The organism is Pseudomonadota bacterium, from assembly GCA_011049115.1.
Lineage (GTDB): Bacteria > Desulfobacterota > Anaeroferrophillalia > Anaeroferrophillales > Tharpellaceae > DSCM01.
Genome location: DSCM01000089.1, coordinates 1 through 57,671 on the forward strand (window position 1 = coordinate 1; position 57,671 = coordinate 57,671).

General features: G+C 55.6%; 44 protein-coding genes, 3 pseudogenes and 1 riboswitch (1 of these 48 running past the window's edge). Of the genes and pseudogenes, 25 read left to right on the forward strand and 22 right to left on the reverse strand.

Annotation, left to right across the window (positions count from 1 at the left end):
- From ENN66_07345 to amrS, 6 genes are all read right to left on the reverse strand, one after another.
- Positions 1-2,216 (reverse strand): valine--tRNA ligase (locus tag ENN66_07345; GenBank protein ID HDS16406.1); only part of this gene is annotated, 2,216 nt, incomplete at its 3' end.
- A gap of 185 nt (positions 2,217-2,401) precedes the next feature.
- Positions 2,402-4,249 carry a hypothetical protein gene (locus tag ENN66_07350; protein HDS16407.1) on the reverse strand — a complete coding sequence of 616 codons (1,848 nt, stop codon included), beginning with the start codon at positions 4,247-4,249 and terminating at the stop codon, positions 2,402-2,404.
- Between the two features lie 273 nt (positions 4,250-4,522).
- On the reverse strand, positions 4,523-5,944 hold the full coding sequence (locus tag ENN66_07355) for an AAA family ATPase (GenBank protein ID HDS16408.1): 1,422 nt from the start codon (positions 5,942-5,944) through the stop codon (positions 4,523-4,525).
- Entirely contained in the window at positions 5,914-8,892 is a 2,979-nt protein-coding gene (locus tag ENN66_07360; GenBank protein HDS16409.1) for a tetratricopeptide repeat protein, read from the reverse strand. The genes ENN66_07355 and ENN66_07360 overlap by 31 nt, the downstream gene beginning before the upstream one ends.
- Positions 8,893-8,936: 44 nt before the next feature.
- On the reverse strand, positions 8,937-10,268 hold the full coding sequence (locus tag ENN66_07365) for a sigma-54-dependent Fis family transcriptional regulator (GenBank protein ID HDS16410.1): 1,332 nt from the start codon (positions 10,266-10,268) through the stop codon (positions 8,937-8,939).
- A gap of 313 nt (positions 10,269-10,581) precedes the next feature.
- Positions 10,582-11,595 carry an AmmeMemoRadiSam system radical SAM enzyme gene (gene amrS / locus ENN66_07370; GenBank protein HDS16411.1) on the reverse strand — a complete coding sequence of 338 codons (1,014 nt, stop codon included), beginning with the start codon at positions 11,593-11,595 and terminating at the stop codon, positions 10,582-10,584.
- Between the two features lie 139 nt (positions 11,596-11,734).
- On the opposite strand from amrS, the gene purH reads away from it, so the two are divergent.
- From purH to mutS, 6 genes are all read left to right on the forward strand, one after another.
- Positions 11,735-13,312: a bifunctional phosphoribosylaminoimidazolecarboxamide formyltransferase/IMP cyclohydrolase gene (gene purH, locus ENN66_07375; GenBank protein ID HDS16412.1), complete on the forward strand. Its 1,578-nt coding sequence runs from the start codon at positions 11,735-11,737 to the stop codon at positions 13,310-13,312.
- A 140-nt stretch (positions 13,313-13,452) separates the two neighbouring features.
- On the forward strand, positions 13,453-14,730 hold the full coding sequence (gene purD / locus ENN66_07380) for a phosphoribosylamine--glycine ligase (protein HDS16413.1): 1,278 nt from the start codon (positions 13,453-13,455) through the stop codon (positions 14,728-14,730).
- 36 nt (positions 14,731-14,766) lie between these two features.
- Positions 14,767-15,282 (forward strand): 5-(carboxyamino)imidazole ribonucleotide mutase, encoded by a 516-nt coding sequence (gene purE, locus ENN66_07385; GenBank protein HDS16414.1) that lies wholly within the window; start codon positions 14,767-14,769, stop codon positions 15,280-15,282.
- Positions 15,279-15,917: a threonylcarbamoyl-AMP synthase gene (locus ENN66_07390; protein HDS16415.1), complete on the forward strand. Its 639-nt coding sequence runs from the start codon at positions 15,279-15,281 to the stop codon at positions 15,915-15,917. Before purE ends, ENN66_07390 begins: the two co-directional genes overlap by 4 nt.
- A 45-nt stretch (positions 15,918-15,962) precedes the next feature.
- Positions 15,963-16,979 (forward strand): thiamine biosynthesis protein, encoded by a 1,017-nt coding sequence (locus ENN66_07395; GenBank protein HDS16416.1) that lies wholly within the window; start codon positions 15,963-15,965, stop codon positions 16,977-16,979.
- 16 nt (positions 16,980-16,995) lie between these two features.
- Positions 16,996-19,659, forward strand: coding sequence for a DNA mismatch repair protein MutS (gene mutS / locus ENN66_07400; GenBank protein HDS16417.1), 2,664 nt, complete (start codon positions 16,996-16,998; stop codon positions 19,657-19,659).
- A 33-nt stretch (positions 19,660-19,692) separates the two neighbouring features.
- Here mutS and ENN66_07405 read toward each other — a convergent pair whose 3' ends face one another.
- The 4 genes from ENN66_07405 to nadC form a co-directional block, all read right to left on the reverse strand.
- Positions 19,693-20,139: an Rrf2 family transcriptional regulator gene (locus ENN66_07405; GenBank protein HDS16418.1), complete on the reverse strand. Its 447-nt coding sequence runs from the start codon at positions 20,137-20,139 to the stop codon at positions 19,693-19,695.
- 279 nt (positions 20,140-20,418) lie between these two features.
- The gene (locus ENN66_07410; GenBank protein HDS16419.1) at positions 20,419-21,186 is read right to left on the reverse strand and encodes a type III pantothenate kinase; all 768 of its coding nucleotides are present in this window, start codon (positions 21,184-21,186) and stop codon (positions 20,419-20,421) included.
- Between the two features lie 17 nt (positions 21,187-21,203).
- Complete coding sequence (locus ENN66_07415) at positions 21,204-21,989, reverse strand: biotin--[acetyl-CoA-carboxylase] ligase (protein ID HDS16420.1); 786 nt, start codon at positions 21,987-21,989, stop codon at positions 21,204-21,206.
- Entirely contained in the window at positions 21,986-22,822 is an 837-nt protein-coding gene (gene nadC / locus ENN66_07420; GenBank protein HDS16421.1) for a carboxylating nicotinate-nucleotide diphosphorylase, read from the reverse strand. Before nadC ends, ENN66_07415 begins: the two co-directional genes overlap by 4 nt.
- A 453-nt stretch (positions 22,823-23,275) precedes the next feature.
- Here nadC and ENN66_07425 point away from each other — a divergent pair.
- Together ENN66_07425 and ENN66_07430 are read left to right on the forward strand one after the other, a co-directional pair.
- Positions 23,276-23,781: pseudogene (locus ENN66_07425) on the forward strand (DUF3795 domain-containing protein).
- Positions 23,782-23,875: 94 nt separating this feature from the next.
- Positions 23,876-25,108, forward strand: a complete 1,233-nt coding sequence (locus ENN66_07430; protein ID HDS16422.1) for a pyridoxal phosphate-dependent aminotransferase — start codon at positions 23,876-23,878, stop codon at positions 25,106-25,108.
- Between the two features lie 28 nt (positions 25,109-25,136).
- Here ENN66_07430 and ENN66_07435 read toward each other — a convergent pair whose 3' ends face one another.
- Complete coding sequence (locus tag ENN66_07435; GenBank protein ID HDS16423.1) at positions 25,137-26,888, reverse strand: VCBS repeat-containing protein; 1,752 nt, start codon at positions 26,886-26,888, stop codon at positions 25,137-25,139.
- Positions 26,889-27,196: 308 nt separating this feature from the next.
- Entirely contained in the window at positions 27,197-28,621 is a 1,425-nt protein-coding gene (locus ENN66_07440; protein ID HDS16424.1) for a hypothetical protein, read from the reverse strand.
- A 253-nt stretch (positions 28,622-28,874) separates the two neighbouring features.
- Between ENN66_07440 and mobB the strand changes: the two genes are divergently transcribed.
- The 6 genes from mobB (at position 28,875) to ENN66_07470 (ending at position 34,039) form a co-directional block, all read left to right on the forward strand.
- Positions 28,875-29,576 (forward strand): molybdopterin-guanine dinucleotide biosynthesis protein B, encoded by a 702-nt coding sequence (gene mobB / locus ENN66_07445; GenBank protein HDS16425.1) that lies wholly within the window; start codon positions 28,875-28,877, stop codon positions 29,574-29,576.
- Complete coding sequence (locus ENN66_07450; protein HDS16426.1) at positions 29,560-30,174, forward strand: molybdenum cofactor guanylyltransferase; 615 nt, start codon at positions 29,560-29,562, stop codon at positions 30,172-30,174. Before mobB ends, ENN66_07450 begins: the two co-directional genes overlap by 17 nt.
- Positions 30,175-30,428: 254 nt before the next feature.
- Entirely contained in the window at positions 30,429-32,123 is a 1,695-nt protein-coding gene (locus ENN66_07455; GenBank protein ID HDS16427.1) for a DEAD/DEAH box helicase, read from the forward strand.
- Positions 32,116-32,424 (forward strand): DUF1820 family protein, encoded by a 309-nt coding sequence (locus ENN66_07460; GenBank protein HDS16428.1) that lies wholly within the window; start codon positions 32,116-32,118, stop codon positions 32,422-32,424. The genes ENN66_07455 and ENN66_07460 overlap by 8 nt, the downstream gene beginning before the upstream one ends.
- A 41-nt stretch (positions 32,425-32,465) precedes the next feature.
- Positions 32,466-32,750, forward strand: coding sequence for a hypothetical protein (locus ENN66_07465; GenBank protein ID HDS16429.1), 285 nt, complete (start codon positions 32,466-32,468; stop codon positions 32,748-32,750).
- A gap of 2 nt (positions 32,751-32,752) precedes the next feature.
- On the forward strand, positions 32,753-34,039 hold the full coding sequence (locus ENN66_07470; protein HDS16430.1) for a tyrosine--tRNA ligase: 1,287 nt from the start codon (positions 32,753-32,755) through the stop codon (positions 34,037-34,039).
- A 162-nt stretch (positions 34,040-34,201) separates the two neighbouring features.
- Here ENN66_07470 and ENN66_07475 read toward each other — a convergent pair whose 3' ends face one another.
- Both ENN66_07475 and ENN66_07480 read right to left on the reverse strand, forming a co-directional pair.
- Complete coding sequence (locus tag ENN66_07475; protein ID HDS16431.1) at positions 34,202-34,903, reverse strand: response regulator transcription factor; 702 nt, start codon at positions 34,901-34,903, stop codon at positions 34,202-34,204.
- Positions 34,893-36,581: a DUF3365 domain-containing protein gene (locus ENN66_07480; GenBank protein ID HDS16432.1), complete on the reverse strand. Its 1,689-nt coding sequence runs from the start codon at positions 36,579-36,581 to the stop codon at positions 34,893-34,895. Before ENN66_07480 ends, ENN66_07475 begins: the two co-directional genes overlap by 11 nt.
- Before the next feature lie 181 nt (positions 36,582-36,762).
- Between ENN66_07480 and ENN66_07485 the strand changes: the two genes are divergently transcribed.
- From ENN66_07485 to ENN66_07515, 7 genes are all read left to right on the forward strand, one after another.
- Positions 36,763-37,305, forward strand: a complete 543-nt coding sequence (locus ENN66_07485; GenBank protein ID HDS16433.1) for a ubiquinol-cytochrome c reductase iron-sulfur subunit — start codon at positions 36,763-36,765, stop codon at positions 37,303-37,305.
- Positions 37,306-37,307: 2 nt separating this feature from the next.
- Complete coding sequence (locus ENN66_07490) at positions 37,308-38,021, forward strand: DUF4405 domain-containing protein (GenBank protein ID HDS16434.1); 714 nt, start codon at positions 37,308-37,310, stop codon at positions 38,019-38,021.
- A 14-nt stretch (positions 38,022-38,035) separates the two neighbouring features.
- Entirely contained in the window at positions 38,036-38,434 is a 399-nt protein-coding gene (locus tag ENN66_07495; protein HDS16435.1) for a hypothetical protein, read from the forward strand.
- A 71-nt stretch (positions 38,435-38,505) separates the two neighbouring features.
- Complete coding sequence (locus ENN66_07500; protein ID HDS16436.1) at positions 38,506-40,086, forward strand: cytochrome C; 1,581 nt, start codon at positions 38,506-38,508, stop codon at positions 40,084-40,086.
- A 65-nt stretch (positions 40,087-40,151) separates the two neighbouring features.
- Positions 40,152-40,442, forward strand: coding sequence for a hypothetical protein (locus ENN66_07505; GenBank protein HDS16437.1), 291 nt, complete (start codon positions 40,152-40,154; stop codon positions 40,440-40,442).
- Positions 40,443-40,560: 118 nt separating this feature from the next.
- A complete protein-coding gene (locus ENN66_07510) occupies positions 40,561-41,106 on the forward strand; it encodes a hypothetical protein (protein HDS16438.1) in 546 nt (181 codons plus the stop codon).
- Positions 41,107-41,171: 65 nt separating this feature from the next.
- Positions 41,172-42,836 (forward strand): methyl-accepting chemotaxis protein, encoded by a 1,665-nt coding sequence (locus tag ENN66_07515; GenBank protein HDS16439.1) that lies wholly within the window; start codon positions 41,172-41,174, stop codon positions 42,834-42,836.
- A 47-nt stretch (positions 42,837-42,883) separates the two neighbouring features.
- Here the strand turns inward: ENN66_07515 and ENN66_07520 are convergent, their stop codons facing one another.
- The gene (locus tag ENN66_07520; protein ID HDS16440.1) at positions 42,884-43,435 is read right to left on the reverse strand and encodes an HPP family protein; all 552 of its coding nucleotides are present in this window, start codon (positions 43,433-43,435) and stop codon (positions 42,884-42,886) included.
- A gap of 241 nt (positions 43,436-43,676) precedes the next feature.
- Between ENN66_07520 and ENN66_07525 the strand changes: the two genes are divergently transcribed.
- The 3 genes from ENN66_07525 to ENN66_07535 are packed head-to-tail and all read left to right on the forward strand — an operon-like array spanning position 43,677 to position 49,473.
- Positions 43,677-44,825 carry an efflux RND transporter periplasmic adaptor subunit gene (locus ENN66_07525; protein ID HDS16441.1) on the forward strand — a complete coding sequence of 383 codons (1,149 nt, stop codon included), beginning with the start codon at positions 43,677-43,679 and terminating at the stop codon, positions 44,823-44,825.
- A complete protein-coding gene (locus ENN66_07530; GenBank protein HDS16442.1) occupies positions 44,822-46,375 on the forward strand; it encodes a PepSY domain-containing protein in 1,554 nt (517 codons plus the stop codon). Before ENN66_07525 ends, ENN66_07530 begins: the two co-directional genes overlap by 4 nt.
- Complete coding sequence (locus ENN66_07535) at positions 46,372-49,473, forward strand: efflux RND transporter permease subunit (GenBank protein ID HDS16443.1); 3,102 nt, start codon at positions 46,372-46,374, stop codon at positions 49,471-49,473. Before ENN66_07530 ends, ENN66_07535 begins: the two co-directional genes overlap by 4 nt.
- Positions 49,474-49,692: 219 nt before the next feature.
- Here the strand turns inward: ENN66_07535 and ENN66_07540 are convergent, their stop codons facing one another.
- Positions 49,693-51,003: a cytochrome C gene (locus ENN66_07540; GenBank protein HDS16444.1), complete on the reverse strand. Its 1,311-nt coding sequence runs from the start codon at positions 51,001-51,003 to the stop codon at positions 49,693-49,695.
- A 256-nt stretch (positions 51,004-51,259) separates the two neighbouring features.
- The gene (locus ENN66_07545) at positions 51,260-51,586 is read right to left on the reverse strand and encodes a nitrous oxide-stimulated promoter family protein (protein ID HDS16445.1); all 327 of its coding nucleotides are present in this window, start codon (positions 51,584-51,586) and stop codon (positions 51,260-51,262) included.
- Between the two features lie 227 nt (positions 51,587-51,813).
- Here ENN66_07545 and ENN66_07550 point away from each other — a divergent pair, with 227 nt between their 5' ends.
- Positions 51,814-52,167 carry a hypothetical protein gene (locus tag ENN66_07550; GenBank protein HDS16446.1) on the forward strand — a complete coding sequence of 118 codons (354 nt, stop codon included), beginning with the start codon at positions 51,814-51,816 and terminating at the stop codon, positions 52,165-52,167.
- A 101-nt stretch (positions 52,168-52,268) separates the two neighbouring features.
- Here the strand turns inward: ENN66_07550 and cobT are convergent, their stop codons facing one another.
- The 5 genes and pseudogenes from cobT to ENN66_07575 all read right to left on the reverse strand — a co-directional run.
- Positions 52,269-54,377, reverse strand: a complete 2,109-nt coding sequence (gene cobT / locus ENN66_07555; protein HDS16447.1) for a nicotinate-nucleotide--dimethylbenzimidazole phosphoribosyltransferase — start codon at positions 54,375-54,377, stop codon at positions 52,269-52,271.
- Positions 54,378-54,604: 227 nt separating this feature from the next.
- Positions 54,605-54,820 carry a hypothetical protein gene (locus tag ENN66_07560; GenBank protein ID HDS16448.1) on the reverse strand — a complete coding sequence of 72 codons (216 nt, stop codon included), beginning with the start codon at positions 54,818-54,820 and terminating at the stop codon, positions 54,605-54,607.
- Positions 54,821-55,929 (reverse strand): annotated as a pseudogene (gene trpD / locus ENN66_07565) (anthranilate phosphoribosyltransferase). It lies immediately after the preceding gene.
- A 251-nt stretch (positions 55,930-56,180) separates the two neighbouring features.
- Positions 56,181-56,377, reverse strand: a riboswitch (cobalamin riboswitch).
- Positions 56,378-56,438: 61 nt separating this feature from the next.
- Positions 56,439-57,143: a DUF1638 domain-containing protein gene (locus ENN66_07570; GenBank protein HDS16449.1), complete on the reverse strand. Its 705-nt coding sequence runs from the start codon at positions 57,141-57,143 to the stop codon at positions 56,439-56,441.
- A pseudogene (locus ENN66_07575) lies at positions 57,140-57,671 on the reverse strand (DUF4445 domain-containing protein) (it continues 1,340 nt past the right edge of the window). The gene ENN66_07570 and the pseudogene ENN66_07575 overlap by 4 nt, the downstream one beginning before the upstream one ends.

Consider the following 57,671-nt stretch of genomic DNA (forward strand, 5'->3'; position numbering starts at 1 on the left):
ATTTCCAGAGCGGCGGCTGAATCAGCCAGACCCGAATCGACCCGGGGAAAGCTCGTTTGCATCAGACTGAGCGGTGCCCCCGCAAGCCGGGGCAGAGCCTGCCAGATCTCTTCGCAGACAAAGGGCATGATCGGATGCAACAGCCGGACGATCTGCTCCAGACTGCGATGGAGCACGGTTTGCGCCAACCACCGCCGCCTCTGATCCTGACTTTGAAACAGATCCGGCTTCACCAGTTCCAGATACCAATCACAGAACTCATGCCAGATAAACTGATACAGAACCTGCGCGGCATCGTTAAAGCGATATTCGTCAAAAGCCGCGCCAACCTCGCCAATCGTCTGATTCAGACGATGACTGAGCCAGCGGTTGGCCAGGCTCATCCCTTCCGAGGGCCGATCATCGGCCGACGGCTGAAAGTCCTCGAGATTCATCAGGGTAAAACGGGCCGCGTTCCAGAGTTTGTTGACAAAGTTGCGATAGCCGCTGATCCGGGCTTCGGAAAGGCTGACATCACGCCCTTGCGCGGCGAAGGCGGCCAACGTGAAACGCAGGGCGTCGGCGCCGTACTGATCGATGATAATCAACGGATCAATCACATTGCCGCGTGATTTACTCATCTTCTGGCCATGTTCGTCGCGCACCAGGGCATGGATATAAACGTCCCGGAAAGGAACTTCATCCATGAATTTGAGGCCCATCATCATCATACGAGCGACCCAGAAGAAAAGAATATCAAACCCGGTGACCAGCACCGCGGTCGGATAATAGGTTCTTAAAGTCGCGGTCTGCTCCGGCCAGCCCATGGTCGAAAAAGGCCAGAGCCCCGAGGAAAACCAAGTATCCAGAACATCGGTTTCCTGACGCAGAGGCCCGCCGCAGTCGGGACAGGAGGTCGGATCCTGACGGGCGACGATCATCTTGCCGCAGGCATCACAGTACCAGGCCGGAATCCGATGCCCCCACCAGATCTGCCGGGAAATGCACCAGTCGCGGATATTTTCCATCCAGTTGAAATAGGTTTTCTCCCAGTTTTTCGGAATTATCCGGGTTTTCCCATCCTGGACCGCGGCCACCGCCCGTTCGGCCAGCGGTTTGATTTTGACAAACCACTGATTGGAAAGATAGGGCTCGATAATCGTCCGGCACCGATAACAATGGCCGACATTATGCTGATAGTCCTTGATTGCGGACAGCCGGCCCTGTTTTTCGAGATCGGCCACCACCCGCAGGCGACAAGCCTCACGGGTCAAGCCGGCATAAGGCCCGGCATTCTCGTTCATAACCCCTTTTTCATCCATGACCTTGATCATTTCCAGGCCGTGACGCAAACCCACCTCAAAATCATTGGCGTCATGGGCCGGGGTGATTTTGACCGCTCCGGAACCAAACTCACGATCGACATAATCATCGGCGATAATCGGAATCCTCCGCCCCAGCAGAGGCAGCACCACTTCCTTGCCGATCATCTCCCGATAACGTTCATCCGCGCCGTTGACGGCGACCGCCGTATCCCCGAGCATGGTTTCCGGCCGGGTGGTGGAAACGATAATCGAACCACTGCCGTCAGCTAATGGATACTCAAGATCCCAGAGCCGCCCTTCATTATGCTCCTCGAATTCAACCTCCAAATCGGAAAGCGCGGTATGACAGCGGGGGCACCAGTTGATAATATAGTCTCCCTGATAGATCAGCCCCTCCTCATACAATGAGACAAAAACCTCACGCACCGCCCGCGAAAGCCCTTCATCCATGGTGAAACGCTCCCGCCGCCAGTCGCAGGAAGAACCGAGCCGCTTGAGCTGATTGATAATCGTACCGCCGGATTCACGGCGCCATTGCCAGACCCGCTCAATAAATTTTTCCCGACCGATGGCATGGCGGTCCAGACCTTCGGCGGCCAGCTGTCTTTCCACCACGTTCTGAGTCGCGATGCCGGCATGATCGGTGCCCGGCATCCACAGCACATTGCGCCCCTGCTGACGGTGATAGCGGGCCAGGATATCCTGCAGAAGGTTGTTCAACGCATGGCCCATATGCAGGGAGCCGGTAACATTGGGCGGCGGGATGACCATTGAGAAAGGCTGGCCAAAGGCCTCGGGATCGGCTTCGAAACAGCCGTTTTCTTCCCAGAAGGCGTACCATTTACCCTCAATCTGCTGAGGATCGTAATTCTTTTCAAGGGTTTTGACTTGGGGGTCGGAACTTTCGGGCATACCTGGTTTCCTTGTCAGATCTTTTTAAGTTACAACTATTCGCCGCTCCGCTGGGTTTAATCAGACGAATACGTTTTTTCGTGGTCCAGTCCGCGAGGCCCGCGATGAATAGTTACGACAGTTGAAAGACTACGCTTCTGAAAGTCTAAGCCTCGCGGGCTTTCGCCCTGAAGGAAAAAAATAAGTTACTGCCCGGCTGGGCTTTCTTCTTCATCTGCCTCATTCTCAAGCTTTTTCTCCAGCCGGGCGATTTCAGCCTTGATAACCTTTTCCGCCAGCGGCGGAATCACTTCTCGAGCCACCTGATCGACAATAGTAGGGGCCAGATCACCAATCGCCTTGATCATCTTGTCCATGCTTGAATAGGTGGTTTTCAGAAGCTGTTTGCTCCACTCTCGGGTCAGACTTTCTATCTGCCGAGAGAAATCATCATTAACCGGCTCCGGCCAGACTTCCGGTTCAGGAGAAAGCGGCCGGCGCTTAAACATATCGACCTTTCGATTCTCCGCAAGATCATCCCCCCACAAATAATCCTCGGGGCTTTCAGCGGCGGCCGCGGGTTCTCCGGATGCGGCCATTGTCCCAACTTGCTCCTCGGCCGACAAAGAGGTCAGCGGCTCCGCAAGGCCCTCGTCCTCAACCGCCACCGCCGATGCTTCCGCAACCTCGTCCTGAACCTCAACATCAAACGCCGCGTCAGCTTGCATGAGTCCGTTATCCAGAAGATCAGGTTCCGAACGGTTTTCTTCCTCAGAGCTACCGTCCTCGACCGCCACCGCGCTGACCATGAAATCCGTTTCCGCGTCGCGTTCTTCACTGACAAGTTTTTCCGGATCGAACGCTGCGCGAGTCACCGCTTCTTTATCAGGGGTTTCAGCTGCAACTTCCGCAACCGTTGTTTGCGGGGCGTTTGCCGTAGCGCCCGCGGCCTCACAGGCAGCAGCTTCGGACCCTGGCGCCATAGAAGGGATTGCCGAGAAATCAGCTTCCACGCCGTTTGTGGTCGCGCTCCCCGTAACCGCTGTTGTCTTGATTTGCCGGGTCCGCGGCGCGGGTTCGGTTTCGAGTTCCTTCAGCAAATCATCCAGATCCATAAGTTCATCTTCAACAGACAGGCCAACCGTCCGCCCATCCCCTTCAGCCCGGTTTTCCGAAGCCGAGGATGTTTCATTCGAAGCGTCAACCTCCAGGGTGAGGCCAGCATTTTTCAACTCCCGCAGGGTCAGGTCTTCCGCTTCCGGCTCTGCTTCCAGCTCAAGATCAGCGAACTCCTCGGCTGGAAGCAGCGTGTCGAAATCAGCCTCCGTCACCGGCTGTAATTTCCCCGAAGCCTCGGCCTTAACCTGACGCTTGTCATCGAAATCCCTCTCGGCGGCAATGGCAATGAGATCATCTTCCGCCAAGGAATCGAACAGCTCCATCGCGCTGAAATCCTCATCCAGATCTGAAGCCGCCACATCCTGGCCCCCGACAGACTCTTCCTCCCGCCCCTCCCCACCGCCTGCCAGGGGGGCGGGAGAAACCGGTGTTTCAGCTTCAGACATGTCGGGAAGCTCATCCAGAGGCAGGCCTTCATCAACAATTTCCGTCAGTTCCAAAATCTTCACCGAAGCATCTCCAGACTTAGCCATCATCGTTTCCTTTTCCTGATAAATTTCCTTGGCGGCGAAGCGGATTCCCGTTATCCGCTGCAAAAAAAGACGCAACTCGGCCCCGCTGAAAGGAAGCCGCAGGAGATTGTCATCCGGCAACCGACAAGGGAAAACATCTTCCGCCGCATCCGGAGGCAAGATCCCGACCACCGCCAGATCGTCATTCACTTCCTGCAGGAACTTCCGTAACGGGTGGCTTTCGAGCGGATCATTTTCCGACTCCGGCACAAGGATTACGGCTCTTACCCCAGGTTCTGAAACCAGTGCCGAAAGCTTTTCGACCTCGGCCAGTGCTATAGCCCCGACCCCGTAGAGAGAGAGTTCCGCCTTGAGAAATGAGGCCAGAGGCTTCTGTTTACACAGGACAATAATGCTTGCCATCAGCGTCTTCCACAATCCTTCCCTCGCGAACGAAGTAAAAACCGGCCCTGCCACCCGCAGCCACCATCACCGCCAGTCCACTTACTCCGTGAACCTTTTTTTTGCAACCGCTGCGGAGTGCAGCCAAGTAGGTCAGCACTACCAACTACTGCGGGAGCAAGCCCGCAACCCCAGCGCTGCCATTCAGCTTCCGGTTTTTTCAAACCGAAAAGGAACTAAACTTTCAGCGCTCCCGCAGGCCATCCGTCATTCACCTTGGTTTTTCCTGGGTTTTCAGGCAACCTCCTGATCACGGTATTCCTTGAGTTTATTCCTCAGGGTTCGAATACTGATGCCCAGCCGGGCCGCAGCATGGGTACGATTGTCATCAACTTCACGCAGGGTTTTAAAGATCATGTAGCGTTCGACCTCGGCCAGGGTCGTGCCGACCACTGAAGGGCACCCAGAATCAAGGCTTTCGGATTCAATTTTCGGTTCCGGACTCTCGGAAGCACAATGCTTTTCCGGCAGCGGCGGAAGCCGATCGACCTCCGGCAGATGCTCGGAATCCATGAAAAAGTCAGCCAGTTCAAGCCGGGGTCCATCACCCAGAACCACGGCCCGCTCCACCATATTCTCCAGTTCCCGAACATTTCCGGGATAGTCATAGGACAGAAGAAAACGTCGCGCCGCTTCTGAAACCCCATGATAATCACGCTGATTAAGGCGAGAGTAGGAGGCAATGAAATTATCCAGCAACAACTCCACATCCTGTGGTCGCTCCCGTAAAGGAGGAATGGTCAGGGGAATAACATTGAGACGAAAAAAGAGATCCTGGCGAAAGTTACCCGCCTCCACCTCCTGCTGCAAATCCCGGTTGGTAGTAGCGATAATTCGCACATCCACCGGCACCGGTTGCCGCCCGCCAAGACGATCAACCTCTCCTTCCTGAATCACGCGCAACAGCTTGCTCTGCAAGGGCAAAGCCATTTCCCCGAGCTCATCCAGCAACAAGGTGCTGCCGTCCGCCTGTTCAAACTTCCCGATTCTCCGCTGGGTGGCTCCGGTGAAAGCACCCTTCTCAAAACCGAAAAGTTCACTTTCCAAAAGATTCTCGGGCAGGGCCGCGCAGTTGATCGCCACCATCGTCTTCTGGGCCCGAGAACTTTGGCGATGAATAAAACGCGCCAGCAGCTCCTTGCCGGTGCCACTTTCCCCCTGAATCAGAACCGTGGCCCGACTGGCCGCCGCCTTTTGCGCGAGCCGCAGCATGCGGATCATACCCGGATCACGGGAAAGCAGTTCCCCACTGCCCTGTCGGTCACTGATTCGAATTCGAGCGGCGACGATTTCGGCAATCCTGTCAGCCAGTTCGTCAATCGTGAAACTGTTTTTCAGAAGATAATCAAGCGCCCCGGCCCGAATGGAGCTGACCGCGCCGTCAATCGAGGGACGGCCGACAATCGCCAGCACCGGCAAATCGGGATAATTACGCCGCAGATAGAGTAATAAATTTCCGTTCTGGAACGGACAATCCAGTTCTCCCGCCAGAAGTAACGGCAGACCTGCTTCGGCAAAATAACCGTCAACATCTTCCGGCACCTCCGAAACCGTCAACCGCACTCCGCTCCGGGACAAAGCCCGGCCCAAAGCCGCCGTGAAATTTACATCACCATCCCAGAGCACTACTTTAATGACGAATTCTCCTGACGCCATCTGAAATCATCCACCGCTACCCGTGCCGCCGCGGTCCAGGAACTTGCTTGAAAACCCTGCTGAAGACGCCGCAGCAGGGTATCGACCTCCGGCTCCCGCCCCAGAGCCACCTGACAGAGCAACTGCCAGTAAAGCAGCTCCGCCGCTTCTTCCGGTGCAGCCAGCAACGCCAGTTTGGCAAACCAGGAAACGGCCCCCTCATAATCGCGCTCTTCAAACAAAACCCGCGCCAGACGATATCCCAGAAGCAAGCGCCGAGCTGCAGGAATCTCCCCGGGAAAGAGAAAAGCGGTCTTCACGGCCTGGCTCAGACTTTCCCGGGAGGCCGTTTTTTCTTCACGGCGCAGCCAGAGCTCGGCTTCCAGTTCCGCCGCCGCGACCCTCTCCTTCACCGCACTCTGCGGCAGCAACCTCCGCACCTCGCCCAGCGTCGCCAGGGCCTCAGGTAACTGCCCTTTCTCACTCTGCAACCGGGAGCGCAGCAGCAACATTCGGGCCCGCCAAAAAGGCGGCATCCGATCAATCTCCAACCCGCCCATGAGAGTCTCAGCCGCGCCGAAACTTTTCTGCCGGCAGAGAAGATCGGCAAGCCCCCACTTTATCTTAAGACTCTGCTCGTAGTCGGGTTTGAGCTTGTCAACCTCTTGATAAACTTTGAGCGCCGCCGCCTCACAACCCTCTTCGTGCAACGCCTCGCCCACCCAGAGAAGGGGATAGACCGAGGTCGGACGCGAAAGAAAATCTTCCCCGTAACGAATCTGCAAAGCCACAATTTCAGAATTTTTCCGGTCCTCGTGCAGCGCCCTGATTTCCGCGAAGAGAGTCTCCCGCAGGGTCGTGAAGGCCGCTTCGCGCAAACCCGGCTCAAGTTGCCGGGAAAGCATTTCATCCAAAACCAGACGGGCTTTCCGGTACTCCTGACGACCAAGATACAGCTGACCGAGATCCAGCCTGGCGATAGCTGTGTAAGGGCTCTCAGGATGCTTTTCCAGCAGATAAAGATAGGCCTTCTCACAATCCATAAAGGAAGTGTATTCTGCATGATCACGCAGCAGCCGCTCCCGCACCGGCTCATCCTGGCCCAGAATCGCCATCTTCAGGCGGGAAACAATATCGCCCTCACTTTCAGGGTACTCCTTGACCGTCGTCATGAACATCGACATGGCTTCCGCCGGTTTTCCCTCGAGCAACAGGATTTCGCCGATCTTGGCCAGGGCCAGCGGCGTATGAATATCCCCCGGAAAAAGACTGCGCATTCTGAAAAAATATTCTTTCGCTTCAGGGAAGCGTCCCAGACCATGGTAGGCGGTACCCAGCAGATAGAGGGACAGCGCGTCGTTTTGCAAAAAAACCGGGTTTTTCTCAATCCCGACCCGATAGTCCTCCAGCGCCTGACGGGGCCGGCCCAGATAAACCAGGGTATTGGCCCTATAGTAATGAGAGTAAACCGCAAAGCCCCCCTCAGGCTGCCTTTCCAGCAGCGTGGAGAAATCATTCAGGGCGTCGTCGTAACGCTTGAGAAAAAAATTAAGCCTGGCCAGGGCAAAATTCGCCGCTTCGGCAAAAGGACTGCCCGGATAGCGCAGCAGGAGCGCTCGATAAAGACCGGCCCCTTCATCATAGAACTCCATCTTCTCGTAAAGCCTCGCGACCTGCAGAAAGGCCCAGGGGGCTTCCTGATGATCGGCATGGGCGCGGGCCGCGGCAAGGAAATCATCAATCACCGCAATCAGTTTTTCCCGACCGTCATCCTCTTTCAGCACCATCTGGGCTCGAGCATCATAAGCACGAAAACGCGCCTCCGGCAGCAGAGGAGAATCAGGAAAAAGCTCATCTATTTTAGAAAAGAAATCAACCGCCGCCGCGTAGTCTTCTTCAGCATAGGCTTTCAACCCCTGAGCAAAAAGATCCTGGCCCGGCAACATCAGGTTCTCCGGCGCCACAAGCCCGGTCGCGTCCGCGCCGAAGATCGGTTTCTCGTCTCCTCCGGAAAGCAAAGCCTCGTCCCGGGACTCAGCTTCGCCGACACCGGGCGCTTCGGCCTCGGCAAGGGCCCGCTTGCCGGGCTCTGCTTCCTGTACAAAAGGCGCTGTCGGAACCACCAGAGCCGGCCTCGACAACGGCGCCGACGGGTCCGCAATTGTTCCTGAAGCCGGTTGCGTTAGAGGCGGCGGCACCTCAGTGGAAATCATGGGTTCAGTTTTGATTTTCGATCCCGCTAACGGCAGCATTTCCAGAAGCGGCCCGCCATCCTTGCCTACCGGAGCGGCTTCGGTCTCAGGCAGCAAAACCTTTCCCGAGTCCATCGGCAGGTCCGCGACAGGATTTTCCAGCGCGGCAATCCGACTAACAACCTCTTTTTCTCCAGGCCACAACGACTCGGCCCCCTCGGTTTTCAAGGCGGTCAGCGGCGAACTCGCTGCCGCAGCCACTTTTCCCGGCGGCGAAGCCGCGGCTTTTTCCCCGGAAACCGTATCGCCAGCTGCAAGCGTTTCAGCTTGGCCCGACAACGGCGCGGCCGCGACAGACAATTCCGTCCCCGGTTCCAGAACCCGAAGATCAATCACGCACATGGCCGGAGTTTCAAACAGGGAAGCGTTATAGGCATAGCTATTGGTTTTCAGGCGTAATGCAACTTCGAGATAGTGGTTCCGGTCCGTAATATCCACCCCCAGAAGCAAAGGATCTTCAACTACGTTAAGAGGCTCGGCCCCAAAATTATGAAATTCATACAGCTTGATCAGTAACCTTTGTTTTTCACGGTCTTCGGCGATTTCATAATAACCTCCCTGGTTAAGACGCATGACAACCCGGATTTTACCATGCTCCTTCTCGCTTTTAAGCTGTACTTTAAGCAGGTTTTTTCGATTTCGCTCAATCGCCGCCGCATTTTTTGGCTGGCCCATGAAAACCAGACAAAGACAGGCGGCCAGCCAACAACCAACCATTCGCCCCACCTTGCACCGGACTGAGCCGAATCTCCATCCCCGCCTCAACTTAATTCCTCCTCAAGCTGATTGCGACGAATCTTTTCAATCAGGGTCGTACGGTTTATCTGCAACAGCCGCGCGGCCTGTTCCTTGACTCCATGACTGCGCTTTAAAGCCTCGGCGATCAATTCCTTTTCCAAACGGGACACTTCAGATTTCAAAGAGAGACCACCGGCCGGCAAAGTGACCATAGCTGCCGGAACCGGCCCGGTTTCGGCTTCGACGACTTCCTCCTCCACTCGAAAAATTTTTTCCGGCAGATCCAGGGGCATGATCCAGGAGCCGGGTTTCATAACCGCCGCCCGTTCGATAACATTTTCGAGTTCCCGAACATTGCCCGGCCAATTATAACTCTTCAACAGCCACATGGCTTCCGGGGTAATCCCCGCCACCCGTTCATGAGGATCAAAATCGGCATTGAAAGAGCGCAGAAAAAACTCGGCCAACCCTTCGAGATCACCGCTTCTTTCCCGCAGGGGGGGCAGGGTGATGGAAACCACATTGAGTCGATAAAAAAGATCCTCGCGAAACCTTTTATCGGCGATATCCTTTTCCAGGTCACGATTGGTCGCGGAAACAATCCGCACATCAACCTTTTTGGGCTCCTTGCGCCAGCCCAGCGGCTCAATCGTCCGTTCCTGCAATAAACGCAGGATTTTGACCTGAAGCAGAGGCTCCATATCTCCGATTTCATCAAGAAAAACCGTACCTCCGTCGGCCATTTCAACCCGTCCGATGCGGTCCCCCACGGCGCCGGTAAAAGCGCCTTTGACATAACCGAAAAGTTCCGATTCCAGAAGATCCCGGGGAATGGCCCCACAATTAACCGGAACAAATGGCTTTCCCGAACGTCGACCAAGATCATGCAGGGCTCGGGCGGCCAGTTCCTTGCCGGTACCGCTTTCCCCCCGAAGCAAAACATTGCTCTCGGCGGCGGAAACCTTCAGCAGTTGCCGGTAAACCTCCTTCATGGCCTCGGAAGCACCAATCAGATGACAGAAACCTTCGGTAAATAAAATTTCATCGGAGGGCAGCCCCCGATCAAACGCAGCCGTCGCCCGGGCCCCGCTCAGACACTGTTCAATAACCCGGTTTGTCTCAGACTTGTCCAAGGGCGTAAACAGATAGTTATCAGCCCCTTTCTGCAGGGCCCGGCGAACGATACCCAGGGCTTCACGAGGACAGATCGCAATCACCGGACAGCTTCCGTTCCAGTTTTCCTTCAGAAACGGGAGCAAAACTTGCCAGGAGAAACCGACCTCTTCCCGACAGTCCACCAGAATAATTGCCGGACAACTGTCGGCCGGCAAGGTTTCAGGATGCGGAAGGACCATCAGGTCAACCCCGGCCGGCAGAACCCGGGCCAGTTCAGAAGACAGTTTTTTACTCTCCGTCAGGAGCAAACAGGATAATGTCATAAAAATTCAGTTTACCAGGCCCCCCGCGAAGAAGGGTTTGTAACTCGCTTGAGAATTCTACGAAAGATAATAGACTTTATCAATAACCCAGAAAAGGGAAAAAAACAAGCCGATGACAACCTGATGCGGGGATAAGCCCCGCATCCCAAACGATCCCTGCGGGCCGCAAACAAGTACTCGCATCAGTTCATCCATATGTTCTTTCAAAGCGAAAATAAACGGCGCGAGCCTAAAAGATACCGGCGACGGGCGTCCCGCAGGCCGGACAGGCGGCCCCGGAAATCTGATTACGAAGCACCGCGAAACCATAGCGTTCAACCAACACCTCACCACAATGATGGCAGACCGTATCTTCTCCTCCGATACCGGGAAGATTGCCGGCGAAAACATAACGCAGGCCCGAGGCCAGCCCGATTTCCCTGGCCCTGGAGATGGTTTCCGGAGGGGTAGCCGACACCCCGGTCAAGCGATAGGTGGGGAAAAAGCCGGTGACATGCCAGGGAATTGAAGGCGACAGGGAGACCAGGAAACGGGACATTTCCTGCAACTCAGATTCTCGATCATTGTACCCAGGGATCAACAGCGTAGTCACCTCGACCCAGATTCCGTGGCCGACAAAATCACTGATCGTCTCCAACACCGGACGCTTGCTTGCAACCCCACAAATACGTCGATAGAAACCATCCGACCAGGCTTTGAGATCGATATTGGCGCCCTGAATCAGCGGATAGAGCCGCTGTCTGGCCGCCGAGCTCAGGTAACCATTACTGACCATCAGATTAAGCAGACCCTTTTCCGCCGCCAGAGGAGCCACGTCCAGCATCATTTCAAAAAAAACCGTCGGCTCGGTATAGGTATAGGCCAGCGACCGACAACCCGTGGCCACCGCCTCCCGCACCAGTTCCGCCGCCGCCCGATGCCGACCGGGGAGCCTGCCTCCTTTCAGTTGCGACACCTGCGAAATCTCATAATTCTGACAATGTCGACATCTGAAGTTGCAGCCCGGGGCGGCGACGGAATAACTTTTAGAACCGGGATAAATATGATAGAATGGTTTTTTTTCGATCGGATCAACATGGGAGGCAACCACCAAATCGGCGACCCTGGTGTAAAGCACGCCGCCTTCGTTATAGCGCACGCCGCAGATGCCGCTCTGCCCAGGTTGCAACATGCAACGATGTGCGCAGAGTTCGCAACGAACCCGATGGTCTGACAACTTTGTGAAAAGTTCAGCCTGACGCATAAGTCACCTCCATAGCCAGCTGCAAAAGTCAGCTGCAAAAAAAATTATTGCTTTTTCAGCCCCGGTTCGGTATTTTTTTCAGTCGTTCTTTTTGATTTTTTTCGCCTCCAACTCAGGCCCCTTTAAGGAATTTTTATCCATGGCTACCATCAAACAGGCTCTGATAAGTGTCTCCGACAAACAAGGCATCGTCGAATTCTCACAACAGCTGATCGCTCTCGGGGTCCGCATCCTTTCCACCGGAGGAACCGCCAGGATCCTGCGTGACAACGGACTTGAAGTTGTCGAGGTTTCGGATTACACTGGTTTTCCGGAAATGCTTGATGGCCGGGTTAAGACCCTGCACCCCAAAATTCATGGTGGCCTTCTGGGACGTCGCGACCTGCCCGAACATCTCGCGAAAATGGCGGAACACAATATCGCACCCATTGACATGGTGGTCGTCAACCTCTACCCGTTTGCCGCGACCGTCGCCAAACCTGATTGCAAATTTGCCGACGCCATTGAGAATATTGATATCGGCGGGCCCACGATGCTACGTTCGGCGGCCAAGAATTATACGGCGGTAACCGTCATCGTCGATCCCGACGATTATGCCCAGATCATTACCGAAATGCAAGCTAACAATGCAGCCGTGAGTTCTCAGACCAATTTTACCCTGGCAAAAAAGGTGTTTCAGACGACCGCGCTTTATGATGGCAGCATCGCCAATTACCTAGGCTGTTTCCCCCGCCCTGACGCCCACCCACTGGAACTCAGTTTTCTGCCGGAAAGCTTTACCTGGCAGGGGAAAAAGGCTCAGGATCTGCGCTACGGCGAGAACCCCAACCAACGGGCCGCTTTTTACAAGGATCCGCACATAGACGAATCCTGCGTCAGCAATGCCCGCCAGCTGCAGGGCAAAGAGCTTTCCTTTAACAACCTTCTAGACAGCAATGCCGCCTTCGAACTGGTCAAGGAATTTACCACATCGACCGCAGTTTTCATCAAGCACAACAACCCCTGCGGCGCGGCTTCCGCCGACGATGAACCCCTGGCCGAAATCCTGCGCCGGGCCCGGGCCTGCGATCCGGTTTCCGCCTTTGGCGGCATCGTCGCTCTCAACCGCGAGGTTGATGAGGAAAGCGCCGCGGTGTTATGCGAAACCTTTCTCGAAACCGTCATCGCTCCGGGTTTCAGTCAGGCGGCGCGTAAGTTGCTCGCCGCCAAGGAAGCCCTGCGACTGCTCGAGGCTCCGCTGCTGACCGCGCCGCGAACCGGCGGTCTGGATATCAAAAAGGTCATCGGCGGGTTTCTGCTTCAGGAGCGGGATCTGAAAGAAACACCTTCCGACAACTGGCTGACGGTCAGTAATCGCGAAGCCACGGCCGAAGAACTGGAAAGTTTGAAGTTTGCCTGGAAAGTCTGTAAACATGTTAAATCCAACGCCATCGTCCTGGCCGTCGACAAGGTTCTGGTCGGAGTCGGTGCCGGCCAGATGAGCCGGGTGGATTCGGTCAAGCTGGCGATCATGAAAGCTCTGTCGCCTACGATTGGTTCGGTTCTGGCGTCGGATGCCTTTTTTCCTTTCCGCGACGGGATTGACACCGCGGCCCAGGCTGGAGTAAAGGCCATCATTCAGCCCGGCGGCTCAAACCGCGACAACGAAGTCATCGCCGCCGCCAACGAACATGGTATGGCCATGATCTTTACCGGCAATCGCCATTTTAAACATTAATACCGGCTCTGTCTGTCAAACCTTCATGGACTAAGGTTTTCGGCAAAAAATTTAAAACCGGCAACCAACAGACTAAATTGCTAAATGATACTGTTTTTTACCGAGACAGAGCTGATTAAACCCCCGGACAGGAAAAAAAGATGAAAATTTTAGTGGTTGGCGGTGGCGGGCGGGAACATGCCCTGATCTGGAAACTTTCCCAAAGCAACAAAATCGAACAGATTTTCTGCGCCCCCGGCAATGCCGGGATTGCGGCGCTCGCGACCTGTGTCCCGATTGATTCCGATGACATTGAAAGACTGGTCGAGTTTGCCCGCAATGAAGAGATCGGCCTGACCATCGTCGGCCCTGAAAATCCTCTGGTCGCCGGCATTGTCGACGCCTTTGAAACCGCCGAGCTGAAAATTTTCGGCCCCAACCGGGCCGCCGCCGAGATTGAAGGCAATAAAACCTTCTGCAAGAAATTGCTCAGAAAATATGAGATTCCAACGGGTGACTTCGCCTCTTTTGACAATCTTGATGATGCCGTCGAATATGTCTACAAAAAAGGTGCTCCGATTGTCATCAAGGCCAACGGCCTGGCCGCGGGCAAGGGCGTGGTGGTCGCCCACACGGTTGAGGAAGCGGAAGACGCCATCAATAAAATTATGCGGCGGCGGGCCCACGGGGATGCCGGCAAGGAAATCATCATTGAAGAATTTCTGGAAGGCGAGGAGGCCTCGTTTCTGGTCTTCACCGATGGCGACATTGTCGTCCCGATGGTCACCTCTCAGGATCATAAACCGGTTTTCGATAACGACCAGGGACCAAACACGGGCGGCATGGGGGCCTACTCCCCGGCCCCGGTGATCTCCGAGGGGCTCTTCCGCCGGATCATGAACGACATCATGATTCCGACCGTCAAGGCCATGGCGGCCGAAGGTCGTAAATACCGGGGGGTTCTCTATGCCGGCCTGATGATCAAGGACGGCATTCCCAAAGTGCTTGAATTCAATGCCCGCTTCGGCGACCCGGAAACCCAGCCGATCCTGATGCGCCTGAAAAGCGATCTCCTACCCATTATCGAAGCCTGCATTTCCGGTCATCTCGCCAAAACCATTGTCGAATGGGATGACCGACCGACCGTCTGCGTGGCCTTGGCTTCCGGCGGTTACCCCGGAGCCTACGAGAAGGGCAAGGTCATTTCGGGCCTGAATCTGGCCAGCCGGCTCAAGGATGTGATGGTCTTTCACGCCGGCACCACCCGGAATGCGGAAGACAAGATCGTCAGCAACGGCGGTCGCGTGCTCGGGGTTACCGCGATCGGCGACAATATTCCCAAAGCCATTGAAAAAGCTTACCACGCGGTTTCAAAAATCAGCTGGGATCAGATCCATTATCGCACGGATATCGGCCGCAAAGCCCTTAAACGTATTTAAACCTGAAGAAAAATCCGCCGGGGGAGACCTTTTACGATGTCTGATCTTTTCGACATTCTGATCATCATGGGCAGTGACTCGGACTGGGAAGTCATGCGCGAAGCCGCCGTTCTCTTGGATCGTTTTGGCGTTCGCTATACCGCCAGAGTTACGTCGGCCCACCGCACCCCGGAAAAAACCCTGAGCATTATTCGACAGGCTGAAAGCAACCAATGCAGGGTTATCATCGCCGGAGCCGGGGCCGCCGCCCATCTGGCCGGAGTCGTGGCCGGTCACAGCCTGCTCCCGGTGATCGCGGTACCTCTCAACGCCACCTCCCTGCAGGGTCTGGACGCACTTCTGGCCACCGTCCAGATGCCGGCCGGAATTCCGGTTGCTTGCATGGCCATCGGTAAGGCCGGAGCCGCCAACGCCGCCCTTTTCGCCCTGCAGATCCTGGCCGTCGCGCGACCGGAAATCACCGTCCGGCTGGCGGATTACCGTCGGCAGATGATTCAAGGGGTGGAAAACAAGGACCAACACCTGCAGGAACAACTCCATCAACGGGAATGATAACTCTCAACTACCCTTTTCCCGAAGAGGAATGGGGACGTAATTTTGACCTGACCGCCAGAATCTGCCGGCAAGGGGGAATCCTGATTTATCCAACGGAAACCTTTTATGCAATCGGCGGCCATGCCTTGAATGCGGCACTCGGGCACAGGCTTTCCCTGATCAAACATCGCCCGGCGGGAAAAACCTTTCCGACCCTTTGCGGCAGCCTGGCGGCGACCCGCTCCCTGATCGGGCTGTGGCCGGAGCCGGCTCGCCGGCTGGCTCGTAAATACTGGCCTGGTCCCCTGACCATGATTCTCCCCGGACGCCCCGGCCTGCCGGACAGTATCCGCGATCAAAACGGCGGGATTGCGGTGCGCTGGTCTTCGCATCCGCTACTCAACGAACTGGCGAAATTCTTTTCCGGACCCCTGATTTCAACCAGCGCCAATCTCAGCAACCACCCGCCGACCGCGACTACCGCAAAGCTTGATCCCGAGTTACTGGCGCAAGCCGACCTGTTGCTCATCGCTGACAATCCGGAACCACCGCCGCAACCTTCGACCATCATTGACGCCAGGGTTGACCCGCCCCTCCTCGTACGCCGGGGAAGTCTCGAAATCAGCGAGACCGGCTCTTCCACCATCGTCTAAAGCCTAACTTTCTTACAATCTCTCGGCGTCTGACTAAAGCACCTTATGATACCTCAGCTTTCCGTCAAGCCTGATATTATCGCTCTTTTTTCTCAAGGACTCGACAGCATTCTGGCCGTCCGAATCATCCAGCAGCAAGGTCTTAAGGTTCACGCCCTCAAATTTATAAGTCCATTTTTCGGATACGACATCAAGCATCACGAACTCCAGTTCTGTGAACGAATGAAACTCGAATACGGGATTGAGCTATCAATCATTGATCTGACCGACGACTATCTTGAAATGCTGGGACAACCGCAGTTCGGCTATGGAAAAAACTTCAACCCCTGCCTTGACTGCAAGCTCATGATGCTGGAAAAAGCGCGCGACATAGCGCGAAAGTGGCGGGCCGCGGCAATCATCACCGGAGAAGTAGTCGGCCAACGACCTTTCTCCCAACGCCGAGGCACCATGCACCGCCTCGAGAAACTGAGTCGAACCGAAGGCCTGCTGCTGCGCCCTTTAAGCGCCAAGCTATTGCCGCCCAGCCAGGCCGAAGAACTGGGCATCGTTGACCGGGAGCTGCTTTTTGCCTGCAGCGGCCGAAGCCGCAAACCACAAATCGCCCTGGCTCAGAAACTTGGAATCAGCAACTACCATAACCCGGCTGGAGGCTGCCTACTTACCGATCCTGGTTTTACCGCCCGCCTCAAAACCATTTATCATCAGGATATCCCCGCCGCTGACATCAACCTGCTCAAATACGGACGTTTTTACCCTTTGGCGACACCAAGCGATTTCATCATCGTCGGCCGCCACCAACAGGATAATCAGCGGCTGCTGGAAACCGCTGACGCCGACCATTTCATTCTCCACCTGGCCGAGATAGCCGGCCCCGTCGCGGTGCTCAGGGGTGGCCCCGAAAACCTTGAAACCGCCGCCGAAAAAATCTGCCGCCACAGCCGGGCTTCGACCTTGCCCCAAGTCACCATCAACTGGCGCCGGGGCAAGCACCGCGGCAGTTTGACGATTGCATGCCGGCAAAAAACCCCTGCCACGATTGAAGAAAACCCAGATGAATGATAAAGTCATGCCCGAAATAAAAAAAACGACTCCGATGCTGCGCCAGTATCTGAGTGTCAAGGATAAACACCCGGACAAGATTCTGTTGTTTCGCATGGGTGATTTCTATGAAATTTTTTTCGCCGATGCCACGGAAGCGGCCCGCATCCTGAAAATCACCCTGACCAGCCGCAACAAAAAGGATGAAAATTCGGTCCCGATGTGCGGTTTTCCGCATCATGCAGCCGACGGCTACATAGCAACCCTGGTCCGGGCCGGTCGCAAGGTGGTGATCTGCGACCAGGTTGAAGATCCCAGAACCGCCAAGGGACTGGTTCGTCGTGAAGTAACCAGAATCATCACTCCGGGGGTGAACCTGGAACAGCACTGTCTGACCTCCGACCGGGATAATTTCCTGGCGGCGATCAGTCTTGACGAGCGTAATGCCAAAGCCCGCTTCGGTCTGGCCCTGCTCGATATCAGCACCGGCAAGTTCAGGGTTACGGAACTGCCCGACCAGGAATCCCTGCATGATGAACTCAGCCGATGTGAGCCCTCAGAAATCATTCTGGCCTCCGGCTCTTCGGCTCAGGAACAGCAGCTGCGAGAAGAGCTTGAAAAAAATTTCCCGCAAATCCTGCTGAGCAACCAGCCCGACAACCTCGGTTTCTCCCCCGAAAAAGGCTATGACGTTCTCTGCCGGCATTTCGGCACCCTGAACCTGGAAGGTTTCGGCGCCCACCATCTGCGACCGGGAATTGGTGCCGCCGGAGCCGCCCTGATCTATGCCCAGGCCACCCAGCCGGGCGTCAATCTTCAACATATTCAGGGATTAACCGTCTACCAGACCAGCCATTTCATGCAGGTTGACAGCAGTCTCATCTGTAACCTGGAACTTTTACAAACCATGCAGGAACAACGGCGGGAAGGCAGTCTGTTGGGAATCCTTGACCGTTGCCAAACCAGCATGGGAAGCCGCCAGCTCAAAGAATGGCTCCTCTTTCCCTTGCTTGACCAAGAACTGATCGAGCGACGCCTGGACGCAGTGGAAATCCTGCTTAAGGAAAAAAAATGCCGCCTCAGACTGCGTGAAAAACTCAAACGGATTTATGATCTCGACCGTCTGTCCGGACGCCTGGCCGCGGGCAAGGCCAACGGTCGTGACCTGCTCAGCCTGAAAAATTCCCTGGACCTGGTTCCGGAAATCAAAGCACAGCTCGACAGTCTGCCGCTGCAACCCAGCCTGCTTAATCAACTCAGCCAAGGCCTGCATCCTCTGGCTGAGCTCAGCGAGGAAATCGGCCGCACCCTGTTCCCGGAGCAACCTCTCTCGCTGGCCGAGGGCGGCCTGATCCGCGGCGGTCTCGACCCCCGGCTTGACGAGCTCCGCTCCATCAGCAAGACCGGTAAACAGTGGCTGCTGGCCTACGAGCAGCAGGAAAAGGAAAAAAGCGGCATTAACGCTCTGAAGGTGCGTTACAACCGGGTCTTTGGCTACTACATCGAGGTAACCCGACGCAATCTGGACCAGATTCCAGACTATTATCAGCGACGCCAGACCCTGGCCAACGCTGATCGTTTCATCACGGTTGAGTTAAAAGAATACGAAGAAAAGATATTAAACGCCGAAGAAAAAATCAACCAGCTTGAATATGAAATTTTCCTGGCCCTGCGCCACAAAGCGGTCCAGGAACTCGCCCCTCTGCGGGAAACCTCGAGGCATCTGACCCGGCTTGATATCCTGTGCAGCCTGGCCGAAGTCGCCGACCTGGGTCATTATTGCCGACCGGAGATAACGACGGGGGCAGCCGTCATGGAGATTGAAGAAGGTCGCCATCCGGTCATCGAAGCCTGCAATGAGCACTTTGTCCCCAATGATACCTCATTGTCGGCGGACAAGGAACAGATCTGGATCATTACCGGACCCAACATGGCCGGGAAATCAACCTTTCTGCGCCAGAACGGACTCTTTGCCCTGATGGCGCAGATGGGAAGTTTTCTGCCCGCTCGAAAAGCGCGCCTCAGTATCTTCGACCGGGTTTTCACTCGGGTCGGTGCTTCCGACAACCTGAGTCGCGGACTTTCAACCTTCATGGTCGAGATGACCGAAACCGCCAGGATTCTCCACCAGGCCAGTGCTAAAAGTCTGATCATTCTCGATGAAATCGGCCGGGGCACCAGCACCTTTGACGGCTTAAGTCTGGCCTGGGCGATTGCCGAGGAAATTCATGGAAAACTCGGCAGTCTGACCCTGTTCGCGACCCATTACCATGAACTGACCGAACTTGAACTGATTCGGGAACGGATTATAAATTACAATGTCGCGGTCCAACAGCACAACCAGAAAATCTCCTTTCTCTACCGCATCATTCGCGGCGCGACCAATCATAGCTACGGCATCGAAGTCGCCGAACTAGCCGGAATTCCACGACCGGTCATCGACAAGGCAAGGCAGATTCTGAGCAACCTGGAAAGTGCGGAAATCGCCGCAGGCGGCAATCTGAGAATGACCGGAAAAACGGTTCTTAGTAGTCGCACCAATGGCCGGCAAAGCGGCTATCTGCCTTTACTCGAACCAAGCAAAGAGATTTATGAGGTAGATGAAATCAGGGAACTGATAAAAAAACAGGACCTTAACCGGACAACCCCGCTCAAAGCCCTGATGCTACTGGAAAAACTCCAAAAAATGCTGAATCAATGAATAAAGAAGAAAGGTATTTACAACAGCAAAAAATCATTCTCTCTGCCGGCGATGTTCCAGTTCGCGGGCGGCGAGATCGGCGAAATTGGTTTTACCAAGACTTTCAATCAGCACTTCCTGCACCTTGGCCAGTTCCTTACGAATCGGACAGACAGCCATGCGATTACAGGCTTCATACCCGTCCAGACAAATATTGAGGCGAATATCGCCTTCGACGGCTTCCACCACATCGCAAAGGGTCACCTCATCGGGTTTGCGGGCCAACGAATAGCCGCCTTTTTTACCGCGATGCGAAATAACGATTCCGGAGCGACTCAAGCTCTGAAAAATCCGGGCCAGGAAACCAACCGGCACATCCATTTCGCGCGCCACCTCTGGGATCACCACAATGCTGCCCGGCGGCTGCATGGCCACATAAACGACTCCTCTAACCGCGTAATCCGATGCTCTCGTTAACTTCATAAAACCATTCCAATGCATAAGTTACCAAAGTTGATAAACTTTATAATGTTAGGTTTGCTTTGTCAAGTTATTTATCAGCGTGACATGATCAGCACCTTACAATCCATTTCGGCTTGAAAAAACAAGAAACTGATCTGAGGCAAAGACTCCTTCAGGTCGAAGGGAAGGGCCTGCTGACGCAGGTCGCGAAAGCCGCTTTGGAGTTGTGGCTCTTGCAACCGATAAACACGTCGCCACCATCAAGAAGCGCAAACATGATAAGCCACTGCCGTCTCCAATATCGAGACTAAGCCTGCATCATTTTCTATTCATATCATAAATATACCTTAAACCCTTAAGGGTCAGGAACTCGTCGACTTCATTAATAATTTTGGTTTCGCGTTCGATCACTTTGGCCAGACCGCCGGTGGCGATCACCAGCAAATCGCTTTCCAGCTCTTTCTTGATCCGGGCAACCAAACCCTCAACCAGGGCCAGATAACCGTACACCAGCCCGGACTGGATGGAATGAACCGTGTTTTTACCGACCACCTCGCGCGGCCGTTTCAATTCCACTCGAGGTAACTTGGAGGTTCGCTGACACAATGCTTCCATTGAGATATTCATCCCCGGAGCGATCACGCCGCCGAGATATTCCCCTTTTGCGGAAACGCAATCAAAGGTCGTGGCCGTGCCAAAATCAATGATCACCATCGCCTGGCGGTGTTTTCTGTAGGCCGCCACCGCATTCACAATCCGGTCGGCTCCGACTTCGCGGGGATTATCGAGCAAAATCGGCAAGCCGGTTTTGATGCCGGGACCAACAACCAGGGGACGAAAATGAAAATATTTTCCAGCCAGAGCGAGCAGTTCGTTCAGAACCGGAGGCACCACACAGGAAATCATCATTCCGCCGACTTCCCGCCGATCGACCATCAAGGAACGAAGAAACTCCTGCAGAAGAATGATGTACTCATCCCTGGTTCTTTCAACCGACGTGGAAATCCGCCAATGATCCAGCAATTTCTCTTCGCGATAAAGACCGAGCACAGTTTGCGTATTACCAACATCAACAACCAGTAACATTGCGACATCCTTAAAAATCATTCTGAAATATTATAAGGCTGTTTTTCAAGCTGAACCTCGCCTGCACTAAAGCAGCGGGTGCTGCCGTCCCGGCCGCTCACCAGCAGGCGGCCGCAAGCATCAATCGCCCGCACCCGACCGCCATACCGCTGCTCGCCGCTGAGCAACACGACATCCCGGCCCGCCAGATAAAAATTACGGTTTATTAGGGTGCTAAGCTGCTGTCCCAGACCTTCCTGCTGATAAATCCGTTCACAGTCAGCAATCTCGACCAGAAGCTGTTGCAACAGAGCCCCGAGATCATACTCGGTACCGGTCTCAATCCGCAAGGAAGTGACCAACGGCCGCAAAGCTTCCGGATAATCAAGAGCCCGAGCATTGACGTTGAGTCCGATTCCCAGCACCACAAATTCTGGTCCATTCACCCCAGGTTTCATCTCCGCCAGAATCCCGGCCAGTTTCCTGTCCTTGCAGAAAATGTCATTCGGCCATTTAATTGTCAGCCGCGAAAGTTCGCGCGCCAGCGCCCGCCACAAAGCGACCCCAACCACCAGGGAAAGCTGCGGCACTTTCGCAAAATCGAGACAAGGACGCAGGAGAATTGAAAAATAAAGGTTGAGCCCCGGCGGCGAATGCCATGACCGGCCTCGCCGCCCGCGCCCCGCGGTCTGAGTGGCGGCCACCGCCACCTGCCCGGACTCAGCGCCGGCCTCGCCCTGCCGCCAGAGATAACGACTGGTCGAATCCAGCCTGGCAAAGCTTTGCAGGCGATTGCCCCAGGGGGTCACAAACGGCTCGATCACGAGACCAGGTCAAGAGAGATATCAATGGCCGGGGCCGAATGAGTCAGAGCGCCGACCGAAATAAAATCGACCCCAGCCGCCGCCACCTGTCTGACATTCTCAAGCACGACGCCTCCCGAAGCTTCAAGTTTAAGGGCCGAAGCCTGAGACCTGACATAGGCCACGGCCTCACGCAACTGGGAAACTTCCATATTATCCAGTAAAACAATATCGGCCCCGACGGCGACAGCTTCCTGAACCTGCTTCAGGTTGGCTGCCTCGACCTCGATTTTCAGGCCATGAGGCGCCAGCCTTTTCGCGTGTCCGATCGCCTCGGCAATCGAGCCGGCGGCCCGAATATGATTATCCTTGATCAGAATACCGTCAAACAGACCATGCCGGTGATTACGGGCCCCTCCGACCTGAACTGCATATTTCTCCAAAGAACGCCATCCGGGAGTGGTTTTGCGCGTGTCGACGATTTCAGCTGCATATCCCTCGATCGCGGCCACAAACCTGGCCGTGATCGTCGCGACGCCGCAAAGTCGCTGAATAAAATTCAGCGCGACGCGTTCAGCCATCAGAATGGATACCGCCTCGCCGCTGATCGTCATCAACGGCGCTCCCACTTGCAGACGGTCTCCATCCGTGGCCTGAGCCTCAAGCCTGAGCGAGGGATCTAGCGTGCGAAAAACCAGACCCGCAACCTGAATACCGGCGACCACGCAGTCCTGCTTGGCCTTAATCAGGGCTTTAGCCTGGGTCCCCGGAGGCACGGTTGAAAGGGTGGTCACATCTCCCGAACCCAGGTCTTCCTCAAGGGCCATCTTGATCAGTTTTTCGGTTGCGAACATTTTGCCGCTCCTGTCTCACTAAAACCATTAAAAATTCACCGCCGAACCGGGTCAGATGCGCCGTCAACGGACCAGGGCCACCGACAGATAGCCTGAGTCCGGGATCTTAACAGGATTTAAAGAGGCCGCGGCGTTAATATAATCAGCGGAAATAACTGCGCGCCTATAGCACAATCCAACCAGGGAAAGCAATCCGGCAAAATGAAGGCTGGATAATATAATCGGCGTCTCCCCGAAAAACATTCCCAAGCCGCAGAAGGACGGTTTACGACATCTCCTGCAACAGGCCTGAAACCGCAAGAAACCCGTTCACGAAAACCCCTTGACATAGTTTTATCAATGTTTTATTTCAAAAAAAATCAGCATAATCAGAAGTATGAAACTATCACAGGCTCCCTAAGGATCAAGGGAACCATGAAATGATAAAAATATGAGGCATGGTGAATCGGAATCATGCAGGCGAATTCGGCCTTGATCGGCCCTTGTGGACTTTATTGCGGCGTCTGCGCTGTTTATATCGCGCACCGTGATAGTAACCAGAAATTAAAGGAACGGTTAGTCAAACTTTACCAGGGAGGAATCCCCGGCAAAGGCACGCTTCCCGGCAGTGAGAATTTATCGTTTGAAGACATCAGATGTGAAGGCTGCCTCTCTAAGGCTGCCTCTCTGATGACGTGTTCATGTATTGCAGACATTGTCCAATTGAGGACTGCACGAATGAAAAAGGTTACACCGGCTGTCATCAGTGCGATGAGTTCCCTTGCCGACAGATCGAGGATTTTCCCATGGCAATCGGTAAAAAGGTCATTTTGCGCACGATTCCGTAATGGCGAAAGGTAGGCACGAAGAAATTCGCCGAAGATGAAAAGGCTCGCTATATTTGTCCGGAATGCGGCAATCGCGTTTTCCGGGGCGCTGTGAAATGCAATGCCTGTACAGCGAAGCTGGATCTTGACTGAGTTTTTACCGGCAGGGTAAAAGCGCTCTCACACTTATAACCGCCGGCACATCTGCGTTAAAGACTTTTCACCGGATTACCGGTGCATTTCTATGATGCCGAAGACTTACAAACTGCCGGCATTTAGCGGCAAGAAGCTTCAGCCGCCGGTTTGTAAGAAAGGTAAAATATTGCGAACGGAAAACTTTTCCCAAAAAGCGGCCGGGCTTAAACCCTTCGTGACCATGGATATTCTTGAACGGGCCCAGGAACTGGAAAGAAAAGGGCGCTCGATCATTCACCTGGCCGTGGGCGAACCCGATTTCGCCACTCCCACGCCGATCAAAAAGGCCGCAGCTGAGGCCTTGCAGAAAGATCTCACCCATTACACGCACAGTCTGGGGACTTATGGCTTGCGCCAGACGATCGCCGACTACTACCTTAAACGTTATCGGGTCAGGATCGTTCCGGAGCAGATTCTTGTCACCTCCGGCACCTCTCCGGCCTTGATGCTGGCCTGCGCGGCCCTGCTCAATCCCGGCGACCGGGTCATCGTCAGCAATCCCGGCTATGCCTGTTACGGTAATTTCATCACTTATTGCGACGGCGCCCCGCAGTATATCAAGGTTTACGAAGACAATGGTTTTCAGTTTGAGCCGCAGGCCCTGAAACCGCAGCTCACCCCACAGACCCGGGCCATCCTGATCAATTCCCCGGCCAATCCGACCGGCAATCTCCTGGAAGTCGAACAGATGCGGGAACTGGCCGAGCTGGGACCCATGATCCTCTCAGATGAAATCTATCACGGACTAGTCTACAAAGGCGAGGCCCACTCAATCCTTGAGTTCACCGACAACGCTTTTGTTTTCAACGGCTTTTCCAAACTCTACGCCATGACCGGCTGGCGTCTGGGCTATCTGATCGCCCCCCTGAGATACATGCGAACGTTGCAAACCCTACAGCAGAACTTCATGATTTCCGCCAGCCATTTCGGTCAGGAAGCCGCGATTACCGCCCTAACCTCACAAGAGGTCGCCGCGGAACTGGAAAACATGAAACTAATCTACAATGAGCGGCGCCGTTTCATGCTCAGACGGGTGCGCGAAATCGGTTTGCAGGTTGCGACCGAACCAACCGGAGCTTTTTATATCTTCGCCAATGCCAAAGAATTCACCGCCGATTCCTACGCATTCTCCTTTGAAATCCTGGAAAAAGCCGGTGTCGGCGTGACTCCGGGCATTGACTTCGGCAGCAACGGCGAGGGTTATCTGCGTTTTTCCTACGCCAATTCCCTGGAAAATATCGCCGAGGGAATGAAACGCCTGGAAATCTTTTTCAAGTCACGCTGAAGGCCGGGCGGCCAATCCCGGCCACAATCTAGCGCTGCGTCAAGGGAAAGGCCAGCAGGAGGGTGCTTCCGGAAAGTTTGAGCAGGTCGTCACCGCGTCTGACCATGGCACAAACCAGCTCGTCATTGATAATTTGCAAACCCTGCAAGGGCCCACCGGTAACCCCGGTAACGTTCCGCAGGACAAAACCCGAGCCACTGGCCTTGACCATCTTGACCTGCCCCTTGCTGAGAAAACCATACTCACCCAGAGCGGTTGAAAAGCCGGATTCATTATCAACCAGAAGAAGCTCCGGACAGCCGTCCCGATCAAGATCCACCACCCGCAGGGGCGAGGCGATCTGGCGTTTCTCGGTGTAGCTCATTCGTTTGGTGCCAACCTCATACTGCACATCATGCAGCGATCCGGCGAGCCGTTCATCACTGACCCAAAGCCGTTTACTGCCTTGATAAATCTCGAGAAAATTCTGTTTATTGATAAAGCACAGTTCCTTGACGCGATCATGGTTAATGTCTTCGTAGACGGCTCCCGGCAGGGCGAAACCGTTGGGGACCGAAAAGGTTCCCCGCGAACGCACCCCACCCTGGCGATATTCCAGCAACACCACCCGGTTATTAAAAAGAACTTCTTTGGCAAAACCCTGCCCCACAAAACTTGTGCCCTGGTCCGCCACCGAGCGACCTCCGAGCAAGCCCATGACAAAAGGAATATTCTCCGCGACAACCTGAAACTTACCACTTCTGACGGCAATCACAAAGGAAGAAAAACCATCCTCGGTTTCCTTGAAGGTATTGACCATGATTTCATCGCGACGGTCACCGTCTATATCACCGACTTGAAGGTTAATGATACTGCCCCATCTCGCAAAATGATAACGGTAACGATATTTCAGACCCGCTTCGGTAAGCTGATAGACATAAATTTTCTCACCGTCGCTAAATACCACATCCGGCATGCCGTTACGATCAAGATCGCCGACATCCATGCCCCTGACCACCAGATTGACTTTGGCCAACTCCCGGTATCGGGTCAGGAAGGCCTCGTCGGCATCCGCCGTTGAAAGGCCGTACCGGCTGCCGTTGTTTTCAGCCCGGGCAGAACCGCTGCCGTTTGCGTCCGCAGACAAGGGAAAAACCGAAGTTTTGTCGTCCCAAGCCACCACCAGTTCCTGGTCTCCGTTATAAACCGACAAACCCGTCCCTTGATTAACGACATAAAGATCATAGCCGATAGCGCCCGGGCCACCCGGGCGCTGCAATACCTGTCGCAACTGTAAACCGACTCCGTAGTCAGCCCAGTTAAGCTGCGGCAGGATTTCTCGCAGGCGACCGAAAAGCTCCTTGCCATCACCCTGCAAATCAACAAAAAGGGAAGCCATGGCGTTAAAACGGCGGACCAACGCGCCACGCTGCAACGGCACCCTGAGATAACGTTGCAACGGCTGACAAACGGCAAACTCGGCTTCCGCCCGCATCACCTTCAGGGAAGCGACCAGGCGCTCCTGAGTGCCCAGAGACTGCCCGGTACGCGGATGAATCAGGGGCGCGCCCGGAGCCATGACGGCAAAGAGATCACCGGCGCTGACCCCTTTACGCAGACCACAGTCGATAACAATCCCGTGAACGCCGACCTCCACCAGATAACCTGACAGGGGCTTGAAACGAGACCATGGATCCGCTCCGGAAACCGCCGGCCATCCCAGACTCAAAACCAACCCCAGCAACCACAAATATCGAGCCGCCCGTAATCTCATCCCTGAGAGACTGTACACATCCTTCAAATCAACCTCCGAAGCCCTATCTGAAAAGATTTCTTTGCCCTGAAAACTCCGCCTTGCGCGACCTGAAACGCTGTCAACAGGTCCAAACCTATATCCTTTTTACTTCCAGACCTCAAGCAAAAAGGGTAATCGCCTCCATGTAAGTCAACTCAAAAGCAGATCACTTTCTCACATCGGTGGCCGCGATAGCGGTCTGAGGGCGCTATTCAGCCTCGAAGGCACAGGTGGCCGAATAATTACCAACCATAAAGAAAGGGGGCAGCGATAACCGCCCCCCCTGATGGCATCCTTTACGGAAACATGTTCCTTTAGAAACTGTAACGAATGCGCATGGTGCTGATAAAAATGTCCTCATCGCTGCTGCCGTTACGATCCTGAACCTCCCAGAAATCCATGGCATCGCCACTGAAAAGGTAACCGGCATTGATCGCGAACTCAAGGTTGTCATAAAGCTTGTATTTCAGATAGGCATCAAATTCGATCCCGACTTCATTCTCTTTCTGCATTTTGCCGTTTTTATCGATATATTCGATATCCTCGGCGGTCAGCATGTACATGGCGGCAGCCCCAAGAGAAAGCTTTTTGCTGGCTTTGTAATCAAAGGCCAGTTTGTTCATGATGAAACCCTTGTCGAGCAGGTAACCCTTCTCGGTATAGTAGTCATCATCAGTAAAACCGCCTTCGAAAATACAAATATTGTCCATCCGGTCGATATCAACCGCCATGAAGGCGTTGAAATCTCCATCGGCGCCGTCATCGTCACCCGAGGAATACCAGAAAGTATAGGTAAACTTCATCTTGTCCATCTTGAAACCAAGATCAAAATGAGCAAACCAGGCGCTGACATCGAAATTCTTGTTGACCGCCGCCCTATTATAAGCCCAGCCATTATATTCTTCGGAGAAGTTGGCCCCATCAACGCTGCCGGTCTGATACATCAGATCCCAGTTGACAAAGAATTTGCCGATGTCGGCCTTGCCGTCAAGACCCAGGGTAAAAAGATCGAGTTCATAATTATTGGCAAAGTTCTTGACTTCATATTTCTGTGAGGTAATCGTGCTGGTCGCCGGGCCGCTGTTATCCGGATCGCCGGTCATGTAAACTCCGAACACCCCGGCTTTGATGCCGTCCGCCGGCTTGAAATCGGCCCGGACGTAAAAGGCATCAAGATCCTCGACATCGTCGTCGGGGTCCTTGGTCTCATCACGGTAGGGGCGCAACCAGGCAAAATTAAGGTTGACCGGACCGGCGGCGATGTCGAAAGTCACCCCCATAATGGTTTCAGACCAGAAAAAACTGTTGGCGGTAAACGGTTGCAGACCCATGCGCACCCGGGCTTTTTCACAGGCCCAGGGCAGCTGGAAATCGGTATACAACCAGCGCGTCTCGATATTGACATTGTCACCGGAATAGCTGCCGCCGGTACTTGAGATGCCGCCGACACTGGGTTTACCGTATTCAAGACCACCGATTTCCATGCCCCAGACCCCTTTGACCTTACCATCATCGGTACTAGCATCGAACCACATCCGGTATTTGGCCTCTCCCCAGGTTTCACTGGAAGAACCATCCCGCAAAACTCCTTCTTCTGCGTCAAGCCAATCATTATGATTGGTGTAGATCATGAAACGATTATTGAAATCACCCTTGATCTTGACATCGGCCGCCAGTGACGGCAAGGCCACGGCCAGCAACATCAAAACCACCAGAACAGCTCCCAATCTCCTAATCATTTTTTTCCTCCTGATAAAAACACGAATTAAACTGCAAATAAACTTCCCTGTTGTCCCCTGAAACGTTAGAGAATTCTTATTCCAATTTTATTAAGAACAGATAAACGACGGCCGAAAAAAGAGCTTAAATTACAGTTTGTGGAACCAACCGTAATCAACACGATATCCACTCTTTTCCCTCAAGGAGATAATTAACAAATTTTAATCTTCTTTACAAGAAAAAAAACTCCACGTGGTTTCCAAAGGAAACCACGTGGCCGGGCACTCACTAATTGCTTTTTTCCTCTTCATGGTTTACATAGCTCGTGCCTCGGGCAGGCGCTCGCTGCGAGCACCGATCTATTACACCAAAGGAACGCTTCCGTTGACCTTCATGGGCGCAGACGGTTGCGAATGTTTTCAGAAACAGGCAAAAATCATGCAGGAACCACCTCGACTAGGCTTCGTCGGTTACAGCAATAGCGGCAAAACCACGCTGATCTGCAACCTCATCAAACACCTGACGGAAGATGGATTCAGGGTTGGCGCCGTAAAACATCACCATAAAGTTTTCGACATCGACCACCAAGGCAAAGACAGCTACCGTTTCACCGCAGCGGGGGCCGGCAAAACCATCATCACCGGCCCCGAACGAACCGCTTTGATCGAAAAAACCACGGCCCAGATCCCCATTGAAAAGCTTACTCACAGCTACCTGCATGACCTCGATTTGATTCTGGTGGAGGGCTTTAAACAAGAGCGGATGCCCAAGATTGAAATCCAGCGCGCAGAGCTCAAACGGCCCTTGCTCAGTCGTGGGGAAAACACCGACGAACACCTGATCGCAGTCGTCAGCGATATCGAGCAGGAACTGGACGTGCCCTGTTTCGGACTGGAACAGACCACCGCTATCAGCGTTTTCATCCGTAACTATTTTTCCCTGCAAAGACCGGCTGGCCATGCCAACAAATCCTGATTCAAAAGGCTATCCCTTAAGCGGCGCCGTACTCGCCGGCGGCAGTTCTCGACGACTGGGAGGACGAGACAAAACCCGGCTCAGATTCGGCTCCCAGAGCCTTCTTGAGCGGACAATTTCGCTATTGGACGTTATCTGCGACGAAATTCTGATCAGCAGTAACACCCTTCACGACCATCCCCAGGGGCGCATCATCCCGGATCTGGAGAAAAATCAGGGTCCTCTGGGCGCCATCAACAGCTGCCTACGTGAGGCCCGTCATCCTTATCTATTGATTGTTGCCGGGGACATGCCCTTCATCGAACTTCCCGCCCTGCGAAAACTCTGGCAGGAACGGGAAAATTTCGACGTGATTTTACCCCAGACCCCCGACGGTCTACAACCACTAACCGCGCTCTACAATAAGAATTGTCTGCCCGCAATTGAGTCAAACCTGAAACAGAACCATTTAAAAATAAAAAGCTTCTTCGGCTCCGTCAGGGTGAAAACCATCCCCTGCGCCTTCTTTCCTGAGAGTTTTCCGAAGAACACCTTTCTCAACATCAATTCACCCGAGGATCTGCGGGCAGCCCGGTCTCTGTATGGCGCTTGGAATTAAAGTAATTGAATCTTCAACTATTATCTGCTAATATACGTAGACGGCCATCTAGGCCGTTCCGGCTTCGGCAGGGACAACCCGACATCTTCGAAACCGAATATCCTCGATACTTTCCGGTTTATTTTTACGCCCGGGCCTTTTAGCTGTTTGTCCGCGGCCCCAAAAAGCGAACAAGCTGAACAAGGCTTCGCTTATCCAAGTCATGAACCGGAACACGGGAATCCCCTAAACCTCCTTCATAAAGGGAAAGAAAAGTGCAACAAGTCTTCAGCGACACCCGCTTCAACCAACTCGAACTCCCCGCTTCGGTTCTCACCGGAATTGAAGCGGCCGGCTATCAATACTGCACCCCGGTCCAGCAGAAAGTCCTGCCCCTGTCATTGCAAGGGAACAATATTGCCGCCCAGTCCCAGACCGGAACCGGCAAAACCGCGACCTTTCTCATTACCCTCCTGACCCGTCTGCTACAAAATCCGCAGCCTCCGCAATCCAGCCCTTCCGAAAACGGCATCTGCCGGCCCCGGGCCCTGATCCTTGCTCCGACCCGGGAACTGGTGATTCAGATCGGCCAGGAAGCAAGCATCATCAGCGCCGCGGGCGGGATCCGTTTTCAGACCATCTACGGCGGTATCGATTATGAAAAACAACGGCAGGCCCTGCAAAAAAACACAGCCCAGGTAATCGTAGCAACCCCGGGCCGGTTAATCGATTATCAGAAACAAAATGTCATTTCCCTGAAAGGAATTGAGGTTCTGGTCATCGACGAAGCCGACCGCATGTTTGACATGGGTTTTATTCCTGATGTCCGTTGGCTGCTGCATCGTTGCTCACCGGCCGGCCAGCGACAATCCCTGCTATTTTCCGCCACGCTCTCCGCCAAGGTCATGGAGCTTGCCTACGAACATCTCAACATCAGCGAAGCGATCAACATCACGCCGGAACAGATCACGGTAGATAAAATCAAGCAAAGTCTTTACCACGTCGGCAAGGATGAAAAGATGGCGCTTTTATTCGGTCTCCTGCAAAAGGAGCAACCCGAACGCAGCCTGATCTTTACTAACACCAAAAGAATGGCGGAGATTCTTGAAGGTTACCTCAAAGCCAATGGCTATGCCGCCGCCTGTCTGACCGGTGATATTCCGCAACAGAAAAGGCAGACCACGCTTGAACGTTTCAAAAACAAACAGTTAACCATCCTGATTGCCACCGATGTCGCTTCACGTGGCCTCCATATCGAAGCAGTCACCCATGTTTTTAATTACGATCTGCCCCAGGACGCTGAGGATTACGTCCACCGTATCGGGCGTACCGCCCGTATCGGCGCTACCGGGACCGCCATCGCTCTGGTGGGAGAGGAAGATGCTTTTTACCTGGAAGCCATCGAGAAACTGGCGGATAAAATTCCGGTCGAATGGGCTGAAGAAGAAGATTTTATCCGGAATTTCAAACGCTCACCAGCCCGCCCCAGAAGCAGCGCCTCGCCCGCCGGCCGTGGACGCCCCGACAGCCACCGCAAGAGTGGTGACGGACGCCGCCCAAGCCGGCCGCCAAGCTCGGAAAGACGGATCAGCGCTAACAAAACCCGCAGCAAAACCACGACGGCCACCCCTGTCGACAGAACCCGGTCGGACCAGGAAACCGGGTTTCAAAAAACGGAAGGCAAAAGTGGCGGAGAGAGCGGCAATACCGCCAGTGTCCGGCCGCGCCGGCGCCGACCGCCACGTAAAAGCGGCGAAACGCAAACGGCGAGTTCCCACCCCGCAGCCGCAGGCCGGGAACCAGGCCGAAACGCAAACCCGGCGGCGAGCCCGATCGTCGGCGCCGCCCCAGGCTCGCCGCCGCCACCCCGACAGCCGGTTTCGCCGGCTCCGGAAAAACCGAAAAAAACCGGCCTCATGGCAAGACTGATCAAACTTTTTCGCAAAGGAGCGGCCGGCCCGCATGAGTAATCCGAAAAAGACAGTTTACCGGGTCTATTTTCAGACCGACGAGCGCAGCTATTCTCTTCTGGCGCGAAGCGTCCGGGAAGCGGAATTCTTCGGGTTTATTGAAATCTCGGAGATCATCTTTGACGATACCGACCGCATCATCATCTCACTCGAGGACGAAGCCCTGCGCAAGGAATTCGCCAAGGTCGAAAAGATAGCGATTCCGCATCAGTACATGCGTCGCATTGACCGTCTGGTTGAAAGTGACGACATCGGCGTTTCCTATCTTAAAATCGCCGACTCCCGAAAAAAAGCTGACTAGGCGCTTCGGGATAAAATCAATCAATTCTAAGGAGCAGAATCATGCACGAACATCATGATCACAACCTCTGTGAAAATCACGGACACTGTCACGATTGCAGCAGTCATGCTGAGAGAATGACCTTTTCCGAAAAACTGAAAATGCTTTTAAATCACTGGATCGACCACAATGACAGTCACCAGGCCGACTACAAGAAGTGGGCCGCCCAAGCCCGGGAAGAAGGACAGAACGAAGTGGTGGAAAAGATACTTGAAGCGATGCAGCTGTTCAACGAAGGCAACCAGCGCTTACGTCAGGCCCAGCAGATCATGGAGATGGATGCTTAATCATGAAGAGCCAGGTTTACCAAGAGCTTGAAGAGCGGGGCTTGATCTACCAAAGCACCGACAGCGCCGGACTGCAGCAACTATTAGAAAGCGGCCCTCAGAACTTCTATATCGGTTTTGATCCGACGGCTAACAGTCTCCATGTCGGCAGCCTGATCCCGATCATCGTGATGATGCATCTGCAAAAGGCCGGTCATCACCCCATCGCCATTCTGGGCGGCGGGACCGCTATGGTCGGCGACCCCAGCGGTAAAACCGAACTGCGTCAGATGCTGACTCCGGAAAATATCGCCGAAAACGGCCGCGGCATCGCCGCCCAACTCGGTCGCTTTCTTGATTTTACCAAGGATCGCTGCCAGCTGATCAATAACGCCGACTGGCTTTCCGAACTCAAATACGTCGATTTTCTGCGCGACATCGGACGTCATTTCAGCGTCAATCGCATGCTCACTGCGGAGTCCTACAAACAACGTCTGGAAACCGGTCTTTCTTTCATTGAATTCAACTACATGCTCCTGCAGGCCTACGACTTCCATATTTTAAGCCGGGATCGGCGGTGCCGTATTCAGATGGGCGGCCAGGATCAGTGGGGCAACATTGTCGCCGGCATTGATCTGATCCGGCGCACTCAGAGTCTTGAAGCCTATGGCGTCACCTTTCCCCTGCTGACCACCAGCAACGGTGAAAAATTCGGTAAAACCGCAGCCGGCGCCGTCTGGCTCGCGGAGGAAAGAACTTCGGTTTTTGATTTTTATCAATTCTGGCGTAATTGCGAGGATTCCGAGCTGGAACGACTCTTGAAATTTTTCACCTTTCTGCCTCTCTCCGAAATCAGAGACCTGGCTGCCTTGCAGGACCAGGGCATCAACCGCGCCAAGGAAATTCTTGCTTACGAGGTCACGGCCCTGGTTCATGGTCATAACAAAGCCTTTCTTGCCTTTCAGACCGCTGTCAACCGTTTCGGCTGCGCCGATCCGGAAAAAATCATTCCGACTTCGTCTATGATCTATAATCTCAACCCGGAGCAAAGCCAGGATGACCTTCCCCAACTGACAATTACGCCCGCTCAACTGGCAAACGGAATATCCTTGATCGAGCTCTTTGTCGAAAGCGGTCTGGCCACTTCAAAAGGTCAGGCTCGACGCCTTTTTGAACAGGGGGGAGCTTATCTGAACGAGGAACGCCTGCATGAGGACCGCTCTTTACGAAAAACGGATTTTAACCATACGAAGTTGCTCCTGCGCGCCGGGAAAAAGCGCTATCATCAGATTGTGCTGAGTTCCTCGTAAATTCAGCCTGGCGCGGCCGGATTCCGTATTCACCGGAGAAAAACCACCCCGATTAAAACCACTAAAACCACAGGGGCGCCCAATACGCCGCCCGGAATCAGGTGCCCGCGGCGGAAGTTTTTGCTGTTGGCGGCCGGACATTGACGACGTCACGGCCATGATTTAGGCCACGAAACGGTAGCCGACGCCGACCACGGTCTGAATGTAACGGGGATTTTCCGGATCGGTTTCGATTTTGCAGCGCAGGTGGCGGATGTGAACATCGATGGCCCGGCTCCAGGAATAAAGCTCACGGTTGCCCCAGAGGGCGCGGCGAATATCTTCCCGACTTAAAACCCGGTCGCGATTTTCAGCCAGTAGGGCCAGAAGTTTGAACTCCTTATGGGTAAGCCCGGCATCTCGCTGGTCGACGCGGGCCTGTTTAAGCCGATAATCGATCAACAGACCGCCGAAGCTCAAGGGTTCAACCGGAGCGTCGCCGGCGGCCGTCCCCCGGCGACGCAAGCAGCTCTTGATCCGGGCCAATAATTCAAGAAAGGCGAAGGGTTTGACCACATAATCATCGGCTCCGCACTCGAAACCCAGTACCTTGTCGGCCAGACCGTCGCGCGCGGTCAGCATGATGATCGGCAACCCTTCGCCGTATTCGGAGCGCAAGCGCCGGCAGACCTGGATGCCGTCATGATCGGGCAGACTCAGATCGAGAATCAGCAGCTCAGGCAATTCCCGGGCCAGCGCCGCGAAAGCCTCCCGGCCGTTCAGACAGCTTACCACGCGGTAACCGGCCAGCTGGAGATTGCCGCGCAGAACCGTCTGAATATCGGGATCGTCGTCGACGACCATGATGGTTATCTCACGCGTCATCCTTCTTTCCCTCCTCTTTTTCCTCCATCACCGGCGTTGCCGCTGGCCCGGCCGGGGACTGTCGCGGCAGGTAAACCGTAAACACAGTTTCGACTCCAGGGCTGCTGACCACCGTCAAGCGACCGCCGTGAGCCTCGATCAGGCCCTTGGCGACAGCCAGGCCGATTCCGCTGCCGCCGCCGTCCTTGGAATGGCGGCAGCGATATCGAGTGAAGATCTCTTCCAGTTCCCGGGCTTCAATCCCGGAACCATGATCGACCACCTCGACCACGACGCCATCGGCTTCGGGCAACAAACGCATTTCCACCGTCTGACCGGGCGGCGAAAAGCGCAGGGCGTTATCGATCAGGTTGATGAAAACCTGGTTAAGTCGGCGGTAATCGGCGTATAGTCTGACTTCCGGAATCGCCGGGCAGCGAATTTCGATACCCATTCTGGCGGCTTCAGCCCGAAAAAGCAAGGCTACCTCCTGCAGCAGCATGCCCAGATCGAGCGCCTCATATTCAAGTTCGATCTGGTCAAGCTCGATGCGGGCCAGGTCGAGCAGGCGGCTGACCATGGCGATCAAGCCCCGAATATTGCGTTCGATAAGCTGCAAATAAGAACGCTGGTCCTCGTTGTCGACCGTCTGCAGGAGATAATCCACCCCACCCTGGATATTGGTCAGCGGCGTCCGCAACTCATGCGAAACCGTGGCCAGAAAATCGGTTTTCATGGCGTCGCGCCGCCGCAGACCCAGGTTGGCCTCGTTGAGCTCCCGGTTGACCTCCACCAATTCCCGCGTCGCCCGGGCAACCTTTTTTTCCATTTCTTCATGCTGACGCCGCAGGGCCGCGGCCAGCTCGGCGAAACCGACGGCCAGTTCACCGATTTCATCTTGACGTCGCAGGATCGGCACCGGGAAATTGATATCCTGTTCGAAAGCGCGCATCTGCCGGCGCAAACGTTTCAATGGGCGCACGGTCAAATTGTAGTTAAGGATGAAAAGCACGGCGAGGGTCGACAGGAAGATAAAGACGGCGTCCCGAAAAAGTGCCCACGAGAGCTGCCTGATGCGACTTTCCGCCGTGTCGCTGGGGATGATAACGCTCAGACATCCGCGCAGGTCGCCAACCCTGTAACCCTCGTATTCCCGATGACAACCAAGGCAGCCGGCCTCGATAAAGAGGGGGCGGATATGACGAAAGACCTTTTGCCCGTCCAACTCCTGCAGGAGATTGACTTCAGCCGCCCCCCGTTCGGCGAAATCGGCCAGGGCCCGCCGCTCGGTTTCGTCCGGAGCGTTGTCGGGGTTGATCAGCCGGGTGCTGGTCAGGCGGAAACGATAAACCCCCTGTTTCATGGCGTATTTGGACAGTTCACGCGTGACCAGGGCGGGATTGCAAAGCTGCAGCCGGCAGCCATTCAAACTCAACTCGCTGCCGGGAAGATGAGGGTTGCCGGAGGTCCAGCGTACGTAAACCCCTCCCTGATCCGACAGCCAGCTGCGGGTCAGCAACACCTGGCGTCCCAGCAAGCGGGCCTGGCTCTCCAACTGTCCCATAATAAAGGTCTTTTCCGTCTGAAACTGACGGGAAAAGAGCACGCCCACCCCGATCAGCAGCAATCCGGAGACTCCGATCAGATATTTACCGCCGAGCCCCATGGCCGCAATCCGTCTTTTGATAAAACTCCGCATATTCTCCTATCGCAGGCTCCATTCCGGCTGTGAATGCTCGTCAGCCCAGCCTTTTCCGAGACCGCCGACAAACTCGACCCGCCCCCGATTCAGTCAGAACACTTCGATGACGAACTTTCAATTTCATATCGAAGTAGAACCTATTTTAACATTAAATTAACATCATTAACCAGCACTTTACATGGAGTATGCTATTTTTCGTAATGATAAACAGGCGACCAACAATCAGTTTCGCCAACCGCCATTGTCTGGAGAAAAGCCGATTATGAAAAAAGACAGCCAAAACAACCGGCGGCTGGGACGGCGGGATTTCCTCGCCAACGCGGCCGTGACCGTGGGTCTGACCGCCGTCCTGGGCCTGGCCGGAACCTATGGTGTCCGCTATTTGGTGCCGCGGGCGCGGAAAAAGACCTTCGTCGACGTCCTTGTCAGCAACGTCGGTGAGCTGGCGCCCGGCGGCGCCCGGGAATTCATCGACGGCCGCGGCCGCAAGGGTATCATTATCAATCACGCCGGACAGATCAAGGCCTTTTCCAAGATCTGCACCCATCTCGGTTGCGAAGTCGAGTGGCACGACCAGACCAAGCAATTCTACTGCCCCTGTCACGAGGGTTTCTTCGCCGCCGATGGCCGCAATATCAAGGGCCCGCCCCCCCGGCCGCTAGACGAATACAAGGTTACGCTCAAGGACGATAACATCTACGTTGCCATAGAGAAGGTGTGATCATGGAAAAGCAAGAGCAAACCCAGGGATGGATTGATAAAACCCTGCCGGTGGACTGGCGCAAAGTCAAGGAAGAAGCGGTCGGCGAAATTCTCCCCGGCCATATGAAGCTCTGGTGGTACTGCCTCGGCGGCGTACCGGCGATCATGTTCCTGATCCTGGTGGTCACCGGTATCATGCTGGCTTTTCACTACGTGCCGCACCCGGACATGGCCTATGAGAGCGTCTTCCGGATTACCACGGAAATTCCCTATGGCTGGTGGCTGCGCTCGATTCACCGCTGGAGCGCCGAAATTATGGTGGTGACCGTTTCCCTGCATGCCATCCGGGTGTTTGCCACCGGCGCCTACCGCCATCCCCGGGAACTGTGCTGGATCACCGGAGCCCTGCTCCTGCTGCTGACCTTCGGAGTGGCCTTTACCGGCTACTCCCTGGTGTACACGCAGATGTCCTATTGGGCCATGACTATCGGCACCGGCATCGCCACCAAGACCCCGCTGATCGGGCCTTTCCTCGCCCGTTTTCTGCTCGGTGGCGAGGTCATCGGCGAGGCCACCCTGAACCGATTCTTCATTCTCCATGCCGCCCTGCTCCCCACCGTTATTTTTCTGATGATTTTTGTCCATATCATTTTAATCCGTCTGCATGGGGTGGCCGAACATCTGGTCGGCATCCAGCGTGAAGTGGTGCGCGGTCTGTCGCACGGCGACGAATAACCAGGAGGAAACCGATGACCAAACCAACCCCCCGGCATCCCGAAAACAGCTACCGTTTTTTCCCAGACCACGTTCTGACCGAGGTCAACATCGGGCTTTTTCTCTTTTTTCTCTGCTGCGTCCTGGCCATCGTTCTGCCGGTCGAGGTCGGCGAGAAGGCCAACCCCCTGGTGACGCCGGAGCACATCAAGCCCGAATGGTACTTTTTCCCCATGTACAAGTGGATCAAGCTGACCCCCGAAATAATCGGTCTCTTCGTACCCATGATTGTGATCGCGGTTTTCATCTTCTGGCCCCTGGTCGACAATTTTCTCGTCAAAGTCAGCGGCAGCCGCAACCTTCCCAGCATCATCGGTGTTATCGGCATGGTTTTCGTTACCACCCTGATGATCATGGAAGCTTTTCCGCATTGAATTTCTTGAGATTTTAACCAAAGGGGAGAATAAACATGGATGTTAACGCAAAAAAGTGGCTGGTCTTCATCATGTGTGTTTTTCTGCTCGCGGCCCTGTTCCTGGTCGCCCGCTTCGAATCGGCCCGATTTGCCGCGAAGGTGGGTCTGGAACCACACAAGGTTTTCGTCAGCGACGCCGCCAAACCCTGCCTTGAATGCCATCGGCGCAAAGGGGTGGCTCCGAAAATGATCGAGCAGTGGGAAAGCAGTGAACATGCCGCCAAGGGCATTGACTGCGTTCAGTGCCACACCGCGGAAAAAGGCGATTTCGACGCCTTTACCTGTCCCGAATCAAGCACCCTGGTAGCCAAGTTCCCGACTCCCAAAGATTGCTCCAAGTGTCATAAACAGATCGTCGAGGAATTCACCGAAAGCAAGCACGCCTTCCCCTTCTGGATCTACGCCAACGCAGACCGCGCCGTTTTCGAGCCCGTCATCGGCACCAAGCATGGCTGCGAGCAGTGCCATCAGATCACCAATATGTGGCCGGACGGCAGTGTCGGCGAATGCGACGCCTGTCATCCCAAACACAGTTTCAGCCTGGCCGTGGCCCGGCAGCCCGAAACCTGCGGCGAGTGCCATATCGGCCCGGATCATCCTCATATCGAGCTTTATCTGGAGTCCAAACACGGCAATATTTTCAAGGCCAACCAGAGCAAGATCAACCTCGATTATCACAGCAGCGATAAAGACCCGATTCCCCATGAAGTCCCGGTCTGCACCACCTGCCACATGGACGCGGTTCCCGGCGTCGCCAAGACCCACAACGTCAGCGCCCGGCTGGCCTGGGAATCGCAGGCGCCGTGGAGTTTCAGAACCGTCTGGTTCGATGAAAAACTCGGCGACTGGCAGGCCAAACGGAAACGGATGGCCGGAGTCTGCGTCAACTGTCACTCGCGGAATTTCACCGACATTTATCTCCTGACCGCCGATCTCGTCAATCTTCAGTACAACGAAATCCGCCGTTCCTTTGTCTACTGGAATAAGCGCTACACCGCCGCCGGGCTGGTCAAGCGAATCCAGCTGGGAGATAAATTCTATTCAAATCCGGTGCTCAACGGCTGGGATGAGAAACCTGAGGTGCTGATGTACGAAACCTGGCATCACGAAGGCCGCCGCTTCCGCCACGGCTCGGAAATGATGGGCGCCGATTACACTCAGTGGCACGGCATCTGGGAGATGCAGCATAAACTCCAGGAAATGATCAACTGGGGGGCCGAGAACGGCGATGAAGAAGCCAGAAAAATCGCCGAGAGTACCAGTCCGACGAAGTTCATGCCCTACAAGCTTTACGATTTCCCCGGCAATGAGTGGGGTATCGGCACCGAGAGAAACCGCCTGCCGGTGCTTTACCAGGTAATTCCCGACTACTGGGAAAAGGTCAAGGCCAATGTCAAGGAAGCCGTCGATCAGGGGCTGTTGACCGCAGCCCAGTGGGAACTCTGGCTGGAGCGTTACAACAACCGCGACCATTATCTCGGCACCAAGTACCCGCCACATCCGATCAACGAAGCCTACAAGGCGCGTTTTGAGAAGGATATGGCCGAACAAAAGCGCCAGGCGATTGATCTCAAGTTACCGTCGCCGGATGCCTTCAGCGATGTTCATTAATGCCATTGCCGCCGGGGAGTCGCCGACGCCTACCCGGCGGCAAAACGAAATTTGAGGGAGGAACTATGTTGAGGAAAAAGATTATGAGCTGGGGCCTGGCTGGATGTCTGGCGGCGCTGATCCTGACACCCGCAGTCGGCGGCGCCGCGGACGAGCTGCACCGGCAGCTGTTCACCGTCAAATGCAGCAAATGCCACAGCGCCGATAAAATCAAGCAGTTTCACGGCAACCAACAGCAGCTGCTGAAACTCTTGCAGCGGATGTCGGGCAAACACGGCGCGGAAATCAAGCCCGAAGACCTGGAAAAAATCGACGAGTACATCCTCTCCCTGGATCTGACCACCGGTTCCGGTTGATCATCCCGGCGCTGTCTCGTTATCGATAAAGATATGCCCCCAAAGGCCGAAGTCTCGCCGGGACTTCGGCCTTTATCTGTTCCGTACTCAGCCATCAGTCGAACCAGGAGTAAAGCTTATGCGCTTGCTTACGATATATTTTGCCTTCATGCTTTCGCTTCTATGTCCGCTTGCCGGCCTCACCCCGGCCGCGGCGGAAAGTGATGCCGCCGGCGTCGTTCTGGCAAACATTGACGGGGATCAGATCACGGTCGCCGATTTTGACGACTATCTCAAACTCTTTCACCAGGAGAGTGCTTTCGCCCAATGCGATCATGAGACCCGGGGCCGACATCTTCAAAACCTGATCAACCGGCGTCTGCTGCTCGAAGAGGCGCAGAAGCTGGGCTATTTTGCGGCGCCGGAATTAAAAAGTCACGGCCGACTCGACCAGGGAGAACAAGAGGCCTTTGCCCTGCGTAAACTGCTGACCGAAAAGGTTGTAAAACCCGGCACCGCCACTCGTGAAGCGATCGAGAGCTACCAGGCCGAACACGCGGTCGCCAGTTACGCCGTAGCGGAAACAGAATTGAATCACCGTCTGCGCCGGCAGCTTTTTGATGATTTCGTCTTGCAACTGAGAAAAATTAAGCGTATAGAAACTTACGAAAATAATCTGAAATAGCTCGGAGTCAGCTTCCGACCCCGAGCAAGAACCTGTCTGGCGCTGTCAATGTCTGGAGAAAATTCGTGAAAAGTTTGTCCATTAAAACCAAACTGGGTTTGAGCCTCGGCGGACTGATACTGATTGTTGTCGTGATGTTTTTGCAGACTCTAAACACCACCAGGGGCCAGAAACATGACGGTTTACTGATCAATCTCGCCGGCCGTCAGCGGATGCTGACCCAGAAGATGACAAAAGAGGCACTGCATCTTTTTCTGGCCCGAGGGGCAACCAGGACGGAGATTTTACCGAAACTGACCGCTGACCTGAAAAACACCATGGCGGTTTTCGAACAGACGCTTACCGCCCTGAAAGACTCAGGCCGCGCCCCTCTGACTCTGGACTTGGACAAGGGGGCTTTTCGTGACTGCCCCAAAGCCGAAGAACCGGCTTACTCTCAACTGGCCAAAGTCGAGGAACTGAAAAACGCCTTTTTTGCGAATCTGGATCTGATCATCAGCAACAGCGGCGATACGCAAAAGAATCTACAGGCCGTATTGTCCGACAATCTCCCCCTGCTCCAGGAGATGAACAAGGCTGTCGGCATGATGCAGAAGCAGTCGGAAAACCGGGTGCGCCAGCTCCTGCTCAGCCAGATGATCGGCCTGGCCGCCGGTGCCGCTTTATTTATTGGCGCCTTTCTCCTGGCTGGTTCGATTGTGCGACGTATTGCCGAGATTGGTCGCTTCGCGGATCGCCTGGGAACTGGCGATTTTTCCGTCAATGCCGCCATCGCCGGCAACGATGAACTGGGAGCCATCGGCAGGAATCTCCATGCCATGGTCAGAAACCTCGCGCAGATGTTTGCCACCGTCAAGGAGAAAACCACCTCGTTGCATCAGTTGGCAGCGGCCCTGGAAGGCATTGCCGATAAAATCGCGGCCGAAGCCTGGGAGAGCGCGGAACGATCCCGTGCGGTTTCAGCTGCGGCGGAAGAGATGAATGTCAACTTTTCCTCCATCAATGATGCCGTCGAGAGAACTTCCGCCAATATCGGCCGGGTAAGCAATGCCGCGGAAAGCATGACCGGAACCATCGCGGAAATCGCCGGCAACAGTAGCCGCGCCCGGCAAATAACGTTAGAAGCTGTCAAAAAATCAAAAGCTTCGGGAGAAAAAGTTAAAGAATTAAATCAGGCCGCCATCGCTATCGGCAATGTCAGCGAAACCATCACTGCAATTGCCGCTCAGACCAATCTCCTGGCTTTGAACGCCACCATCGAAGCCGCCCGTGCCGGGGAAGCGGGCCGGGGCTTTACGGTGGTTGCCAACGAAATCAAAGCCCTGGCCATGCAGACCGCCGGGGCCACCGATGAGATTACAGCTAAAGTTCGAGGGATTCAGGGTTTCACTGAGGTCACGAAGCAGGATATTGTGCAGATATCCGAGATCATTAAAGAGATCAATAACCTCGTCAACGAAATTGCCACCGCAGTCAACGAGCAGTCTCAGGCCACCCAAGAGATTGCCGACAGCGTTTCTGAATCATCCCAGGAGATGGCCGACGTTAACGACAATATCAGTCAGGGCAGTCAGGTCGCCACCGAAGTCGCCAAAGATATCAGCGCGGTCAGCCATTCAGCCAACGAGCTTGACGATGGCGGCCGGGAGTTACTGACTTTTTCCAAGCAGCTTTCCAAACTCGCCGACCAGTTCAACTCATCTATGAACCAATTCAAACTGACAAGCTGAAGTTAAACCACGATACGGGATAAGTCACTCACCCAATGACAGGAGAACTAGAACCAGAATTCGGGATAACGCCGATTTCTGGGAAGATTGTTGATGGCTAGGGCGATTAGGAGCATGACCAGAGCTCCGGAAGCGGCCGGGATCAAAGCGTAGAGAAAGCCCAGACGATGGATGGCATCACCACCGATTACCGCGATCAGGGCGGTAGCCCCTCCCGGAGGATGCAGGGTCTTGGTCAGATGCATCAGGGCAATGGCAGATGAGACCGCCAGGGCTGAAGCCAGCCAGGGCTGCTGACCGGTCAGCCTGAAAAAAACTACCCCGACCAGGGCGGACAGCACATGCCCGCCGATCAGGTTGCGCGGCTGGGCCAGAGGGCTCTTGATGGCCCCGTAGATCAGGACGGCCGAAGCCCCGAATGAACCGATGACCATCACCAGCCCGGTCTGATCCAAAACCTTGAAGTGCAGTAATCCGACCGCGGCAATCCCCAAAAAAGATCCAATCCAGGACCAGACCACCTCGGCGATGCCAACCCGCGGCGGACTCTGGCCGCCGCCCTTCATTTTTTCCAGATATGAAAGCTGCCCGTCGCGCATGCCGATTCTCCTTTTTTTTCCGCCTTACAGATCACTTTACAGATATTTAAATGAGGTTGCGGGGCCCGCTCCCGTCTTGGCCTTCGTTGATGGGAATTGTATATCAACCCTGAAGAAAAAGTCCTTGACTTAGATCAATGCTCTCGCAGGGGGAAAGCTGGCATAGAAATGCGCGCAACTCACCAGCACAGGTTGCCCCCAACCTGAGTCCGCAAGCAATCAACTTTTGGAGCGTTTTGCTATGAAAAAGATACTTCTCCGCCTGGCGACGGTAGTGGTTGTCATGCTGCTGATCCTGGCCGCGGTCCTGCTGGTCAAGCGCCGGCAGGCAGAACTTGCCACCCGGCCGACGCCGTCGATCCGGCCGGTGGCGGTAACCATCAAATCCGCGCATTGGGGGCGACTGGCCGTGACCCGACATTACCTCGGCGTCATTGAACCCGAAGCCGAAGCTCGGCTGACGGCCCAGACCACCGGTTATATTACCTCACTCACCAAGGATGTCGGCGACCGCCTGGAAAAGGGCGAGATCGTCGCCGACATCGATCCGCGTCTGGCCGCGGCCCGGCAAAAGGCCTTGGCGGCGGAACTGGACGGGGCCCGGGAAGATCTGGCCATCAGGGAAACCATCCGCGACCGCAGACGAGGGCTTATCGGCAAACGGGCGGTCTCCCAGGAGGCCCTCGATGAAGCCGAACTGGCCGTCAGTCTGGCCGCCAGCCGACTGCGGCGACTAAAGGAGGAACTGACGGCGGCCACGGTTGAGCTGTCTTTCACCCATCTTGAGGCGATGTTCGCCGGGATAGTCAGCGAGCGCCTCGTGGAAGTCGGGGATCTGGTGCATATCGGCACCCCGGTGCTGCGGATCGAAGAACCGGAACGGGGCTACAAAATTCTGCTCCGGACGCCCCAGGAAACCGCCGCCCATCTGGCCGTCGCGGCCCCGGCCAGACTTAGTCTGGGAGAGCAAAGCCAAGCAACTACAGTCGAACGGATTTATCCGGCGATAATCGCCGGTAAACTCGCAACCGTGGAAATCAAGGTTCCGAACCGACCCTTCAACCTGCCCAGCTACGCCGAGGTCGGTGTCGATCTGACCGTAGCCGAGCCCGAGGGCTGGATTATTGATGCCGACTGTCTCCTGGAAACCGGGAACGAGGCCATGGTTTTCGTTGTCGGCGTCAAACAAATGATTTTGTCTCGGCCGGTCGCGGTTCGCGGCCGCCTGGCTTCCCAAGTGGTAGTCGAGGGTTCCTTGACGACAGCTGACCGACTGGCGGCCGGACCTGAATCCCTGCTCCTGACCCTGGGAGACGGGGTCGAAATCATGCCGGCGGCTGAAGCTGTTTCCAGGACAATCCCCGCAACGACTGCCGGTGACAACTCATGAAAATGAAAAACTCCCGCTACCACAACGCGCTCAAGCAAATCCATAAATATCTGGGTCTGCTGGTTCTGCTGTATGGTCTCTGGATGGCTCTGAGCGGCATCGCCCTCAATCATCCGGAGGCTATAAAAAACCTGTCTTTTTCCAATCGTCTGATGCCGGATAACTATCAGTATCGCAACTGGAACAGAATGAGCTGGCGCTGCGCCCAATTTTCCAGCTTCGATGACAACCTTCTCTTGGTTGGTGGAAAAGAGGGGGTCTGGCAAAGCCTCGATCGGGGAAAAAGCTTTACTCGGCTGGCAGGTGGTTTTCCTGCGGCAAGTTATGCAAAAGATACCTTCAGCCTTCTCCTGGCCAATAACGGAAGCAAAGAAATTCTTTTTGCGGGCACCAGATCCGGGCTTTATTACTGGCAAGAGCAACAGTGGCAGAAGGTCGATCATCCGGTGCTGAGCCAGGCCAGGGTCCTCGACCTTCTCCAGGTCGACAACCTGATTCTCGCTTTTACCGACAGTCTTGCCTTCAAGGCCGAGATAAGCAGCGAAAAGCTTATTTTCAGATCCTTGCCTCTACCGGTTGAAGCATCGATCTTCCAACACCTGCCTCTTTTTCGCTGGCTAAGAAAGGTACATGATGGTTCCATCCTGGGTTTTTACGGTAAACTGTTTGCAGACGGCATCGGCCTGATTCTGATCTTTCTCAGTCTGTCTGGCTTGGTAATCTGGTATACGCGCCAAAGAAAAAAACTGCATAAAAAAACAATTTTCAGCGGAAAATTTTTCTTTTTTAATTTTCACTGGCATAGCAATCTGGGCGTGGTTAGCGCCCTGTTTATTTCCATCCTGATTTTTTCCGGAGCCTTTTCCTTTCCCCCGCTATTGGTGACCATCGTCCGCCTCGCGACTCCGGCTTGTCTGCTCGCGGATAAAGACGCCGACAATCCCTGGCGGGAACAAATTCTCCGGGCCGCTTATCTTGAAAGCCGTAAACGACTGATTATCGCCACGAAAAACGGTCTTTTCAGCGGCCCGCTCGACGGCAGCAGAGAATTCATCCGACTTCCCGATACCGTTCCGATTCATGGCATGGGGGTTCAGGTCTTCACCAATATTGGCTCTGAACAACTTCTGCTTGGTTCCTTCAGCGGGCTTTACCTCTGGGATACCAGCAGCAACAACGTGATACATTTAAAAGCCGGCAAGCAGGCCAATGTTCCCGACTGGGGACGGGCGATCATGGTAACCGGAGTCGCGATTTTCAAGGATCGGCCCGTACTGGCGGTAGACTACGAAAGTGGAATCAAGCCTTTAAATGTAAACCAGGAAATCACCCCGCAGATGCCCGCTCTTCTGGCCGAACAAAGCCGCATTTCTCTCTGGCACGCTCTCTTTGAACTCCACAACGGGCGAATTTTCGAACAATTCATCGGGCAGTTTTACTGGCTGATTACCCCTTTGGGCTGGCTGGCCTTCTTCCTGATCACTTTGAGTGGCGTGCTGCTCTGGCTGAAGAAAAAAATCAACGGGGGCTCTAAACGGAGAAAACCATGAACTGGGTGGCTGTTTATCTGAAAAAACCCCATGCCGTCATTTCCCTGATTCTGCTGGGCTGCGTTTTCGGGCTGATCAGTTTCAAAACCCTGCCGCTCAATCTCTTTCCCGACGCCAACTACCCGCAGGTGGCGGTGATTCTCAGCTGGCCCGGGGCTACGGCCGAGGATGTCGCCGACCAGGTTTCCCGGCCGGTGGAAAAGGAGTTGGCGAGCCTGGATCGCTATCGTACGGTCAAGGCCACGGTTCGCGATGAAATCGCCGCCGTCCGGGTCGAATTCGACTACGGTAAGTCGCTGGACGCGGCGGTCGCCGATGTCGGTTCCGCCCTCGACCGGATTCGGGCGAGTCTGCCGCCCGAGCTCCTGCCGCCCCGGATCTTTCGGGTCAGCGACGCCACCACTCCGGTCCAGACCCTGGCAGTGACCCCGCGGCCGGGGTCGCTCTTAGACCTGGACAAGGTGCGTCAGCTCTGCGACAACCAGGTCCAGGAGGCCCTGCTGCGGGTACCGGAAATCGCCGATGTCGAGGTCTTCGGCGGCCGGCAGCCAGAGATTCAGCTCCGCCTACAAGGCGATCGCCTGGCCCGTTACGGGCTGACGGCGGATCAGATTCAGGCGGCGGTTTTCGCCGCTAATCGCAACCTGCCGAGCGGCTGGCTGCGCTCGGCAACCGGTGAAGAGGTCATCAGCCTGCGCGGCGAGCGCAGGCTTCGCCATGAGCTGGCGGATATTGTCCTTGCCCGCGACCCCAGCGGGGGGGCGGTCTATGTCCGGGACGTGGCCGAAATCATTACCACCGTCGAGGAGCCGCTCTCCTTATTCCGGGGCAACGGCCGTCCCGCCATCGGCCTCAACATCCTGCGCGGCGAAGGCAAATCGGTAAGCGCCGCCCTTGAAGTCCTGAGAAAATCTCTACCGGAAATCGCGGCCGCCTTTCCCGATCTGGAATTTACCATCGTCGACACCCAGGGCGAACTGATCGCCACCTCGGTGGACAACCTCCTTGACGCTTTACGTGACTCGATGCTGCTTACCGTCCTGGTGATTTTCCTCCTGATGGCCCGGCTGCGCCCCATCCTGCTGGCCGCGATTTCAATTCCCTTCACCTTTCTGCTGACCTTCGCGGGCATGAAGCTGATCGGCTACGAGCTCAATATCGTCACCATGACCGCCGTCATCCTGGCGGTGGGGCTGCTGGTCGACGACGCCATCGTCGTCATCGAAAACATCGACCGCCACGCCGCCGGCGGCGACAAATCCCGCCTTCAGGCCGCGATCGACGGCACCCGGGAAATCATGCTCGCCGATTTCGCGGGCACGGCCACCACCCTGGTGGTGCTGATTCCGATCATGTTTGTCGGCGGCTATTCCGAAAAGATTCTTCGACCTCTGACCGTGGTTCTGGCACTGGCTTTGTTTTCCTCCTACATCGTTTCGATCACGGTGATTCCCCTGCTCGCCCCGAAACTGATGAAGACCGGCCGCGACCGCAAGCGGCTGGAAAAAATCTGCGCCCGCGGCACCGACGCCTGGCTGTTCCCCCTGCAGGAGTTCATGGTTTCTTGCTTTAGGCTGATCCGCGGCAAAAAAGGCTGGCTCATGCTGGCGGGGCTGCTGGTGTTGCTGCCGCTTAGCCTCAAACAGCTGCCTCTGGCCGGCCGCGACCTGATGCCGCCCATGGATACCGGCATCGTCAAGATCGACTTCGAGGTCTGGCCCAACGTGCCACTGGCGGTCACGGAAAAGGTGGTGGCGGCCATGGAACAGCGGATCATGGCCCGGCCGGGGTTTGTGCGGATGGCGACCGTGGTCGGAGCCGAGCCCGCTGTCATCAGTTTCGGTTCCGAGCGCACAGCGCAGGAGGGCCTGATCACCGTCCATTTCGTTAATCGTTTTGCCCGGGAACAATCGATCTGGGAAATCGAGGAGGAACTGCGGCGGGAATTTGCCGGGATTGCCAACCTCAAGCGGGCCGATGTCTACGATTACGGGGCTACCCCTTTATCGTCAATCGCGGCCCCAATTGACGTCATGGTCTCAGGCCCCGATCCCCGGCAGCTCGATCGGCTGGCCGCCGAGGTTGAACAACGGCTGCGCCGGGTACGGGGGCTGACCACGGTTTCGCGTTCCTGGGACTGGTCGAAAAAGGAAATCACCGTCACCCTCGATGAAGCCCGTCTGGCCGGTTGGGGCCTGTCGCCAGATGAGGTTTCGGCAAGCCTGACGACCGCCACCAACGGCCGCATCGCCTCGCGCTTTTTGGTGCCCGGCCAGGACGGCTATCCGGTACGGCTACGCTTTGACCCGACCGGATTTGGCCATGTCGCCGACCTCGAAAGCCTGCAGATCGCGGGCCCTGAAGGGGTAGTTCCCCTGGCCGAGATCGCCGAGTTCGGCCGGGTTTTCCGGCAGACCCGCATTACCCGTCAGGATCTGATGCCGGTGGTCGATATCCGTGGCTATCGCGGCGGCGAGTCAGCGATTACCCAGCTTCAGGATCAGGTCAAGGCCCGGCTCGCCGACCTGCCGCTGCCGGCCGCTTACCAGATCACTCAGGAAGGCGAAATCCGCCACATGCAGGAGAGTTTCGCCGATCTCGGCCGGGCCCTGGGCCTGGCGCTGCTTCTGCTCTACTTCGCCATGGTCGTCACTTTTTCCTCTTTCACCCGGCCCCTGATCATCATGAGCGCCATTCCTTTAGCCTTTATCGGCGTGCCCTGGGGCATGCTCCTGCTTGACCGCCATTTCTGCATGCCGGCGGCCATGGGTATGATTCTGCTGGCCGGCATCGTCGTCAACAACTCGATTCTGCTGGTCGATTTTATCGAGAGCGCCCGGGCCCAGGGCCGTTCTCTGGATGAAGCCGTCGAAGAGTCCATCCGCCGGCGCACCCGGCCGATTCTGATGACCGCCTTAAGTACCGTCGCCGGCATGCTGCCGATCGCGGCCCAGTCAGCCGTCGGCCTTGAACGACTCTCGCCGCTGGCGGTGGTGGCGATTGCCGGGCTGCTGGTCGCAACCTTTCTCACTTTAGCCTGGGTGCCGGCTCTTTACGCCGGAATCGACCGGCTAAAACAAAAACTGCGCCGAGCCTGAAAAATAAAAAAGGCGTTTCTCGCAAGCGAAAAATACCTTTTCGACAACCGCTCGGAAAAGAAATAAACGGATGCGAGCAGCCGTCAACATATTGCCGCATTCTATAACATGCCGGAACTCGACATATCATTCCTTTTTGCATCCTCCGCAAAAATAAAAAAGCGAAAGCGGGCATATGCCTACGCCCGCTTTCGCTGCTAAACACTCGGCCGGAAAAAACTATTTTTTCTTTAGCTCGTGCAAAACCCGCATTTTCTTGGCATCGTCGTTAATTTTGCCCAGATCCTTGGTCATCATCGCCCAGCCGTACCAGTAGGCGTAATCGGGATTAACATGAAAATGCCCCTGGTAGGTGCGCATCCGATGTTTCATGTACATCTCAAACAGGGTCTGCTCGATGGAACTCATCCCGGCGGGAAGTTCCTTGTAGCTGTCACCCGAGGCATGGGCGTAATCTGTTCTCATAAAATAAAGAAAATCCGGATAAGCAAAGGGCTGAGCTTCGCGCTTCTGCAGAATGCCGTCCTTGTAGAGTCCGGCCACGATGTCGATGGCCTGGGCCAGGAGACGGTCGGCCTTCATCAGCATGGTGTCACCCATGGCCAGCTGTTCTTTGGCGTAACTTTCGGAATGACATTTCGAGCAGGTCTTGATCATCTTGTCGCGCTCGGTCTGCCAGGCTTCCTGGGTCAGACGGGCGAGATCGACGGCCTTGACCGCATCGAGACGGGCGGTGGGCTGGCCGGTTTCGGGATTGAGGACACCTAAAGCCTTGAGAATCGTAACCTGGTCCGCGGCCCACTGTTTGTCTTCGGGCAGCGGCAGGCGCACGCCGAGAAAACCCCAGGCGGTGTGATTATTGTGGGTACCGTCGGGCAAATGACATTCCTGGCAGGTCGGGGCCGGAGCGTCGGCTGGCAGCCGGCCGGCTTCACGCACCTGCCAGCGGGTACCGTGTTTGGCGCTCGACCACATCTCCCACTGAGGATGGTCGTAGCCCATATGACATTGCTGACAGGCCCGAGGATCCTGGGCTTCCTTCTTCGAGAAGGTATGCCGGGTATGGCATTCATCACAGGAATTATTCTGATAGCGGTAGCCCTTGGCCCGCTGTTCCTGTTTCTGGGCCTCGGTCTTGATGCCCATGTTGTGGCAGCCGCCGCAGCCGCGACCGCCTTCCATGAGCTCGTCGGGCTCGACGTGGGTGATCGGCAGGGCGTTGAGCGAGGTCCAACCGAAATTATGTTTGCCCATGGCAAACGAATTGAACTGTTCTTCATGGCATTCCTTGCAGACATGCTCGTCCGGCAGCACCGCCAGCTTGTAATCGGCCGCGTTCCGGTGTTTGTCGCCGTGGCAATCGACACAGCCGACGCCGTTTGTCGAATGCTTACTCAGTTTCCAGTCCTGTACCTGACCCGGTGACTTCCGGCTGTGACAGTCGATGCAGACATCGGCCCACAGCGGCGCCGTCCAGAACAAGATAACCGCCGCCGGCAATCCCCAGAAAAACCATTTACCTGTTTTCATCGATTTCCTCCTTGTTAAATTGGTTAACGAACGCCTGACAGAATACCCTAAGCCGTAAGACGCGGCCCAGGCCACGGGGCTCGCCCCTACGTCGGCCTTTCCCCGTTTCCGGGAATGAACTTTAGTTTACTCTTTCACCAACCTGAATTCAAGGTTAACTTTATGTTAATTTTGTCACCTCAGCCGGGCCAAAGCTCGGGCGGGGTGCTAAACGGGCAGAAAAAATTGAGTTGTCAAAGAAGCTGTAAGCCCCCTTTCAGTTGACGCCCCCGCGCCGACTAAAGCGAGCCCGCCAAAAATGTTTCAGCGCCAACCAGGGATGATGCCGGGCCATCCGCGGCCCGGCGTAACGCATCACCTTGACTATGCTTTCTTTCATGTCCGGGCGGTAACAGTGAATCGGACATTTGCCGCAGGTCGTCCGCCGATCACCCAGTGGGCAGCGGGCCAGGCGGCCTGCGGCGTAAGCCAGTAGTTCCCGGCAATTTTCACATAAATCTTCAGCAACGCCATGATGCTCCCGGCAATACATGACCAACATCAGTTTCAAGGTGTAGGCTTCATCCTTCGTGCTCATGGTCATTCTCCTTAAAGAAAAAGCGGAATTTTCCGGCGGGATCACTCCACCGGCCCGACTCATCTAACGTATTTAACGAAAATACGGCTTGACTTGAGTCAAGGTTTTTCCTTTCGCAGCGGACTATGGTGCGATCACACCACACCATGCCGAAAGTTCCACCCGAACGCACTCCCGAGACTTCCGGTTTGGCCAAATAACGCCCCGGTGCCGATCATGAAATCGAGGTAATCATGTCAGAGCTGAAAATTTCACCGGCGACAACCGCGATCGTCACTGCCATCATCCTGGCCATCATTCCGGCTGCCGCACCCGGCCTGCTCCGGGCGGCACCGAGTTGCCACTGTTTCCGACAGCGCGAGTATGACCCCGGCAACCATTTTGCCGCCGACACTTACCTCCTGGCAACCAGCTTCAACAGCCTGCTGGCCCGCTACTTTGGGGTCGAAAAAAAAGAGCTGGTGCTTCTGAAAATGAAAGGCGGGATTGACGAGGATGAATTGCTGCCGGATCTGCGCCGGTTTTGCCCTGTCCCCCCAAGATGTCGGTCGGCGGATAATGGCCAGACAATGACCTTGGTAAACTGAGAAATAAGTATTATGTCTCCAGTTTCTTGAAGAACCTCTATGGGATCAGGTTGGGGTTAAATTATCATAAATTTTGGCCGGGTTCCGTATTCGCCGATGAACTAAGAACGTCGGGAAACACCCGCCTCCTCGAACGATGCCATTTCCGACATGATACAACCGGCGGCCGCGACCACGTCGATAGCCATCGCGGCTCCGGTGCCCTCTCCCAGCCGCATGCCAAAATCGACTACGGGCGAAAGACCAAGGTAGTTCAGGGCCGCGCCCTGGGCAACCTCTACCGAACGATGCCCTGAAATCAGATAGCCCTTGACCGCCGGTTGCAGCAGACCGGCGATCAGACCGCCGGCCGTCGAAATCAACCCGTCCAGCACCACCGCGCAACCTTTAGCGGCCGCGGCCAGAATCGCCCCGGCGATGCCGGCGATCTCGAAACCACCAAAGGTTCTCAAGACCTCAAGGCCATCCCGACCGTCAATCTCATGCATCGCCAGGACCTTGCTTAAGACCTTGATTTTATGTTCGAGCCCGCAATCATCCAGTCCCGTTCCCCGCCCGGCGGCCGCGCGCGGCGAGATCCCGGTCACGGCGCAGACGATGGCGGAAGCGGAGGTGGTATTGGCAATGCCCATTTCACCCAAGCCCACAATGGAAATCGGCGCCCGGGCAAATTCTTCGTCAAAAACGCGGGCGCCGGTCAGCAGCGCCTGACGGGCCTCGAAGCGGGTCATGGCGGGCTCCAAAGCAAAATTTCTGGTGCCTTTTCTGATTTTTGCCGCGATCAGCAAAGGATGGGGCTCCAGATCGGCATTGACCCCCATGTCCACAATCTTGAGATCGATGCCGTGATGACGGCACAAGACATTGATCGCCGCTCCTCCCCGCAGGAAGTTCCGCACCATCTGCTGAGTCACCTCGGCCGGAAAGGCCGAAACCCCCTCTTCGGCAATGCCGTGATCGGCCGCGAAAACAAAAACCGCCTTTCTTTCGATGCGGGGACTCAGATTCTGCTGAATCAGGGCCAGGCTGACGGCCAGGTTTTCTATCATTCCCAGGGCTCCGAGGGGCTTGGTCTTGCCGTCGATCTTTCGCACGGCGGCGGCCCGCAGCCCCTCGTCCACGGCCTTGACCGACGCGGTCAGAGCCGACAACGCATTCCCGCCCTTTTCCCCGGGCAGATCACCTTCTCCGACCTGAAACCGGAGCGCGGTCCTGTCCGCTGAAACATCGAGTGACGGAGTTCGCAAATCGACAATGTATTTCAGACACTTGCCGTTTAAAATTTCGGCCAACACCTGGGGAACCTCGCTTAACGAAATCTGTTTCTCGACCAGGCGCGCAAAGCTATCCCGCCGCTCCTGAATGAAAGTCAGGGCCTCCCGCAGATGGCCGACGGTCAGGCCGTAAGCGCCGCAAAGCTGAATCTCACGGTAATGCAGAAGGTTGAGGAGATTGGTCTCGATCTTGGCGTTTTTCCCCAGGCCGCTGAAAAAAGACAAGCGGCCGCCCCGGGCCAACTTGGCAATCGCCAGGTTGAAGGCAATCGGATCCGAACAGGCATTGAGGGCCGCCGCGAAGGAGCTCTCGGTGGTATCCTTGACACACCTGATGCCGCGTTCATCCAGCAGCGGCCGAATCCGGACCAGCTTTTCCTCGTTTTTTTCGACAATCGTCGGCACCGCGCCCAGATGCGCGGCATAGAGTCCGGCAATAATCCTCATGGTCCCGCCCCCGTAAATAACGATACGCTCACCCGCGCCAAGCGCCAGCCGACGCAGGGCATTGATGGCGCAACCAACCGGTTCGGCAAAGGTTGCCAACCGGGCAGGCAAGCCCGCCGGAAGCGGAATCATCGAACCTTTCGGCACCATAATGGAATCCGAGAAACCACCATCAAGGTGAAAACCGAGAATCTTCATCTCCGCGCAGAGATTTTCCCGGCCACGACGGCAAAAATCGCAAGCGCCGCAACTCGAACCGGGCCAGATGGCATAGCGTTTGCCGGCATCGTCTTCAGCCACAATTTCATGCCCCTGAACGCGCGGCAAGACCACGTCACGGTGCCCCTCTTCCCACATCTTGGCGTCGGCCCGACAAACCGCGCAGTACACCACCTTAAGTTTCACCCAGGCGCCAACGGCCGGGGTGTCGCTCGCTTGAGGCTCGGCAACTAATTCCAAACATTGCCGCCCTTTCAATAACAATTGCACAAAGCCACCTCATCCCCGGAATCGCGCGGCGCTGAGTCCTCACGCTCCGATCCTTTACCGGTTCCGGCTTTTCCAACCGGAAGCGAAACTTTATGGTAACCATTCAACCGACCCGAAAAACCCGGCGACACGATCCCGACTTCTTTCAGACATCAGGTCGGATTCTAAGATTTTCCTGATGTTCACCTCTTAAAGGTCAGCTGAAAACAACGACGATGCCGACCCGGCTAATCCGGAAACGGACCCTCTCGCAACTCCAGCCGACGAATAACGGCGCTGGGGAAGAGGCCTGATCGGACCTGGGCCAACAACCGCCGCACCGTCTCGGTTTCACTAAGAGGAAAAACACTTGCCTGAGCCAGCAAAACCTCACGGCAGTCATCCCCGCTCAGGCGCAGGTATGAGTCACCAACCTTCAGCACCAACAACTCAAGCTCTGCCATTTAGGCCTCCAGGGCTTGCAGCCTGGCAAGGCCCTTTTTCGGATCCAGATTCTGCGCGGCGACCCAGCCGGTAAGCGCGGCGTAGCCATTGCCGTCTTCGAGATGCTTCCTGGCCCTTGCCATCCCTACGACAAGAGTGTCATCCCGGCCGGCCACATAATTGATCAGGCCGGCATTCATAACGACCGCCGCGCGCCGCGCGGCGGAGCCTTCATTCTTCAACAAGCCGACAAAGGCGCGGGCCTCGCCCACCCGGTCGGCTTTAGGCGTCAAGGCCGCGGCCCGCTGCAACGACAAGCCGAAATCTTCCGGCCGAAAGGCGAGCTCCAGCAAATCTCCCTGTTCGGTGATCTCGATCGCTTCGGTCAGACCGCAGACCGAAGCCTCGTCCATGCCCTTGTCGGAACCGTCAATCCGACCGTGCAGAACCAAGGCCCGACGATAACCGATAGCCTGCATGACCTCGGCTACAGGACGCAGCAGGGCCGGGGAAAAGACTCCCCGAACGGCCCGCTGAGGCAAGGCCGGATTGGCCAGGGAGGCGGCGATGTTCAGAGTCGAACCAAAGGCGATCCGCGACAGGATGCGGCCCAAGCCCTACGGATGGACCTTGGGGCTCATGCCGTTGAAAAGACCAATCCCGCTTTTTCGGATACTGGCGGCCACCAGGTCGACCTCGCACTCGACATTGACGCCGAGCATCTCGGCCATATCGACGGTTCCGCAAACCGAGGTAGTGGCGCAAGCGCCGTGACGGGCCATACGGACCCCACCCCGGCCGCGGCGACCAGGATCGAGGCCGCGGTACTGATGTTGAAGGTTTTAAACGAGTCCATACCCGTGCCGCTGTTCTCGACGACCCCCAAATCCTCACCCAGATCCACCTTGTTGGTATCGCACAGATAGATCGCCTCCCAGGCCCCGGCCGCCTCGGCGGCGGTTTCCCCCTTGGCGGCCAGCGCCGCCAGAAAGGCTCCTTGCTGCATCTCGGTGGTGCCGTCCTGCAAAACCAGGGTAAAAGCGGCCCGAGCTTCGGCCTGGCTCAGGTTTTCTTTTCTGAGCAGACGGCCGATAAGTCCTCCGAACTGACGATCGTTTTCGCTTAGCATAGACACTCCTTTCCACCATCATCGGGGCAGATGGCTGATCGGCCCGGCCGTCGCAAGCAATAGCCTCGCGGGCGACCGCAACCATTAATTTGGCCAACAGGAATGATAAAAGCGAGGAAGAGAAGATGAACGACGCTCTAATATGCATTCCCCGGCAAACTCACGGGCTTTAAGTACCCGCACTTCACCGGAACGCTACCAGCGTGCATCCACGAATAAAAACCGGCGATTTGTCCACCTGACAATACGTCGCTGGCTGTGATAGTCTGGGCAGGCTTTCTGGCTTACGAATCATCCTACTTGACCGCGCCTTCCCGGTTTCCCAGTGGCATTATGCGGCTTTCGTCACCGTTTACAGCGAAGGCTGGCTCGCGATGGTTTTGCACCATCTTTCCTTTTACCGGGCGAAGCTTCAAGCCCCGCCCGCACCCAGACCTTTTTTAAGGTAAGTAATCTGTCTTTAAGCTTTGGTGCGGCGACGAAACCCAGATTCACGATGCCGCCACACGTTAATTAAAATCCTTTCTGGTTAAGGTTCGGCCGGGAGGCACGACCACAAAATCATCGCCCCATGGACCTCGAACCAGTTTCTGCATGAGATCGGCCGAACCCGTCATGAACTCAGCCCGCAAATTGAATTTTTGCGCGATTTTCCGAGTATAGACCTCGTAGGTTTCGAGCCCCGCGCCGGGCTCGGCCCGAATAAAAACCAATCTCTTATAGTTTTTCAGGATGATTCCCATCAGATACTCGGCGCGTTTTTCACCCCAACGCGCCACCATCGCCTGATAGTCATCGAAGGGAGTGATGGCGGCATCGATCCAGCCTCGGGTCAGATAATAGGTTCCCGGATCGGCCAGGACCAGCCGACGATACTCCTGTCTGGAACCAAGGAACAGACTGATACAATCGTCAATCTTGGGAATCACCAGCCGACACCCGCCGGCCGTGATCCCATCCGCGGCCCCGGAACAGAGACCATAGGCCAGGATCACGGCGCTGAAGTTTGCTCCAGAGGCATCGATCACCTTTTGCAACTCCAGCCGCAAGGATTCCGGCCGCACATGGAGACCGGCGTCCAGGGCCTGAGTCTCGGTCTCCACCGTCAGGTAAGGAGCCAGAGCCTCCAGGACCACCGGACAACCGATAATCTTCTGACGGGTGGGCTTGGCATCCCCGGCCTTACGGCCGGCTGTTTCATTCGGCTGCATCAACTGATCGGCCTCTCATTTGCCGGTCGAAAAGCAAAAGCTTGGGGGAAACGAAGGGCCCGGGCAAAAACTCCGGAAAACTCCCGGCGACGGGTCAGCTCCAGACAACGCAAGCGCCGGCTCAGGGCAACCACTTCTCGGCGTCGGGATGCCGACAGCAGGATCGTTTGCGCCCCGACGCCGGCGGCATTGCCGACCTGACGAAAACGCTCTCTGGGCAGGTCCGGTAACAAGCCTACCCGAATCGCGCTTTCGATATCCAAATGGGTACCGAAGGCCCCGGCCACCACAATCTGATCCAGCTGTTGCAGATCGACCTTGCCGACCTGCAACAGAATTTCAATACCGGCGGCCACGGCCCCTTTAGCCAGCTGAATCTCGGAAATATCCTTCTGCGTGATAACGATTTCCCGACCGGCGCCGCTTTCGGCCCCGGCTACCAGGTTAAAAGCCAGCCCCGCCTGGCCGAAGAGCCGCACCCGGACATGGTTTTTGTCCAGCAGCCCCCTGCCGCTCACGATACCCAAGCGG

Coding starts and splice junctions, on each gene's coding strand:
- ENN66_07350 (HDS16407.1), bottom strand. CDS start 4,249: ATGGCAAGCATTATTGTCCTGTGTAAACAGAAGCCTCTGGCCTCATTT.
- ENN66_07355 (HDS16408.1), bottom strand. CDS start 5,944: ATGGCGTCAGGAGAATTCGTCATTAAAGTAGTGCTCTGGGATGGTGAT.
- ENN66_07360 (HDS16409.1), bottom strand. CDS start 8,892: ATGGTTGGTTGTTGGCTGGCCGCCTGTCTTTGTCTGGTTTTCATGGGC.
- ENN66_07365 (HDS16410.1), bottom strand. CDS start 10,268: ATGGTCCTTCCGCATCCTGAAACCTTGCCGGCCGACAGTTGTCCGGCA.
- amrS (HDS16411.1), bottom strand. CDS start 11,595: ATGCGTCAGGCTGAACTTTTCACAAAGTTGTCAGACCATCGGGTTCGT.
- purH (HDS16412.1), top strand. CDS start 11,735: ATGGCTACCATCAAACAGGCTCTGATAAGTGTCTCCGACAAACAAGGC.
- purD (HDS16413.1), top strand. CDS start 13,453: ATGAAAATTTTAGTGGTTGGCGGTGGCGGGCGGGAACATGCCCTGATC.
- purE (HDS16414.1), top strand. CDS start 14,767: ATGTCTGATCTTTTCGACATTCTGATCATCATGGGCAGTGACTCGGAC.
- ENN66_07390 (HDS16415.1), top strand. CDS start 15,279: ATGATAACTCTCAACTACCCTTTTCCCGAAGAGGAATGGGGACGTAAT.
- ENN66_07395 (HDS16416.1), top strand. CDS start 15,963: ATGATACCTCAGCTTTCCGTCAAGCCTGATATTATCGCTCTTTTTTCT.
- ENN66_07405 (HDS16418.1), bottom strand. CDS start 20,139: ATGCATTGGAATGGTTTTATGAAGTTAACGAGAGCATCGGATTACGCG.
- ENN66_07410 (HDS16419.1), bottom strand. CDS start 21,186: ATGTTACTGGTTGTTGATGTTGGTAATACGCAAACTGTGCTCGGTCTT.
- nadC (HDS16421.1), bottom strand. CDS start 22,822: ATGTTCGCAACCGAAAAACTGATCAAGATGGCCCTTGAGGAAGACCTG.
- ENN66_07430 (HDS16422.1), top strand. CDS start 23,876: ATGCCGAAGACTTACAAACTGCCGGCATTTAGCGGCAAGAAGCTTCAG.
- ENN66_07440 (HDS16424.1), bottom strand. CDS start 28,621: ATGATTAGGAGATTGGGAGCTGTTCTGGTGGTTTTGATGTTGCTGGCC.
- ENN66_07450 (HDS16426.1), top strand. CDS start 29,560: ATGCCAACAAATCCTGATTCAAAAGGCTATCCCTTAAGCGGCGCCGTA.
- ENN66_07460 (HDS16428.1), top strand. CDS start 32,116: ATGAGTAATCCGAAAAAGACAGTTTACCGGGTCTATTTTCAGACCGAC.
- ENN66_07465 (HDS16429.1), top strand. CDS start 32,466: ATGCACGAACATCATGATCACAACCTCTGTGAAAATCACGGACACTGT.
- ENN66_07470 (HDS16430.1), top strand. CDS start 32,753: ATGAAGAGCCAGGTTTACCAAGAGCTTGAAGAGCGGGGCTTGATCTAC.
- ENN66_07475 (HDS16431.1), bottom strand. CDS start 34,903: ATGACGCGTGAGATAACCATCATGGTCGTCGACGACGATCCCGATATT.
- ENN66_07480 (HDS16432.1), bottom strand. CDS start 36,581: ATGCGGAGTTTTATCAAAAGACGGATTGCGGCCATGGGGCTCGGCGGT.
- ENN66_07485 (HDS16433.1), top strand. CDS start 36,763: ATGGAGTATGCTATTTTTCGTAATGATAAACAGGCGACCAACAATCAG.
- ENN66_07490 (HDS16434.1), top strand. CDS start 37,308: ATGGAAAAGCAAGAGCAAACCCAGGGATGGATTGATAAAACCCTGCCG.
- ENN66_07495 (HDS16435.1), top strand. CDS start 38,036: ATGACCAAACCAACCCCCCGGCATCCCGAAAACAGCTACCGTTTTTTC.
- ENN66_07500 (HDS16436.1), top strand. CDS start 38,506: ATGTGTGTTTTTCTGCTCGCGGCCCTGTTCCTGGTCGCCCGCTTCGAA.
- ENN66_07505 (HDS16437.1), top strand. CDS start 40,152: ATGTTGAGGAAAAAGATTATGAGCTGGGGCCTGGCTGGATGTCTGGCG.
- ENN66_07510 (HDS16438.1), top strand. CDS start 40,561: ATGCGCTTGCTTACGATATATTTTGCCTTCATGCTTTCGCTTCTATGT.
- ENN66_07520 (HDS16440.1), bottom strand. CDS start 43,435: ATGCGCGACGGGCAGCTTTCATATCTGGAAAAAATGAAGGGCGGCGGC.
- ENN66_07525 (HDS16441.1), top strand. CDS start 43,677: ATGAAAAAGATACTTCTCCGCCTGGCGACGGTAGTGGTTGTCATGCTG.
- ENN66_07530 (HDS16442.1), top strand. CDS start 44,822: ATGAAAATGAAAAACTCCCGCTACCACAACGCGCTCAAGCAAATCCAT.
- ENN66_07535 (HDS16443.1), top strand. CDS start 46,372: ATGAACTGGGTGGCTGTTTATCTGAAAAAACCCCATGCCGTCATTTCC.
- ENN66_07540 (HDS16444.1), bottom strand. CDS start 51,003: ATGAAAACAGGTAAATGGTTTTTCTGGGGATTGCCGGCGGCGGTTATC.
- ENN66_07545 (HDS16445.1), bottom strand. CDS start 51,586: ATGACCATGAGCACGAAGGATGAAGCCTACACCTTGAAACTGATGTTG.
- ENN66_07550 (HDS16446.1), top strand. CDS start 51,814: ATGTCAGAGCTGAAAATTTCACCGGCGACAACCGCGATCGTCACTGCC.
- ENN66_07560 (HDS16448.1), bottom strand. CDS start 54,820: ATGGCAGAGCTTGAGTTGTTGGTGCTGAAGGTTGGTGACTCATACCTG.